The 57,671-nt window shown below is 72.4% G+C and carries 42 protein-coding genes and 1 pseudogene (2 of these 43 only partly in view); 23 read left to right on the top strand and 20 right to left on the bottom strand.

Translation table 11 applies throughout. The annotated features are described in order from the left end of the window. Positions 1–2,030, top strand: the 3' portion of a protein-coding gene (locus KA217_04080; protein MBP7711630.1) for a hypothetical protein. 2,167 nt of this gene lie to the left of the window's left edge; 2,030 of the gene's 4,197 nt are visible here — the last part of the coding sequence; its start codon lies off the left edge, out of view; the stop codon is at positions 2,028–2,030. A gap of 333 nt (positions 2,031–2,363) precedes the next feature. Here KA217_04080 and KA217_04075 read toward each other — a convergent pair whose 3' ends face one another. Together KA217_04075 and KA217_04070 are read right to left on the bottom strand one after the other, a co-directional pair. Further along, positions 2,364–3,095 (bottom strand): PEP-CTERM sorting domain-containing protein, encoded by a 732-nt coding sequence (locus KA217_04075; protein MBP7711629.1) that lies wholly within the window; start codon positions 3,093–3,095, stop codon positions 2,364–2,366. Between the two features lie 245 nt (positions 3,096–3,340). Then, a complete protein-coding gene (locus tag KA217_04070; protein MBP7711628.1) occupies positions 3,341–5,173 on the bottom strand; it encodes an asparagine synthase in 1,833 nt (610 codons plus the stop codon). Between the two features lie 81 nt (positions 5,174–5,254). Between KA217_04070 and KA217_04065 the strand changes: the two are divergent. After that, a pseudogene (locus tag KA217_04065) lies at positions 5,255–6,481 on the top strand (aminopeptidase). On the opposite strand, the gene trmH reads toward KA217_04065, so the two are convergent. From trmH to KA217_04050, 3 genes are read right to left on the bottom strand one after another with little or no spacing between them, the layout of a single operon-like run. Then, positions 6,440–7,114 carry a tRNA (guanosine(18)-2'-O)-methyltransferase TrmH gene (gene trmH / locus KA217_04060; protein ID MBP7711627.1) on the bottom strand — a complete coding sequence of 225 codons (675 nt, stop codon included), beginning with the start codon at positions 7,112–7,114 and terminating at the stop codon, positions 6,440–6,442. The pseudogene KA217_04065 and the gene trmH sit on opposite strands and share 42 nt — an antisense overlap. Further along, entirely contained in the window at positions 7,111–8,472 is a 1,362-nt protein-coding gene (mpl, locus tag KA217_04055; GenBank protein MBP7711626.1) for a UDP-N-acetylmuramate:L-alanyl-gamma-D-glutamyl-meso-diaminopimelate ligase, read from the bottom strand. Before mpl ends, trmH begins: the two co-directional genes overlap by 4 nt. A gap of 4 nt (positions 8,473–8,476) precedes the next feature. Continuing rightward, positions 8,477–8,998 (bottom strand): hypothetical protein, encoded by a 522-nt coding sequence (locus KA217_04050; protein MBP7711625.1) that lies wholly within the window; start codon positions 8,996–8,998, stop codon positions 8,477–8,479. A 145-nt stretch (positions 8,999–9,143) separates the two neighbouring features. On the opposite strand from KA217_04050, the gene KA217_04045 reads away from it, so the two are divergent. From KA217_04045 to KA217_04035, 3 genes are read left to right on the top strand one after another with little or no spacing between them, the layout of a single operon-like run. Beyond that, positions 9,144–10,043, top strand: a complete 900-nt coding sequence (locus KA217_04045) for a ChbG/HpnK family deacetylase (GenBank protein ID MBP7711624.1) — start codon at positions 9,144–9,146, stop codon at positions 10,041–10,043. Beyond that, positions 10,040–11,059, top strand: a complete 1,020-nt coding sequence (locus KA217_04040) for a glycosyltransferase family 2 protein (protein MBP7711623.1) — start codon at positions 10,040–10,042, stop codon at positions 11,057–11,059. Before KA217_04045 ends, KA217_04040 begins: the two co-directional genes overlap by 4 nt. Positions 11,060–11,116: 57 nt before the next feature. Continuing rightward, positions 11,117–11,899 (top strand): zinc-dependent peptidase, encoded by a 783-nt coding sequence (locus tag KA217_04035; GenBank protein MBP7711622.1) that lies wholly within the window; start codon positions 11,117–11,119, stop codon positions 11,897–11,899. 111 nt (positions 11,900–12,010) lie between these two features. Here the strand turns inward: KA217_04035 and KA217_04030 are convergent, their stop codons facing one another. Continuing rightward, entirely contained in the window at positions 12,011–12,754 is a 744-nt protein-coding gene (locus KA217_04030) for a TerC family protein (protein MBP7711621.1), read from the bottom strand. An 86-nt stretch (positions 12,755–12,840) separates the two neighbouring features. On the opposite strand from KA217_04030, the gene KA217_04025 reads away from it, so the two are divergent. Next, positions 12,841–14,112, top strand: coding sequence for an aminotransferase class I/II-fold pyridoxal phosphate-dependent enzyme (locus KA217_04025; protein MBP7711620.1), 1,272 nt, complete (start codon positions 12,841–12,843; stop codon positions 14,110–14,112). Positions 14,113–14,129: 17 nt separating this feature from the next. Here the strand turns inward: KA217_04025 and KA217_04020 are convergent, their stop codons facing one another. Next, positions 14,130–16,607, bottom strand: a complete 2,478-nt coding sequence (locus KA217_04020; protein MBP7711619.1) for an EAL domain-containing protein — start codon at positions 16,605–16,607, stop codon at positions 14,130–14,132. Between the two features lie 212 nt (positions 16,608–16,819). Here KA217_04020 and KA217_04015 point away from each other — a divergent pair, with 212 nt between their 5' ends. The 5 genes from KA217_04015 to KA217_03995 all read left to right on the top strand — a co-directional run bounded on the left by KA217_04015 (position 16,820) and on the right by KA217_03995 (position 22,134). Beyond that, complete coding sequence (locus KA217_04015; protein ID MBP7711618.1) at positions 16,820–18,280, top strand: HAMP domain-containing histidine kinase; 1,461 nt, start codon at positions 16,820–16,822, stop codon at positions 18,278–18,280. After that, a complete protein-coding gene (locus KA217_04010) occupies positions 18,277–18,996 on the top strand; it encodes a hypothetical protein (protein ID MBP7711617.1) in 720 nt (239 codons plus the stop codon). Before KA217_04015 ends, KA217_04010 begins: the two co-directional genes overlap by 4 nt. Further along, positions 18,959–20,338 carry a sigma 54-interacting transcriptional regulator gene (locus KA217_04005; protein ID MBP7711616.1) on the top strand — a complete coding sequence of 460 codons (1,380 nt, stop codon included), beginning with the start codon at positions 18,959–18,961 and terminating at the stop codon, positions 20,336–20,338. The genes KA217_04010 and KA217_04005 overlap by 38 nt, the downstream gene beginning before the upstream one ends. 167 nt (positions 20,339–20,505) lie before the next feature. Next, positions 20,506–21,105, top strand: a complete 600-nt coding sequence (locus KA217_04000) for an OmpA family protein (GenBank protein ID MBP7711615.1) — start codon at positions 20,506–20,508, stop codon at positions 21,103–21,105. Positions 21,106–21,177: 72 nt separating this feature from the next. Beyond that, positions 21,178–22,134 (top strand): TIGR01212 family radical SAM protein, encoded by a 957-nt coding sequence (locus tag KA217_03995; protein MBP7711614.1) that lies wholly within the window; start codon positions 21,178–21,180, stop codon positions 22,132–22,134. Here KA217_03995 and KA217_03990 read toward each other — a convergent pair. Together KA217_03990 and KA217_03985 are read right to left on the bottom strand one after the other, a co-directional pair. Next, positions 22,086–23,276: a nitronate monooxygenase gene (locus KA217_03990; GenBank protein MBP7711613.1), complete on the bottom strand. Its 1,191-nt coding sequence runs from the start codon at positions 23,274–23,276 to the stop codon at positions 22,086–22,088. The genes KA217_03995 and KA217_03990 overlap by 49 nt on opposite strands. A 151-nt stretch (positions 23,277–23,427) precedes the next feature. Then, positions 23,428–24,126: an anaerobic ribonucleoside-triphosphate reductase activating protein gene (locus KA217_03985; GenBank protein ID MBP7711612.1), complete on the bottom strand. Its 699-nt coding sequence runs from the start codon at positions 24,124–24,126 to the stop codon at positions 23,428–23,430. A gap of 185 nt (positions 24,127–24,311) precedes the next feature. Between KA217_03985 and KA217_03980 the strand changes: the two genes are divergently transcribed. After that, the gene (locus KA217_03980; GenBank protein MBP7711611.1) at positions 24,312–25,880 is read left to right on the top strand and encodes a hypothetical protein; all 1,569 of its coding nucleotides are present in this window, start codon (positions 24,312–24,314) and stop codon (positions 25,878–25,880) included. Between the two features lie 68 nt (positions 25,881–25,948). On the opposite strand, the gene KA217_03975 is transcribed toward KA217_03980, so the two are convergent. The 3 genes from KA217_03975 to KA217_03965 form a co-directional block, all read right to left on the bottom strand. After that, complete coding sequence (locus KA217_03975) at positions 25,949–26,116, bottom strand: oxidoreductase (protein MBP7711610.1); 168 nt, start codon at positions 26,114–26,116, stop codon at positions 25,949–25,951. A 116-nt stretch (positions 26,117–26,232) separates the two neighbouring features. Then, positions 26,233–29,205, bottom strand: a complete 2,973-nt coding sequence (locus tag KA217_03970) for a ribonucleoside triphosphate reductase (GenBank protein MBP7711609.1) — start codon at positions 29,203–29,205, stop codon at positions 26,233–26,235. A gap of 234 nt (positions 29,206–29,439) precedes the next feature. Continuing rightward, positions 29,440–30,591 carry an aminoglycoside phosphotransferase family protein gene (locus tag KA217_03965; protein MBP7711608.1) on the bottom strand — a complete coding sequence of 384 codons (1,152 nt, stop codon included), beginning with the start codon at positions 30,589–30,591 and terminating at the stop codon, positions 29,440–29,442. 188 nt (positions 30,592–30,779) lie between these two features. Between KA217_03965 and hrpB the strand changes: the two genes are divergently transcribed. Further along, positions 30,780–33,407, top strand: coding sequence for an ATP-dependent helicase HrpB (gene hrpB / locus KA217_03960; GenBank protein ID MBP7711607.1), 2,628 nt, complete (start codon positions 30,780–30,782; stop codon positions 33,405–33,407). Between the two features lie 72 nt (positions 33,408–33,479). Here the strand turns inward: hrpB and KA217_03955 are convergent, their stop codons facing one another. The 4 genes from KA217_03955 to KA217_03940 form a co-directional block, all read right to left on the bottom strand. Further along, positions 33,480–34,748: a LysM peptidoglycan-binding domain-containing protein gene (locus KA217_03955; GenBank protein ID MBP7711606.1), complete on the bottom strand. Its 1,269-nt coding sequence runs from the start codon at positions 34,746–34,748 to the stop codon at positions 33,480–33,482. Positions 34,749–34,981: 233 nt separating this feature from the next. Then, the gene (gene ppc / locus KA217_03950) at positions 34,982–37,753 is read right to left on the bottom strand and encodes a phosphoenolpyruvate carboxylase (protein ID MBP7711605.1); all 2,772 of its coding nucleotides are present in this window, start codon (positions 37,751–37,753) and stop codon (positions 34,982–34,984) included. Positions 37,754–37,757: 4 nt separating this feature from the next. After that, entirely contained in the window at positions 37,758–37,949 is a 192-nt protein-coding gene (locus tag KA217_03945; GenBank protein ID MBP7711604.1) for a hypothetical protein, read from the bottom strand. Positions 37,950–37,955: 6 nt separating this feature from the next. Next, positions 37,956–38,915 (bottom strand): SLAC1 anion channel family protein, encoded by a 960-nt coding sequence (locus KA217_03940; protein MBP7711603.1) that lies wholly within the window; start codon positions 38,913–38,915, stop codon positions 37,956–37,958. Between the two features lie 134 nt (positions 38,916–39,049). On the opposite strand from KA217_03940, the gene KA217_03935 reads away from it, so the two are divergent. From KA217_03935 to KA217_03925, 3 genes are all read left to right on the top strand, one after another. Beyond that, complete coding sequence (locus tag KA217_03935) at positions 39,050–40,855, top strand: ABC transporter ATP-binding protein/permease (GenBank protein ID MBP7711602.1); 1,806 nt, start codon at positions 39,050–39,052, stop codon at positions 40,853–40,855. Positions 40,856–41,103: 248 nt separating this feature from the next. After that, positions 41,104–42,432: a magnesium transporter gene (gene mgtE, locus KA217_03930; protein ID MBP7711601.1), complete on the top strand. Its 1,329-nt coding sequence runs from the start codon at positions 41,104–41,106 to the stop codon at positions 42,430–42,432. A 161-nt stretch (positions 42,433–42,593) separates the two neighbouring features. Then, positions 42,594–43,103, top strand: coding sequence for a DUF2238 domain-containing protein (locus KA217_03925; GenBank protein ID MBP7711600.1), 510 nt, complete (start codon positions 42,594–42,596; stop codon positions 43,101–43,103). Between the two features lie 74 nt (positions 43,104–43,177). Here the strand turns inward: KA217_03925 and KA217_03920 are convergent, their stop codons facing one another. Beyond that, the gene (locus KA217_03920; GenBank protein MBP7711599.1) at positions 43,178–43,849 is read right to left on the bottom strand and encodes a TIGR00730 family Rossman fold protein; all 672 of its coding nucleotides are present in this window, start codon (positions 43,847–43,849) and stop codon (positions 43,178–43,180) included. Next, complete coding sequence (locus tag KA217_03915) at positions 43,849–46,527, bottom strand: bifunctional acetate--CoA ligase family protein/GNAT family N-acetyltransferase (protein ID MBP7711598.1); 2,679 nt, start codon at positions 46,525–46,527, stop codon at positions 43,849–43,851. The genes KA217_03920 and KA217_03915 overlap by 1 nt, the downstream gene beginning before the upstream one ends. Positions 46,528–46,599: 72 nt before the next feature. Between KA217_03915 and KA217_03910 the strand changes: the two genes are divergently transcribed. The 6 genes from KA217_03910 (at position 46,600) to KA217_03885 (ending at position 53,705) form a co-directional block, all read left to right on the top strand. Next, the gene (locus KA217_03910; protein ID MBP7711597.1) at positions 46,600–47,541 is read left to right on the top strand and encodes a histone deacetylase family protein; all 942 of its coding nucleotides are present in this window, start codon (positions 46,600–46,602) and stop codon (positions 47,539–47,541) included. 91 nt (positions 47,542–47,632) lie between these two features. Beyond that, on the top strand, positions 47,633–48,616 hold the full coding sequence (moaA, locus tag KA217_03905) for a GTP 3',8-cyclase MoaA (protein MBP7711596.1): 984 nt from the start codon (positions 47,633–47,635) through the stop codon (positions 48,614–48,616). Positions 48,617–48,671: 55 nt separating this feature from the next. Further along, positions 48,672–50,777 carry a glycogen debranching protein GlgX gene (glgX, locus tag KA217_03900; GenBank protein MBP7711595.1) on the top strand — a complete coding sequence of 702 codons (2,106 nt, stop codon included), beginning with the start codon at positions 48,672–48,674 and terminating at the stop codon, positions 50,775–50,777. A gap of 173 nt (positions 50,778–50,950) precedes the next feature. Next, entirely contained in the window at positions 50,951–52,030 is a 1,080-nt protein-coding gene (locus tag KA217_03895; protein MBP7711594.1) for a M23 family metallopeptidase, read from the top strand. Positions 52,031–52,110: 80 nt separating this feature from the next. After that, positions 52,111–53,199, top strand: coding sequence for an AI-2E family transporter (locus KA217_03890; protein ID MBP7711593.1), 1,089 nt, complete (start codon positions 52,111–52,113; stop codon positions 53,197–53,199). Then, the gene (locus KA217_03885; GenBank protein MBP7711592.1) at positions 53,196–53,705 is read left to right on the top strand and encodes a hypothetical protein; all 510 of its coding nucleotides are present in this window, start codon (positions 53,196–53,198) and stop codon (positions 53,703–53,705) included. The genes KA217_03890 and KA217_03885 overlap by 4 nt, the downstream gene beginning before the upstream one ends. A 54-nt stretch (positions 53,706–53,759) precedes the next feature. Here the strand turns inward: KA217_03885 and KA217_03880 are convergent, their stop codons facing one another. Then, on the bottom strand, positions 53,760–56,255 hold the full coding sequence (locus KA217_03880) for an FtsX-like permease family protein (GenBank protein ID MBP7711591.1): 2,496 nt from the start codon (positions 56,253–56,255) through the stop codon (positions 53,760–53,762). A gap of 5 nt (positions 56,256–56,260) precedes the next feature. After that, the gene (locus KA217_03875) at positions 56,261–56,986 is read right to left on the bottom strand and encodes an ATP-binding cassette domain-containing protein (protein MBP7711590.1); all 726 of its coding nucleotides are present in this window, start codon (positions 56,984–56,986) and stop codon (positions 56,261–56,263) included. Positions 56,987–57,056: 70 nt separating this feature from the next. Between KA217_03875 and KA217_03870 the strand changes: the two genes are divergently transcribed. Then, positions 57,057–57,671 carry the 5' portion of an arylesterase gene (locus tag KA217_03870; GenBank protein MBP7711589.1) on the top strand. 162 nt of this gene lie beyond the right edge of the window, so only the first 615 of its 777 coding nucleotides appear in the window; its start codon is at positions 57,057–57,059; the stop codon falls past the right edge of the window.

The raw sequence follows: 57,671 nt of genomic DNA, 5'->3' as shown, positions 1-57,671 counted from the left end.
CGCCCCCGGGTGGGCAGTCCGTCTCCGGCGGCGCGCCCGCTTCCGCGGGGACCTCGGCCTCCGTTGCACCCTCCGGGGCCCTCGCAGGCTCCGTGGCCCTCCCGGTGGGCTCCCTCGTGGCGCTGCTGGCCGTGGGCCTGGCGCTCGCGCCCGAGGCCCGGGCGGAGTTCCCGCCGCCGAAGCTCCTCGAGGACCTGCGGGTCCGCCTGCTCGCGCCGCCCGAGTGCGCGCCCCGCTGTGCCGAGGCCCCGCGCATGGGGCTGGAGATCGCGGGTGATGCCCTGCGCCTCGACCTCGAGGTCCTGGCGCTCGCCGACGTGGCGGTGCCGCTCCCGGGCGGGGGGACCCGCTGGGTGCCGCGGCAGGTGCTGGTGGACGGGCGGGCCGCGCCGGCTCTGGCCCGGGACGAAGCGGGCGTGCTCTGGACCCGGGTCGGCCCGGGCGGGCACCGGATCGTGCTCGAGGGGGCGCTCTCCGCCGCCCGCGCCGGGCTCGAGCTGACGCTCCCCCTGCGTCCGCGGCGGGTGGAGGTGCGGGCCGAGGGCTGGCGGGTGGACGGCCTCGGGCCGGACGGGCAGCCCGAGGGGGTGGTCCGCCTGGTGCGCGAGCGCGCGACCGAGGGTGCGGCGGACGCGCTGGCGCCCACCGCGCTCCCGCCGCTGCTGCGGGTCGAGCGGACCCTGCGGCTCGGGCTCGAGTGGCAGGTGGACACGCGGGTGGTGCGCCTCTCGCCGACCGGCGCAGGGCTGGTCGTGGAGGTCCCCCTCCTCGCCGGGGAGGCGGTGACCAGCGCGGGCGTGCGGGTGGAGAACGCCCGCGTGCCCGTGAGCCTCGGCCCCAACGACCGGGAGCTCGGGTGGTCGTCGACGCTCGCGAAGGCGGACCGGGTGGTGCTGGAGGCGCCCGTGACGACCGCCTGGACGGAGACCTGGCGTCTCGACGCCGGACCCACCTGGCACGTGGAGCCGGCGGGGATCGCCCCCGTGCACCGCCCGGTGGGGGAGCGCTGGCTGCCCGAGTGGCGGCCCTGGCCAGGCGAGCGCCTGGAGCTCGCGGTCTCGCGCCCCGAGGGGGTGCCCGGCCCGACCCTGACCATCGACCGGGCGGCGCTCAAGGTGGTGCCGGGGCAGCGCTCGACCGACGCCGACCTGGGGCTCGTGGTGCGCAGCAGCCAGGGCGGGCAGACGGTGGTGCGCCTGCCCGCAGGCGCGGAGCTCCGCTCCGTGACGGTGGACGGGGTCGCCCAGCCGGTGCGCCAGGACGGTGACCGCGTGGTGCTGCCCGTGCGCCCGGGCGAGCAGCGGATGTCGGTGGCCTGGCGCACGCCGGACGGGATGGGCAGCCGCTTCGAGACCCCGCGGGTCGACGTGGGGCACCCGCTGGTCAACGCCGTCGTCACCGTGGAGGTGCCGCGCAGCCGCTGGGTGCTCCTCACCGGCGGGCCGGCGCTCGGGCCGGCGGTGCTCCTCTGGGGCGTGCTGCTGGTCTTCCTGGGGGCGGCCGCGGGGCTCGGGCGCTTGCGCCTGACGCCCCTCCGGACCTGGCAGTGGGCGCTCCTCGGGGTGGGCCTGACCCAGGCGCCGGCCTGGTCGGCCGTGCTGGTGGTGGGCTGGCTCCTGGCCCTCGGGGCCCGGGCCCGCGCCCCGGCGGACCTGCCCCGTGCGCGCTTCGACCTGATGCAGGTCGGCCTCGTGCTCCTGACCCTGAGCGCGCTCGGCCTGCTCTTCGACGCGGTGCGCAACGGCCTCCTGGGCCTGCCCGAGATGCAGGTGGAGGGCAATGGCTCGAACGGGTACCTGCTGCGCTGGTACCAGGACCGGTCCGGTCCGGAGCTGCCCCGGGCGTCGGTGTTGAGCGCGCCGCTCTGGCTCTACCGGGCGCTGATGCTGGCCTGGGCGCTCTGGCTCGCCTTCGCGCTGCTCGGCTGGCTGCGCTGGGGGTGGGAGGCGTTTCGCACCGGGGGCCTCTGGCGCCCGTTCCGTGTGCTGCCGGGGCGGCGCCGGCCCCCGGAAGGGGCGCCCCCGGGGTGAGCCGGGGGGCGATCCGCTCCACGGGGAGGCCTTGACTGTCAAGCCCCGGATTGGGATTCATCCACAGTCCGGAATCGCCGCGACGGGCGCGCAGGAAGCGCGCGGCCGCCGCGGCGAGGCGTGTGATCACACTGCAGGAATTGTGAATTAACTTACTGAATTAAAAGAAATTCTAGAGAAAATGGTCGCGGATCCATCAAACTGAAACGAAGCGAATTGTGACGCGGTTCACAGAGGCTTTCCGACAGACGATCCACAGAGTTATCCACAGGAATTGTGGACAGTTCCGGATTCCTCCGTCACCGGGGGACATTACCCCGGTGACGTGTGAAATTACATGAAGTGTGAGGGACGCCGGACACGCCGGCGGGTGGCGGCCAGGGCGATGAGGCCGGCCGCGAGGAGCGTGAGGGCAGCCGGCTCGGGGACGGACTGCGATGGCTCCGCGTTCGTGTTCCCTGCGGTTGCCGCCCCCCGCTGCGGGGCCTGCTCGGAGGCACCGTCCAGCGAGGCGAAGGTGGCCAGGTCGACGACATTGGTCAGGCGGACCCGGAAGTCGTCGAAGTCCTTCCCCCTCCCGTCCGGCGAGGTCTCGAAGCCGACGGTCGTCGCGTAGACCTGCGGCGCTGCAGGCTTGTCTCCGCGGCCCTGGCCCCTCGACTCCGTCTCCACGGGCCCCGTGCGGAAATCGTGCCGGGTCCCGTCCCCGTCGAGCCGGAGGAAGATCTCGGTGCCGGCGTCGAAGTGGCCGAGGGCCACCGTCTGCGAGGGCTTCGGGTGGTTCGGAAAGACCGGCCGCTGGACCTGTCCGCCGACGTACAGGTAGAGGCGATCGAAAAAGTCCGCGTCGCCACCGAGGAATTCCGCCCAGACCACTCCGCTCGTGGCGACCTTCAGGGCGTCGCCCTCGAGGCACGCGCCCGAGCAACCGGTGTCCGGGGTGGTGACGCCCGGGTCGAGAACGGGGCGGGCGGTGGCCGCATGGGCGGGGGTGAGCAGCACCGCGCAGGCCAGCGCGGCGGTAATACCCAATCGGTTCCAGTGATATCGGTTCCAGTGATCCACGAGTCACTCCTGGGGATAGAAATCGGGTCTCCCCTGCTCGCCCGGGGGGGGGCCGGTTGGCTCCGGGCTCGGGCGCGCGAGGGGGGTGTCTCAGGGGGGAGTGTCGGCGCCCCCGCCAGGGGGCGTGAGGCTTTTCTGCAGGTGTTGTGAAAGGTCAGGCATTTCGTGACACCAGCCCGCCCGCTCGCGCCTCCCCCCCACGGCCCCACGCCCTGGCGGTGGGCCCGGGGGTGGGGCGTCGCCCTCTAGAGCCCCCGCGAGCGCAGCCACTGCTCGAGCATCATCAGGATCCACAGCAGCTCGCCGTAGAAGACGGGCGTGTCGTTGCGGTGCAGATCGATCGCCCGCTCGAGGAAATCGGCGCGGACGTAGGGCCGGTTGCGCAGGGCGAGCACGCTGTCGTAGGCCATCTCCTGCAGCGCGCGGTGGCTCGTGATCCAGACCGCGAAGGGCAGCCCGAAGCCGTGCTTCTTCTTGGCCAGGGTCTCGGGCGGCAGGAACCCGCGCATCGCCTCCTTGTAGAAGTAGCGCAGCCGCCCGGGCTTGAGCTTGAGGTGGCTCGGAACCCGGCAGGAGAGCTCCACCACCGCGTCGTCGAGCATCGGGTAGACGACCTCGACGCCGGCCGCTTCGCACATGCGGTTGACCTTGACCAGGTCGTTGTCCTGGAGGGTCTTCTTCCAGTCGAGGAAGAGCATGCGGTTCACCGTGCTGGCGCCGGGCACCGCGTCCCAGAGCGCGTGCATGGCCCGGGACGGCGCCTCGACGTCGACGCTCGCCAGGAACTCGGGCTGGAAGATCTCGGCCAGAGGGTGGCGGTTGAGATAGCTGTAGGTGTCGAAGCGATCCGGAAGCCGGACCAGGGCCTGGCGCACGTAGCTCACGCCCTTCTTGAGGAGCGGGACGCGCTCGAAGAGCGGGACGCCGAGGAGCAGCGGCTCGAGGAGGCCCCGGCGCAGCGCCTCCGGCAGCCGGAAGTAGGCCTCGAAGACCATCTGCTTGCCGTAGCGCTCGTTGCCGGCGAAGAGCTCGTCGCCGCCGTCGCCCGCGATGAGGCGGGTGACGCCGTCGGCGCGCGCCGCGCGGGCGCAGAAGTAGGCGGCGAGGGCCGAGGAGTTGCCGAAGGGCTCGTCACAGTGCTCGGCGACGGTGGTGATGGCGGTGAGCGCGTCGTCGGGCGAGACGATGACGTCGTGCTGGGTGGTGCGGAACCAGTCCGCGGTGATGTGCGCGTAGGGCAGCTCGTTGTAGCGCTCTTCGGCGAAGCCGACCGAATAGGTGTGTGCCGCCCCGGGCCGGACCCGGGCGAGGAGGCCGGCGACGGTGGAGCTGTCGAGCCCGCCGCTGAGGAACGCCCCGACCGCGGGGAGGTCGCAGTAGCGGGCGACGTCGGTCTGCAGGTGCCCCAGCAGCTCCTCGCCGGCCTGCCGCAGCGAGGCGTCGAGGCTCGTCTGCCCCTGGCGGTCCCAGGTCTCGAGGAAGGTGGGCCGCCAGTAGGGCCGGACCTCCACCGAGCCCGGGCGGAAGGCGAGGTAGTGGGCGCCCTCGAGCTTGGTGACCCCGGCGTACACGGTGCCGGGGCTCGGGATCATGTGGAAGTAGAGGTACTGGAAGAGGGCGTCGTGGGAGAGCGCGCGCGGCACGCCGGGGAAGGCGACCACGGCGTCCGCCGAGGAGCCGAAGGCGAGGGCGTCGCCGACCCGGGCGTAGTAGAGGTGGTGCTGGCCGATGCGGTCGATGGCGAGGAGCCCCGCGCGCGCGGCGCTGTCGTAGACGGCGAGCGTGAAGGCGCCGCGCAGGCGCTCGAGGAGGCGCGGGCCCTCCTGGCGATAGAGTCTCGCGGCGCGGACGGCGGGGTCCTCGGGCGCCGTGCGGTCCGAAGGGCTCGCAACCGTCCCCCCGGCGCCGGGGGTGGCCCCTGCGCGGGCCCCGGCGGGGGCGCCGTCGGCCCAATAGGGCCATCCGGAGAGGGCGACCAGGACGCCGTCGACCTGCGCGGTCCAGCGTCCGGTGACGGCGCTGGCCCCGTCGATGATCGAGTCGAGGCCTGAGAGCGCCGGTGGCGCCTCGGCGGCCATCGCGGTGAGCCGTCCCCGGGCGGCCTCCGCCGACCCGCCCTCGAAGAATCCGCACAGCCAGTTCACGGTGTCAGGTCTCCCATGGTCCGTCCTGCCCTTCGAAACGTATCGGCCCACCGGGGATTTCCCTCAGGTGGGGGCCGTCGTGCCGAGGCTCCCCCGGGGCTCGGCCGAGCTGCGCCCAGGGTGGCCGTTGTCCCCGCCTGCCCGTTCGGTCAAGCTTCGCCCGTGGGCTCCGATGGGTTGGCGCATCCCGTCCGCCGCGTCCGCGGGTGGTCCCGGCCCGTGGGCGTGGCCCTGCTCGGCCTCCTCGCCTGCGGCTGCGCCGAGCTCTCCTACTACGCTGGCTCAGTCTCCGGGCACGGTGCTCTCCTGGCCGCACGCGAGCCCATCGGTTGGCTCGTCTCCGACCCGGCGACCCCGCAGCGGCTCCGCGCCCGGCTCGAGTATGCGTCGTCGGCGCGGGACTTCGCGAGCGGGGCCCTCGGCCTGCCCGACAACGGCAGCTACCGCACGTACGCCGACCTCGGCCGGCGCCACGTCGCCTGGGCCGTCGTCGCCACCCCCGAGCTCTCCCTGACGCCCCGGTCCTGGTGTTTCCCCGTGGCGGGCTGCGTGGCCTACCGGGGCTACTTCGAGGAGGCCGAGGCACTGCGCTTTGCCGAGGGGCTGCGGGCCGGGGGGCAGGACGTCCACGTCGGCGGCGTGGCCGCCTACTCGACGCTCGGCTGGTTCGACGACCCCCTGCCGAGCGGGGTCGTGGACTGGCCGGACGCCGAGCTCGCGGGGCTCATCTTCCACGAGTTGGCGCACCAGGTGGTGTACGTGCGCGACGACACCGCCTTCAACGAGGCCTTCGCGGTGACCGTGGAGGAGGAGGGGGTGCGCCGCTGGCTCGCCGCTGCGGGCGCGGGGGAGGCGGTCCGGGCGTTCGATGAGTCCCGGGAGCGGCGCCGGGCGTTCCTGGGGGAGGTCTTCGCCGCGCGGGGGCGGCTCGCGGGGATTTACGCCTCCGGCGCCCCGCCCGAGGCCATGCGGCGCGAAAAGGCGGCGGTGTTCGCGGAGCTGCACGCGGCCTGTGGGCGGCTCGCCCTCACCGAGTGGGAGCGGGCGCGCTACCGGCGCTGGTGCTCGGAGGTCCCGAACAACGCCCGCGTCGCCGCGATCTCCACCTATCACGAGCTGGTCCCGGCCTTCCGCGCGCTCCTCGAGCGGCAGGGGGGCGACCTTCCGGGGTTCTATCGGGCGGTGCGCGAGCTCGCGCGCCTACCCCGGGAGGAGCGGCGGGTGCGGTTGCTGGGCGATGGTGCCGTCCTCCTCCACCTCGGGGAACGGCAGGCCCATCCTGCGGCAGTAGTCGGCCACGTCGGGCTGGAGCCACTCCACGAGGGTCTCGTGGCGCAGGCGGGGGTCGAGGCGGGGCGCGTCGTAGAGCCCGGCCGCGGCGCGCTGGCGCTGGGCCTCGTAGAGGAGGACGGCGGCGGCGACCGAGACGTTGAGCGACGGGACCATGCCCGCGAGCGGGATGAGGACGGTCGCGTCGGCCAGGGCCAGGGCCTCCTCACTCACCCCCAGGAGCTCGGCCCCGAGCAGGAGCGCGGTGGGGCGCGTGTAGTCGATGGCGCGGAAGTCGGTCGCCCCCGCGGCGGGGTGCGCCGCGACGATGGCGTGCCCGCTCGCCTTCAGGTGGGCGATGGCGGCCTCCACGCTGGGGTGGGTGCGCACGTACACCCAGCGGTCGGTCCCGGCCGCCCGCCCCTGGTGGGGCCGCAGCCGCGCCGAGGGCCACACGGCGTGCGCCTCGAACACCCCCACCGCGTCGCAGGTCCGCAGGATCGCCGAGAAGTTGTGGGGCTTGTGGACGTTGTCGAGCAGCACCGTCAGGTCGGGCTGGCGGCGGTCGAGGACCTCGCGGGCCCGGAGGTGCCGGTGCCGGGTCACGGACCCTTCTTGCCGAGGGCCTCGAGGAGCTTGCCGTGCAGGCCCCCGAAGGCGCCGTTGCTCATCACGACGAGGTGGTCCCCGGGACGCGCGATCTCGACCAGATGCTGGACGATGGCCTCCAGATCCCCGAAGACTCTCCCCCGCTCCCCGAGCGGGGCGATCGCCGCCCCGGCGTCCCAGCCGAGGTCCGCTGGGGCGTAGAGCACCACGAGGTCCGCGACCCCGAGGGCCCGGGCGAGCTGGTCGCGGTGCACGCCGAGGCGCATGGTGTTCGAGCGCGGCTCGAGGACGGCGACGACCCGCGCGCCGCCCACGTGCCGGCGCAGGCCTTCGAGTGTGGTCCGGATGGCCGTGGGGTGGTGGGCGAAGTCGTCGTAGACGGTGACGCCGTTCACCCGGCCCCGGGCCTCGAGCCGACGGCGCACGTTGCGGAAGCCCGCGAGCGCGGCGCAGGCGCGCGCGGGGTCCACCCCGGCGTGGCGGGCCGCGGCGATGGCCGACAGCGCGTTCGCGACGTTGTGGTCCCCGAGGAGGTCCCACGCCACCCGCCCGACTGGCTGTCCGGCCCAGAGGACCTCGAACCGGCTGCCATCCGGGTCCAGGAGGTGCGCCTCCCAGCCCTGCGGGGTGCCGGTCTCCTCGACCGCGGTCCAGCAGCCCATGGCGAGCACCCGGTCGAGGGCGGCGTCGCCGGCGGGGCGGATGATCCGCCCGGTGCCCGGAACGGTCCGCACGAGGTGGTGGAACTGGCGCTCGATCGCGGCGAGATCCGGGAAGATGTCCGCGTGATCGTACTCGAGGTTGTTCAGGACCGCGGTCCGCGGGTGGTAGTGCACGAACTTGGACCGCTTGTCGAAAAAGGCGGTGTCGTACTCGTCCGCCTCCACCACGAAGCAGCGCCCGCCACCGAGGCGCGCCGAGACCCCGAAGTCGACCGGCACGCCCCCGATGAGGAAGCCGGGGTCGAGCCCCGCCTCGTCCAGGATCCGCGCGAGCATGCTGCTGGTGGTGGTCTTGCCGTGGGTGCCGGCGACGGCGAGCACCCAGCGCTCGCGCAGGACCTGCTCGGCGAGCCACTGGGGGCCGGAGGTGTAGGGCAGGCCCTGGTCGAGCACGTGCTCCACCATGGGGTTGCCCCGGGAGAGCGCGTTGCCCACCACGACCACGTCCGGCGCGGGTGTGAGCGCCGCGGGGTCCCAGCCCTCCGTGAGCGCGATGCCCGCGGCGGCGAGCTGGTCGCTCATGGGGGGGTACACGTTGGCGTCCGAGCCGGTTACCCGGTGGCCGCGCGCGCGGGCGAGGAGCGCGACGCCGCCCATGAAGGTCCCGCAGATCCCCAGGATGTGGAGGTGCACCCGGCTACTCGGCGAGGGGGAACAGGGCGTCCTGGACGCTGACGGCGACCCAGTAGAAGACGATGGCGATCAGCACCCCGACGATGAGCGGCGCCGAGAGGGCGCGGCGCAGGATGTGCCCGGTGACCACCAGGCTCCAGATGACGAGGCCGAGGAGCGCAAACGCCGGGAGGCCCGCCGTCGCCCCCGCGCTGTCGACCTGCTCGTGGGCGAGCCACCAGGTGGGGACGATGGCGAGGACCGCGATGAGGAATCCCGTTCCGCCGAGGGCCGAGAGCGTCTGCGTCAGGCGCGACTGGCGGCTCTGGAGGTAGAGCAGCGACGTGGTCAGCAGGGCGAGCAGCGCGGTGTCGGCGACCCCGAGCGCGAGCGCGGCGAGCGGCGGCTGGTAGGCGAGCGCCAGCACGAAGCCCGAGAGGGCGTGGAGCGCGAGGGTCAGGTAGAGCAGGAACGGGGCGAGGGGAAGGTCCTGGGGTCCCTTGCGCAGCAGGAGCATCTCGAGAAAGACGCGGATCAGTCGGTCCAAGGCCCGCTCCCCCACTCCCCCAGGTTCACCGGCCCCAGGCGGGCCGGCGGCAGGACGCCATCATAACGCAAAGCCCGGGGGCGCGACCCGCGCGGGGGCAGGCCGGTATTGAGCGCCGCCGATCCGCCGCCTTAGGATAGGGCCGATGCTCCCCGCCGCACCCTTGCAGCCGCCGCGGCTCGTGGTCAACGCCGACGACTACGGCTATTTCACCGCGGTGACCCGGGGGATCCTGGAGACCCTCGACGCGGGGTCGGTCACGGCGACCGGGGTCCTCGCCAACGGCCCGGCCCTCGCGCAGTACGCCGGGGCGCTGCGCGAGCGCCCCGGGGTCGACGTGGGCGTGCACCTGAACCTCACGCTCGGCGAGCCCCTCACCGCGGGCCTGCGCAGGCGCCTCGGCGCGAGCGGCGGGCGTTTCGCCGGGCGGGCCGGCCTCCTTGCGGCCCTGGCGACGGGGCGGTTCCCGCTCGCCGACGTGGTGGCGGAGCTCCGGGCCCAGGTCGAGCTCTGCCTCGCCCTCGGGCTCGCCCCGCGCTTCCTGAACGGCCACGAGCACGTGCACATGCTCCCCGGCATCCTGCCCCGGGTGGGGGCGCTCGCCGCGGAATACGGAATCCCCCACGTGCGCTTCGTCACCCCGGAGTGGCGGACCGGGGGCCTCGCCCCGGGGCCGCTGGCGCGCAACGCCGTCCTGCAGGCCCTCGCGCTGCTGCAGCGCGGCTCGCGCCCCGGTGGTGGGCCGACCCTCCTCGGCGCCGGGGTGAGCGGGCGCCTGACCCGGGAGGCCCTGGAGGCGCGCCTCGCCCACCTGGCGCCCGGGCGGGACTACGAGCTGATGTGCCACCCCGGCTATCGGGACCCGGAGGAGGTGGGCGACCCCGCGCTGCTCGCCTTCCACGGCTGGGACGAGGAGCGCGAGCTGCTCACCGGCCCGGGGCTGCGGACCCTGTGCGCGGCCCGGGGCGTGCGCCTGGTGCGGTTCCGGGACCTGGAAGGCGGCCCGGGGCAGTCCCGGGAAGACCCCATCGGGAGGATGCCATGAGCGAGTCGTCGTCTGCCGTGTCCCCGGTCCCCGGCGCGCCGGAGGGGGGACGCCGGCGCCTGAGCGTGGTCATTCCGGCCAAGGACGAGCGGGAGGGCCTCGAGGCGCTCTTCGCCGCGGTGTACGCGGCCCTCGGCGCGTGCGGCGGTCTCGAGCACGAGGTCATCCTCGTGGACGACGGCAGCCGCGACGGCACCTTCGAGCGGCTGCGGGAGCTCCTGCCGCGCTACCCGGGCCTGCGCGGGGTGCGGCTCAGCCGGAACTTCGGCAAGGAGGCGGCGCTGCTCGCCGGCCTGCGGGCCGCGACGGGCGACGCCGTCATCACCATGGACGCCGACCTGCAGCACCCCCCGGCGGTCATCCCGGAGATGGTCGCCCGCTGGCGGGCCGGGGCGAAGGTGGTCCACGGGGTCAAGAGCCGGCCCTCCGGCGCGAGGCGCCGGGACCGCTTCGCCTCCTCCGCGTTCAACCGCCTGATGCGCTACCTCGCCGGGATCGAGATGCGGCGTGCCTCCGATTTCACGCTGCTGGACCGGGTGGCGGCCGACGTCGTCGTGCGCGAGCTCCCGGAGCGCAAGCGCTTCTACCGGGCGCTGACCCGCTGGGTCGGCTTCCGCCAGGAGAGCGTGGTCTTCGACGTACCGCCGCGGGAGAAGGGCAGCAGCGCCTGGTCCTCGACGCGGCTGATCGACCTGGCCGCGACCGGCATCGTGTCGTTCACCAGCCTGCCGCTGCGCCTGGTGACCTTCCTCGGGTTTGCCACCCTGGTGTTCGCGGGGCTCCTGATGGCCGAGACGCTGTGGTCCTGGTTCACGGGGACCGCGGTCTCGGGCTACGCGACCGTCGAGATCACGCTGCTCCTCATCGGCAGCTCGGTCATGATCAGCCTCGGCATCCTCGGCGAGTACGTGGCCCGCATCTACGACGAGGTGAAGGCCCGCCCCGGCTACGTCGTCGAGGAGGAGCTGGGCGGCGTGCTCCGGCCGGACTCCCCGCCGCCCCCGCCCCGTGCCTAGGGCGGGCAGGGCCTGGCGAGGGGGCAGTCCGCCGGCGGTGAAGCCGGCGGAGGCCCCGTGCTCGCGCGGCTGAGGCGCTGGTGGCAGGGATCCCGGGGGGGTGAGGCCTTCGAAGACGGCGAGTGGGACTCGCTCGCCGGGCGTCTGCCGCTCCTCGAGGGCTGGTCGGCGGAGGACCTCGCCCGCCTGCGGGCGCTCGCCGGGGACTTCCTGCGGCGCAAGGTGATCCAGGGCGCGGGCGGCCTCGAGGTCGACGACACGATGCGCCGGCTCGTCGCGGTGCAGGCCTGCGTGCCGGTCCTGCACCTGGGGCTCGACGGGTACTCGGGGTGGGTGTCGGTCATCGTCTATCCGGACGAGTTCGTCGCCCGCCAGGAGTGGGTCGACGAGGACGGCGTGGCCCACGAGGCCGAGCGCGAGCTCTCGGGGGAAGCTTGGCCCGAGGGCCCCGCGATCCTCTCCTGGACGGACGTGGAGCTCGGGGCCGACGGCGAGGACTGGGGCAACGTGGTCGTCCACGAGATGGCCCACAAGCTCGATCTGCTGAACGGCGAGGCCAACGGCATGCCGCCCCTGCACCCCGGGATGTCCCGCTCCGCCTGGACCGCGGCCTTCTCGAGCGCCTTCGAGGACTTCTCGGAGAGGGTCGAGCGGGGAGAGGAGGTCCTCATCGACGACTACGCCGCGGACGACCCGGGCGAGTTCTTCGCGGTGATGTCGGAGGCCTTCTTCCTCCACCCCCGTGACGTGCAGGAGACCTACCCCGAGGTGTACGGGCAGCTCGTGGCGTTCTACCGCCAGGACCCGGGTCGGCGGCTGGGCCGTGAGGGCCGGATGTGAGGGCCGGATGTGAGGGCCGGCTGTGAGGGGCCGGCTGTGAGGGCCGGGGCGTGGAGGCCCCCGGCGCCGGGGGCCTCCACCGTCCCGAACGCTTCGCCGTCCCGGGACCTCTCAGGACTCCGGCAGTTGGCGGTGCAGGTGGACCGGCACCGCGGCGCGCTTGCGGACCTGGAGGTTCAGCATCTCCACCACCACCGAGAAGGCCATCGCGAAGTAGATGTAACCGCGCGGGATGTGGAACTCGAAGCCCTCGCCGATGAGGGCGACGCCGACCACGATGAGGAAGCTGAGTGCAAGCATCTTCACGGTCGGGTGGGTGTCGATGAAGTCGCTGATGGACTTCGCTGCGACCATCATCACGAGGACCGCGACGACGATGGCGAGCACCATGATCGAGACCTGCTGCACCAGGCCGACCGCGGTGATGACCGAGTCGAGGGAGAAGACGATGTCGATGAGGGCGATCTGGATCAGCACGGCCCCGAAGCTCGCCGCCTGCACCGCCTTCGGGCCCTCGTCCGCCCCCTCGAGGCTGTTGTGGATCTCGAGGGTCGCCTTCGCCAGCAGGAACGCGCCGCCGCCGATGAGGATGACGTCGCGCCAGGAGACCCCGTGCCCGAGGACCGTGACGATGGGGGCGGTCAGGCTCATCAGCCAGGTGAGGGAGAGCAGGAGCGCGATCCGGGAGCCCATGGCGAGCCCGAGGCCGAGCACACGGGCGGACTGCCGGCGCTCCGGGGGCAGGCGGCCCACCAGGATGGAGAGGAAGATGATGTTGTCGATCCCGAGCACAATCTCGAGGGCGGTCAGCGTCAGGAGCGCGACCCAGGCCTCGGGTTGGAGGAGCCAGTCCATGCGGGGCACCTGTCGGTTGAGTTCCAGCCTGATAGTCTAATACGCCGCAGGCCCGACGACGGGCGCAGGGCAGAGGAGAGGGCACAGTGAAGATAGAGACGATCGCCATCCACGGCGGCTACATGCCGGAGCCCACCACGCGGGCCGCGGCCGTGCCCATCTACCAGACTACCTCCTACACCTTCGACGACACCCAGCACGGGGCCGATCTCTTCGATCTCAAGGTCCCGGGCAACATCTACACGCGGATCATGAACCCCACCACCGCGGTGCTCGAGCAGCGCGTGGCGGAGATGGAGGGGGGAGTGGGGGCGCTCGCGGTGGCCTCGGGGATGTCGGCGATCACCTACGCCATCTTCACCCTCGCCGAGGCGGGCGACAACATCGTCACGACCTCGCAGCTCTACGGCGGCACCTACAACCTCTTCGCACACACCCTCCCGCGCTTCGGGATCGAGGCGCGCTTCGCGGACTACCGGGACGTCGAGGGCATCGCGCGGCTCATCGACGGGCGCACGAAGGCGGTCTTCTGCGAGTCGATCGGCAACCCCGCGGGGAACGTGGTCGACTTCGGGGCGCTCGCCGAGGTGGCGCACGCGCGCGGCGTCCCGCTCATCGTGGACAACACGGTGCCCACGCCCTACCTGTGCCGGCCCCTCGAGCACGGCGCGGACGTGGTGGTGCACGCGCTCACCAAGTACATGGGCGGACACGGCACCACGCTCGGGGGCGCCATCGTCGACGGGGGCCGCTTCCCCTGGGCCGAGCAGCGGGGGCGCTTCCCGCGCATGAACGAGCCGGACGCCTCCTACCACGGCGTCGTCTACACCGAGGCCTTCGGGCCTGCGGCCTTCATCGGCCGCGCGCGGGTGGTGCCGCTGCGCAACATGGGCGCGGCGATCTCGCCCTTCAACTCCTTCCTCATCCTGCAGGGGATCGAGACGCTGCCGGTGCGCATGGACCGGCACTGCGAGAACGCGCTCGCCGTCGCGCGCTACCTGCAGGGCCACCCCCGGGTGAGCTGGGTGCGGTACGCGGGGCTCGAGGACCACCCCGACCACGGCGTGCTGCAGCGCTACATGGGCGGGCGGGCCGCGAGCATCCTGAGCTTCGGGATCCTGGGCGGGGCGCCGGCCGGTGCGCGCTTCATCGACGCCCTGAGGCTGGTCGTGCGCCTCGTGAACATCGGGGACGCGAAGTCGCTCGCCTGCCACCCGGCGACCACGACCCACCGCCAGCTCTCGCCGGCGGAGCTCGCCCGGGCGGGGGTGACGCCCGACCTCGTGCGGCTCTCCATCGGGATCGAGCACATCGACGACATCCTCGCGGACATCGACCAGGCCCTCGCCGCGGCGTAGGGCTCAGGGCTCAGGGCTCAGGCGGAGAGCTGCTGGTCGGCTGCGCCGCGGAACGCGGCGGCGGAGGCTTCGCGCAGGGGGGCGGGCTTGCCGAGGGCCCAGCCCTGGGCGTAGTCGACGCCGAGGTCAGCGAGCGCGTGCAGCGTTTCGCGGTTCTCGACGAATTCCGCGATCGTGCGGATCCCCATCCGGTGGCCCACCTCGTTGATGGCGGCGACCATCGCCCGGTCGTAGGGGTCGTGGAGCATGTCGCGCACGAAGCTGCCGTCGATCTTCAGGTAGTCGACGGGGAGGTTCTTCAGGTAGGCGAAGGACGACAGTCCGCTGCCGAAGTCGTCGAGCGCGAACCAGCAGCCCATCGCCCGCAGCTCCCGGATGAACTGCGAGGCGGTCGCCTGATTGGCGATGGCGGCGGTCTCCGTGATCTCGAAGCACACCGTGTCGTGGGGCACCCGGAAGCGCTCGAACTGCTCGCGGATGAAGGCGAGGAAGTTGTCGTCGCTCAGTGTCGTCCCCGACAGGTTGATGCTGAGCAGCACGCCCTCGAGGCTCGGCTGGCTCGCGAGCCAGCGGAAGCAGTGGTGCACCACCCACCGGTCGATGGTCGGCATCAGGTTGTAGCGCTCGGCCGCCGGCAGGAACGCCGCCGGGGAGACCAGCTCGCCGCGCTCGTCGCGCATGCGCACCAGGATCTCCACCGAGTGCCGGAGGTTGTCCTCGGTCTGCACGGCGACGATGTCCTGGCAGAAGAGCTCGAGCCGGTCCTCGCCGATCGCCTGCGTGATCCGCGACACCCACTGCATCTCGCCGTGGCGGCGCGCCAGGTCGAGGTCGGAATCCTGGTAGACGTGGATCCGGTTGCGGCCGAGGTCCTTTGCGGCGTAGCAGGCGACGTCCGCCGCGCTGAGGATGCTGCCCACGGTCTCGCGCTCGCCCGTGACCGCCACGATGCCGATGCTGACCCCGATCTCGAACGTCTTGTCCTCCCACAGGAACCGGCAGTCGCGCACCGACGCACGCAGGGCCTCGGCGATCTCGATGCCCTGGGGCAGCGGGCAGCCCTCGAGCAGTACGCCGAACTCGTCGCCCCCGAGGCGTGCGAGGGCGTCAGACTCGCGCAGGCGCCCGTGCATGAGCGCCGCCAGCTGGCGCAGCAGATCGTCGCCCGCGGCGTGTCCGCAGGTGTCGTTGACGATCTTGAACTGGTCGAGGTCCATGTAGAGGCAGATGTGCTGACGCGACTCGCTCTGCGCGACCGCCAGCGCGTGGGCCAGGCGGTTCTCGAACTCCCGCCGGTTGAGGAGCCCGGTCACGGTGTCGTGGCTCGCCTGGTAGGCGAGGCGCCGCGCGAGGCTCCGGGTCTCGGTCACGTCGCGGAACACCAGCACCGACCCGAGCGTGTCCCCGCGGGGGCCGCGGATCGGGGTCACCGTCTGGGTCACCGAGAACTCCTCGCCGTCGCGCCGGCGCAGGAGCTGCGGCTCGCGGGTCTGCAGCACCAGATCGACCTGGCAGGCGGTCTCCCCCAGCCCGCCGACGGGCTCCCGGGTGGCCTCGTCGAGCAGGGTGTAGATCTTCCCCAGGGGTTGCCCCTTCGCCTCCTCCAGGCTCCACCCGGTCAGGCGCTCGGCGCTCGGGTTCAGGTAGTCGACGCAGCCGCAAGTGTCCGTGGTGACGACGCCGTCGCCGATCGAGTGCAGCGTGACCTGCGCGCGCTCCTTCTCGCGCAGCAGCTCCGCCTCGGCGCGCATGCGGTCGCCGGTCTCGGACTCGAGCTCCCGGTTCACGCGCGAGACGCGCTCGAGCAGCCGCGCCCGGTCGCTCGCGAGGGCAAAGGAGCGTAGCAGGGTGTGCTCGAAGCTGCCGGAAACGGAGAACAGCACCACCCCGAGGATGAGCAGCATCACCCCCATGCTGACGAGCACGGCCTCCGGGGCGAGCAGCGAGCGTACCGTGAGGGGCAGCAGACAGGGCACGAGGAAGGCGGTGTAGACGGAGCCGACCGCGCCGTTGTTGGAGACCGCTGCGGTGGCGACGCCCACCAGCATGGCATAGACGAGCAGCTGGTAGGACAGCGGCCAGCCGAAGTCGAGAAAGAGGGCGAGCGATCCCCAGGCAACGCCGGCGGCGAGCCCCCCGAGCCGGTAGGCCGTGAGCCAGCGTCCACTCAGCTGTTGGGCCGGTTCCTGGCGCCGGAATGCGGTGAACAGCCAGAGCCGGAGCACCGTGATCACCGTGAGCGTCACCCACCAGGCAAGGAGCGGCAGGGCCGGCCCTGGACCGGCCAGCACGCCCGCGGTGACCGCGGCGATGAACACGCTGGCGAGGAGCGGGGCAGGGGACTGGGCGTAGAGGAGCCGGACCTGCTCCGGGCGAAACTCGGCAGGATCCCGGCGAGCCGCGGACGTCCGCGTCGTCTCCGGCAACGCTCGAATGGGGTCGGTTGCGGGTGCGACCATGCGCCGGTGGGGCCGATCCAACCTCGTGCTGGTCAACAGGCCCTCGCCCCGTCGCCGCCCGGGGCGGACTCGGGGTCTCTCGGGGATCCGCGAGATGCTCGTCTCGCCCTGGTCTTATCGGCCCTGCCCGGGGGTACTTGAAGTCGGTGGGCGCCAGCGGGCTCGCGGCCCCGCCGAGGCCCTATACTGTGCGTGCAGCCGCCAGAGGCGCCCGTCCGCACGGCGCGGGCGGCGCTCATCGACTCGTGATGCCAGCTATCCGGTCCATCCGGCCGCGCTCCTTCCTCACCCTGGTCTTCGTCGGCTTCCTCGCCGTCGCGCTGCCGCTGCTCGTGGCGATCCTGTTCGCGTCGCTCCAGGTGGAACGGCTCGCGGGGCAGAGCGAGCGGGCCGTCTACCGGACGGTGCAGCTCACCCACGGGGGCCGCAATCTCGTGGACCAGCTGACCGGGATGGAGCGCAACATGCGTCAGTACCTGGTCCTCAAGGACGAGGCGCGGCTTGCGGCCTACGACAAAGCCCACGCGGAGCTCCAGGGCACGGTGACCTACATGCTCGCCCTGGAGAGCGACCCGCCGGCACGCCGGCGCCTGTACGAGCTCGCCGAGCGCGAGCGCCACCTGTTCGAGACCCTGCGCGGGCAGCGTCTCGATGCCGCGGCCAGCGAGGCCGTGGTGGCGGAGTTCGTGCCGCTCGCCGAGCTGGCCCGCCAGACCCTGGCCGAGGCCAATGCCAGCGTGGGGCAGGGGGTCGAGGTCCTGCGGCAGATGGCGGGCCAGTCCCAGCGCTTCCTGGTCTGGCAGGCCGCCGCCCTGGTGCCGCTCGTGGTGGGCCTGGCGGCTCTCTTCCTTTTCCTCATCGCGCGCCCCCTCGGGCAGCTCGACCACGCCATCCGCCTGTTGGGCGACGGCGAGCTCTACACCCCCATCCACGTGCAAGGTCCCCAGGACCTGGAGACCCTCGGGGAGCGCCTCGATTGGCTGCGTACCCGTCTGCTGGAGCTCGAGGAAGAGAAGAAGTCGTTCCTGCGCCACGTCTCCCACGAGTTGAAGACGCCCCTGACGGCCCTGCGCGAGGGCGCCGAGCTGCTGGCCGAGCAGGTCCTCGGGCCGCTCACCGAGGAGCAGCGCGAGGTCACCGACATCCTCCACAACAACGCCCTGCGCCTGCAGAAGCTCATCGAGGACCTGCTCGCCTTCAGCCGCATGCCCGAAGTGCGCAGCGCCGAGGTGCGCCGGGAGCCGGTGCGCCTGGACCAGCTCGCCCGCTCGGTCGTGACCGACCACCGGGTGGGGGCGCTCGCCCGGGGACTGCGCTTCCGCCTGAGCGTCGACCCCATCACCGTGCAGGGGGACCGGGCGCGGCTGCGTGCACTTCTCGACAACCTGGTCTCGAATGCGGTCAAGTACTCGCCCCGCGGGGGGAAGATCGACATCCGGGTGGGCGAGGACACCGAAGGCGTCGCCCTGGAGGTCGACGACGAGGGGCCGGGCATCCCGCCGGAGGACCGCCCCCGGGTCTTCGACGCCTTCTACCAGGGCCGCAACCAGCCGGGCGGCCCGGTGCAGGGAACCGGGCTCGGTCTCGCCATCGCGCGGGAGTGCGCCATTGCGCACGGCGGAGAAATCCGCATCATTGACGGGTTGGCCCCCGGGACTCACTTCCGGGTCACCCTTCCGTCGGCGCTCGTCACCGCCAGGGCCCCATGAGACCGAGAATCGCGCTCGCAGTCGTGCTGGTGGCGCTGCCCACGCTGGCGGGCTGCGCCGCGGGGGGTGGTCCCATCCTGTCGCCCGTGGTGCCCGAGGTGCTGCGGGGAGAGGTCTGCTCCGAGGACGTGGCCGACGCCCTCGCCTACTTCGCCCGCTTGCGCGCCATGAAGCGCCCGGAGCTCCAGAAGGAGCTCGAGCGGCTGCGGGCCGCGTCCACCGCCGAGCCGAGCAGCGAGCAGCGCATGCAGTTGGCCCTGCTCCTGGCGCTGCCGGGCGGGCCCGCACCGGACGAGCGGCGTGCGATGGCGCTCTTCCAGGGCGAGCGAGCCCGGGCGACGCAGCCCGAGGTGCGCCAACTCTGCCAGTTGCTCGAGGTCCTTCTGGGCTCGGCGCTGGAGCGCGACGCGCGCCTGCAGGCCGCGGCGGAGGAACAGAAAGAGAATCGCCAGCGGGTCGCCACCCTCGAGCGTGACCTGAAACAGGCGCAGTCCCGTGGCCGGGAGCTCGAGCAGCGCATGCTTTACCTGCACCGGCTGCTCGCCCGGGAGCAGACGGAAGGAGCCGAGCGTCAGCGCCAGCTGGAGGAGCTGCGCAAGATCGAGAGCAGCCTGGAATCGCGTGGCGTCTTGCCCGCCGCGGCCCCGGCGTCCCCTACGAACCCCGTGCCCCGCCCCGATGAGCCGGAACAAAGGCAGAGTCCTGCTGGTCGATGACGACCCGGACGTCCTGAAGCTGCTGGAATTGCGGCTGAAGGCCGCCGGCTTCGAGACGGTCACCGCGGCGAGCGGGGTGGAGGCCCTCGCCCGGCTCGAGGTGGACCGGCCGCAGGCGGTGCTGACCGACCTGCGCATGGAGGGCATGGATGGGCTGGAGCTCTTCGAGGCGATCCACGAGCGCCGGCCCGCGCTGCCCGTGCTGATGCTGACGGCCCACGGGACCATCCCGGACGCGGTCGCGGCCACCCGGGGCGGCGTGTTCGCCTTCCTCACCAAGCCCTTCGACGGGCGCGAGGTGATCGAGCAGGTGGAGCGGGCGATCCGGGTAGGCGGCGGTGCCGGCAAGGAGGTGGTCCCCTGCGACGAGGGTCAAGAGTGGCGGCGGGAGCTGGTCACCCGCAGTCCGGTGATGGAGGAGCTGCTCTGCCAGGCACGGCTGGTGGCGGACAGTGGGGCGAGCGTGCTCATCCGCGGTGCGAGCGGCACCGGCAAGGAGATGCTCGCGAAGGCGATCCACCGGGCGAGCGAGCGCCGCGACCAGCCTTTCGTCGCCTTCAACTGCGCCGCCATCCCCGAGACGCTGATGGAGTCCGAGCTCTTCGGCTACGCCAAGGGGGCGTTCACGGGGGCGGCCCGCGACACGCCCGGGCTCTTCCAGGCGGCCCACGGGGGAACCCTCCTGCTGGACGAGATCGGGGACATGCCGGCCTCGCTCCAGGCGAAACTGCTGCGGGTGCTGCAGGAGCGGCAGGTGCGGCCGGTGGGCAGCACCCGGTCCGTGCCGGTGGACGTGCGGGTCGTCTCCGCGACTCACCGGGACCTCGAGGAGGAGGTCCGGGCAGGGCGGTTCCGGGAGGACCTGTTCTACCGCCTGAACGTGGTGGTCCTCGACATCCCCCCCCTGGCGGAGCGCCGGGAGGACATCCCTCTGCTCGCTTCGCACTTCCTCTCCCGGTTCCGCGGGGCGAGCCGCAAGCAGGTCGAAGGTTTTGCGCCGGACGCGATGGAGCTGCTGGTGAGCGCCCCGTGGCCTGGCAACGCTCGCCAGCTGGCCAACGTGGTGGAGCAGGCCTTTGCGCTCACCACGACCCCGCTCATCCCCGCGACCCTGGTCCAGAGGGCCCTGCGCTCCCAACCGGCGGATCTCCCGTCGCTGGAGGAGGCGCGGGCGGATTTCGAGCGTGAGTATTTGAGCCGCCTGCTCAAGATCACTCAGGGCAACGTGAGTCAGGCTGCCCGGTTGGCGGACCGCAACCGCACCGACTTCTACAAGCTGTTGCGCCGGCACCAGCTCGACCCCGCCCTGTTCAAGCCGGCGGGTGGACTTGACGATACGTGACGTGTTAACTTGCAGCGCTAAGCTTGCCTGCACGCTGGAAGCTGTATATTCTTTAGGCCGGTAGTTGCACTATCGGAGCTGTGCCGGGGGGCTGCAGGCCACCGTTAGGCGTTGGGTCTGCGAGGTCGCCTGAGAGTCCGGGCGACGGACGGCGGTGGCTGCTTCCGATGGTGAAAGTCTTCTACATCTGGGAACGGAGCATACAAATGCATAAACATCTGATGGCGATCAGCGTTCTGGCCGCTTCCATGCTGGCCGTCGGCACGGCGGGCGCGCAGCAGCTGCCGGGTTATGCTTATGACACCTACGGCAAGCCGGCGAAGGACACCTGGGGCGAGTGCGTGAAGAGCGTCTACCGCCAGAAGGATGCATATCCGGAGTGCGAGGCTGCCAAGAAGGTCGAGAAGATCAAGGACAAGGCGGTGCTCGAGGGCAACCTGCACTTCGACTTCGACAAGTCCCAGCTGAAGCCCGCCGGCAAGCAGATCCTGGACGACCTCCTGGCGCGCCTGAAGGGCGCGGACGTCACCGCCGTAGCGGTCTCCGGCCACACCGACAGCGTCGGCTCCGACGCGTACAACGTGAAGCTCGGTCAGCGCCGCGCCGACGTGGTGAAGGACTACCTGGTCTCCAAGGGCGTGGCCTCCTCCAAGGTCACCACCAAGAGCTTCGGTGAGTCGCAGCCGGTCGCCTCGAACAAGACCGCGGAAGGCCGTGCGAAGAACCGCCGCGCCGAGGTGGACGTCGACGCGGTCATCGTGAAGTAAGCAGTCGCCCGACCGCAAAGCAGTCTGCAAGGACCCCGCCGGGAAACCGCGCGGGGTCTTTGCGTCATCTCGATGACCCTCGCCCAGCACGTCAACACGTTCGGCCAGGCGCTCCTGCGCCGGTATGGCGAGCGTGTCCACAAGGTGGCGATCGACGCGGGGTTCACCTGCCCGAACCGGGACGGGACGCTCGGTAGGGGCGGCTGCGCCTTCTGCAACAACGCCTCGTTCAGCCCGAACGACCGGGAGCCCCGCAGCGTGGCCGAGCAGATCGACGCCGGCCGGGCGGTCATCCGCCGGCGCACCGGGGCGCGGCGTTACATCGCCTATTTCCAGGCGTACACCAATACCTACGGGGCCGTGGAGCACCTGGACCGGCTCTACCGGGAGGCGCTGGCCGAGCCGGACGTGGTGGGGCTGGCGGTGGGGACGCGCCCCGACTGTCTGGAGGACGGCGTGCTCGACCTCCTGGCGGGCTACCGGGACGAGGGCCGCGAAGTCTGGATCGAGCTCGGGCTGCAGTCGGCCTTCGACGAGACCCTGCGCCGGGTCCGTCGCGGCCACGGCTTTGCTGAGTACCGGGCGGCCGCGCACGCGATCCACTCCCGGGGGCTCGCGCTCTGCACTCATCTGATCGTCGGGTTGCCCGGGGAGTCCCCCTGGCACGCCCGGACCAGCCTCGAGCGGGTGCTGGAACTGGGGGTGGACGGTCTCAAGGTGCACCCGCTGCACGTGGTGCGGGGCACCCGCCTTGCCGTGGAGTGGCGCAGGGGCGCTTACCGGCCCCTCACCCTGGAGGAGTACGTGGAGGCGGCCTGTGACATCGTCGAGGCCACCCCGCCGGAGGTGGAGTTCCACCGGCTCACGGGCACGGCGCCACGCTCCGTGCTCCTCGCCCCGGAGTGGTGCGCCTGGAAGTGGCGCGTGCTGAACGCCATCGAGGCCGAGCTGGCCCGGCGGGAGTCGGTCGGCCTGGCAGGTCAGGCCGCCGCTGCAGGAGCCGTGGGCCGGACCCCGCTCAGCAGATAGGTCAGGAGCTCGTGCACCGAGCGGATCTCCCGCCCGAAGGGCAGGCTCTCGGACCCGCGGAAGAAGAGCCCCAGATTGACGTCGCCGCGCTGTGCCGCCGCGAGCTGGGTCTCGATACAGAACTGCCCTGCCGCGCCGTCGCCGTCCTTGAGCCCGCAGAAGTTAAGGCACTCCACCTGGCGCCCGCAGTGGGACCGGTCCGGTTTGGCTCGAGCCCGCAGGTCCTTTTCCCGCGCCAGGTAGCGCTTTAGCCAGGGGGTGAGCACCGCCCGCGCGGGCAGTCCCGCCGCACTCATGAAGGTCACGATGTCCTCGGGGCCGGCCTCGGCGAGAACCCGCTTGAAGTTGATGTGGGCATCGGATTCCCGGGTCACCGCGAAGGGGGTGCCGACCTGGACCGCGGAGGCGCCCCACGCGAACAGCTCCTTCACCCGCTCGAAGGCGTTGATGCCCCCGCCCGGGATGAGCGGGATGCGGTCCGTCGCCAGGCCGAGCGTCTTGAAGACGTCGCGCACGGCGTCCAGCACCCGAGAGAAGTCGAAACGCGGATCGTTCACTTCCTCGATCCGGGTCGCACCGAGATGGCCCCCGGCATAGCGGGGGTGTTCCAGGACGATCGCGTCCGGCAGGACGCCCTTGCGCATCCACTTCTTGAGCACGGCGCGCACGCCACGCTCCTCGGACAGGATCGGGATGAGCGCCACGTCGCCGTGGCCCTCGGCGAGCTCGGGGAGGTCCATGGGCAGGCCCGCGCCCATGACGATGGCGTTGGCGCCGCTGCGGCAGGCCTGGCGGACGAGGTCGGCGTAGTGCTTGACCGCGCGCATGACGTTGACGGCGATGAAGCCGCCGGGCCCGGCGATCTCCCGTGCGGCCTGCACCTCACGGTCGAGCGCCTCGAGGTTGGTGGCCGCGATGGCCCCGTGGTCCCGCGACTTTCCGGCCCGCTCCATCAGGTCGGGGTGCAGCCGGCGCAGCTCCACGGAGGCAATCGTGCCGACCGCGCCCTCCCGGGCCACGGAACCCGCCAGCCGATGTCCGGAGATCCCGACCCCCATGCCCCCCTGCACCACCGGCAGGAGGCTGAAGTCCCGGATCTTCAAACGCGGAAAGGCCGATTGAATCGGCGCGTTGCTGTCCATCCCAAGTCCGCCTGCCCGTCGAGGGCATCCAATTGAAAGTAACCCAGAATACACGAGCGTCTACCTGGTACATGATAACATAGGTTAAGTCAATCGGCAGCGGTCGCCGGGGGGCTTCCGGCCCTTCTGGCCAGGGCCGGCCTCAGGGGCTTCAGGACTCCCGCCGGACCGTGAACCGCGGGAACAGGCCTGCGAGGGCTGCGGAGAGCGCCGCCGAGACCCTCGCAGGCCGCGAGGGGCGGGCGAGCGCCGGGTCGAGGCAGCGCCCGGTCACGCATTCCTGCAGCGCGTAGTCCGTCACCCCGGCCTCGGCGAGCACGCTGGCGAGGGAGAGGAGGTCGGCCTCGGGGAGGAGGTCCGGGTGGATGGTGGTGCGCACCTCGCAGGCGACCCCGCTCGCGAGCACCCGGCGCAGGCTCTGCCAGGCCCGCTCGCCGCTCGCAGGACCTCCCGCAGTGAGCGCGGGGTAGGCCGCGGCCTTCGCCTTCACGTCGAGCCCGACCCAGTCGAGGAGGGGCAGCACCGCCGCGAGCCGCTCGGGATAGGGGCCCGCCGTGTGCAGTCCGGTGGCGAAGCCGAGGCCCCGGACCTGACGCAGGGCCTCCGGCAGTCCCGACTGCAGGGTCGGCTCGCCGCCGCTGAACACCACCCCCTCGAGGAGGCCGCGGCGGCGCTCGAGGAACGCGAGGACGTCCACCCACGGGACCGCCTTCTCGGCCGAGGGCGGGATCAGGTGCGCGTTCTGGCAGTAGCCGCAGCGCCAGGGGCAGCCCTGGCAGAAGACCACGGCGGCGAGGCGACCGGGGAAGTCGATGGTGGTGAGCGGCGTGAGGCCGCCGATTTCCAGCATGGGGGCAAGTATACTCGCGCCTCGCCGGGGAGGCGGCGCCCCCCGGGGTGCTCCCGGCGCGCACGCAGCGCCCGCGCCGCTTCCCGCCGGCACCAGGAGAGGAGGGCGACGTCTTGCAGGGACAAAGCACGCCGAGCGGCCTCCGGGCCTGGCTCGACCGCAACGTGGTGGACCTCGGGAGGCAGATGCGCTGGTCGTACCTGCCGCCGCTCATGGTCTACGTGGCAGCGGGGGTGTCGGGGCTGACCGGCATCGTCGGCACCTTCTTCGTCAAGGAGTACCTCGGACTCTCGGCGGCGTTCCTCGCCGCGCTCGGCTTCTGGGCGGGGATCCCCTGGGCGCTCAAGATGCCCCTCGGGCACCTCGTGGACCTCCTCTGGCGCTTCAAGGGCGTGCTGGTGTTCGGGGGCGCCGGACTCATCACCGCGAGCCTCTCCATCATGCTCGCGCTGCTCACCGAACGTGCCGTCATGGAGGCGGTGATGCCGGTGGATGCCTGGTACGTGGCGAGCGTGCTGCTCGCCCCGATCGGGTACGTGCTGCAGGACGTGGTCGCCGACGCCATGACGGTGGAGGCGGTGCCCCGCGTGGACGCGGCGGGCGAGCCCATCGACTCCGCCGCCCGCAAGCTCATGCACACGACGATGCAGACCCTCGGGCGCATCGCCATCATCGGCGGCGGCGTGTTCGTCTCACTCCTGAACGTGTACGTGTTCGAGGGCGTGGCGAACATGTCGGATGGGGCGAAGCTCTCCGCGTACGTGCGGATCTACGAGTGGGCGCTCCTCATCCCGGTCGTCTCCGTGCTCGGCGTGGTGCTCGCGGCCTACCTCAAGCGCCGGGCGGTCCGCCGCCTGACGGGTGGCGGGATCGAGGCGCGGGCGGCGCACCGGCTCCTCGAGGGCGAGGTCACGCGCACCGAGCCGAACCTCTGGATCCTGGGCGGCAGCATCGTGTTCGTTTTCTTCACGGTCGTGATCGGCCTGAGCGACGTGCCCTACGACCAGGAGATCGTCTTTGCCGGGTCCATGGCGATCGTGCTGTTCCTGATGTACCGGCTGGTCCTCGTGCTCGACGCGCCCGCGCGGCGCGTGCTCCTGGGAACGGCGATCGTGATCTTCGTCTACCGCGCGATGCCGACCCCCGGGGCGGGGCAGACCTGGTGGATGATCGACCGGCTCGGCTTCGACCAGCAGTTCCTCGCGGTGCTCTCGCTCATCAGCAGCGCCCTGGCGCTCGTCGGGCTGTTCCTGTTCCGGCGGTTCATGGCCGAGCGCTCGATCGCCGTCGTGGTGGTGGTGCTGACCCTCGTGGCGAGCGCCCTCTACCTGCCGATCATCGGCATGTACCATGGGCTGCACGAGTGGGCGGCGGCGCTCACCGGTGGGGTGGTGGACGCGCGCTTCATCGCGCTGGTGGACACCGCCCTTGAGTCACCGCTCGGTCAGGTGGCGATGGTGCCCATGCTCGCGTGGATCGCGAATTCCGCGCCGGCAGGCCTGAAGGCGACGTTCTTCGCGGTGATGGCCTCGTTCACGAACCTCGCCCTGTCGGCGAGTCAGCTGGGCACGAAGTATCTGAACGAGTGGTTCGTGGTGACGCGGGAGGTGAAGGACGCCGCAACCGGGGCAGTGCAGGTGCCCGCGGACTACAGCGCCCTTGGCGAGTTGATGCTCACCGCCATGCTGATCGGGCTGCTCGCGCCCCTCGCCGCTGTCGCCGTCGTCCGCCTGGCCCGGCTGCGCAGCGCCTGAGGGGAGGCAACCCCCTGCGGCAGGGGAAAGAAGCCCCCTGCCGCAGGGGAAGAAGGCCCTGGCCGCAATCAGCAGCGCGGCGCGCAGCGGCTCTCGAGGAACGGGGTGCGTTCCCGGTGCTCGGACTGCTTGCCGGGGTTGAACGCGGTCACCGGGCGGTGGTAGCCCATCACCCGCGTCCACACCTCGCAGCGCGTGCGCTCGTTCTCGTTCAGATCGATTCCATCTTCACGCATCGGTTTCTCCTCCTGAAGTCCTGTTCTCAGTCACTCACTACCGAGGCACGAGGCAATCGGAAGATTCGACACGGCAAATCTTCCCTGCGCCTTCGCGCCTCTGCGGTTTCCCTTCGTCAATGCAACGCCCCGGCCTGCTTGCGGGCGAGGGCCTCCTCGTCGCAGAAGGGACAGAACTCGTGGGCACCGGACAGGTACCCGTGCTTGGGGCAGATGGAGAACGTGGGCGTCACCGTGATGTACGGGACACGGAAGCGCTCCAGCGCCCGTTTGACGAGCTGCCGACAGGCATCGGCGCTCGAGATGCGCTCGCTCATGTAGAGGTGCAGCACCGTGCCGCCGGTGTACTTCTTCTGCAGTTTCTCCTGGCGCTCCAGGGCCTCGAACGGGTCGTCGGTGAAGCCCACCGGAAGCTGCGAGGAGTTGGTGTAGTACGGGGCCTCGGGGCTGCCGGCCTGCAGGATCCCCGGGAAGCGCTTGCGGTCCTCCTTTGCGAACCGGTAGGTCGTGCCTTCGGCGGGCGTCGCCTCGAGGTTGTAGAGGTGGCCCGTCGACTCCTGGAATTCCACCATCCGCGCGCGGATGTGGTCGAGGAAGCGCGACGCGAGCTCCTCGCCCCAGGGGGTCGTGATGTCCTCGGCACCCGCGGTGAAGTTGCGGATCATCTCGTTGATGCCGTTCACGCCGATGGTCGAGAAGTGGTTGCGCAGCGTGCCGAGGTAGCGCTTGGTGTAGGGGAAGAGCCCCGCGTCCATGTGGCGCTGGATCACCTTGCGCTTGATCTCGAGGCTGTTGCGGGCGAGCTCGAGGAGCTGATCCATGCGCGCGAAGAGCCCCGCCTCGTCGCCGGGGAAGAGATACCCGAGGCGCGCGCAGTTGATGGTGACGACGCCCACCGACCCGGTCTGCTCGGCCGACCCGAAGAGCCCGTTGCCGCGCTTGAGCAGCTCGCGGAGATCGAGCTGCAGGCGGCAGCACATGGATCGGATCATGTTCGGCTTCAGTTCCGAGTTCAGGAAGTTCTGGAAGTAGGGCAGGCCGTACTTCGCCGTCATGGCGAAGAGCCGGTCCGCGTTCTCGCTCTCCCAGGGGAAGTCCGGCGTGACGTTGTAGGTCGGGATCGGGAAGGTGAACACGCGGCCCTTCGCGTCGCCCGCGGTCATCACCTCGATGTAGGCCCGATTGATCAGGTCCATCTCGGGCTGCAGCTCACCGTAGGTGAACGGCATCTCCTTCCCGCCGATGACCGGCACCTGCGGGCGCAGGTCCTCGGGGCAGACCCAGTCGAAGGTCAAGTTCGTGAACGGGGTGTTCCCGGTCACGAAGGTCTTGCCGTGACGGCGGGCCACGAAGGTTCCGTTTCGGGTCGTCGGGCACCACACCTTGCCCCGGTAGGGGCGACGGGTGACGCTCTGGATGTAGGTCTCGCGATTGCGAACGATGTTCAGCACGTAGACGCCGGAGTCCTGACGCCGGTGGACTGTGCTGCCCCAGCCGGCGAGCACGCAGAGCTCTTGCAGGGCATCCAGGTTCTCGCGGTCCCGGGTGTAGAGGCGGATGCGCCCGCTCGGCTCGGTGCTGCCGTCGCCCTTGGTGTAGGTTTCGAGGAAGAGACGGATCTGCCGGGCCGACAATGTGCGGATCACGGGGGGCACGACCTTGCGGTCCGTGTGCGCCGCAATCGCCTCGCTTCCGTCGCGGTTCAGCCGGAATCGATAGGTCGGGTGACGCGAAAACCCGCCCACGGCCTGGCGCTCGTGATAGGAGTAAGCGAGATCCTCCAGGGTCTGGCGGATCGCGCTGACGTTGTCCTCGTTCACGGTGGACTGGAAGAGGGAGACGCGAGTGCGGCTCTCGCTGGTATCGAAGTTCCCCTCCGCGACGGTCCAGGCCAGCAGCTCGACCATCCGGTCGTCCATCTCCACCGTCGCCGGGGTCTCGCCGGCATTCGGAACGATGAAGGGCGATTTCAGCTTGAGCACGTCCTCGATCGGCTCGAGCACCCAGCGGCTCTCCGTATGGAAGAGCTTGCGTACGACCCGGTGTCCCGGTGTGATCCACTGCTCCTGGGTCCGATTTTCCAGGACGTACATCTCGCCGTCGAAGTCGTACGCGGTGACCGCGAGCGGCGCCAGGTACTCGAACGCGTTCCGCTCGCAGTCAAACGTCAGGATGCGGTCGCCGGCCGTGATTTCGTCGTAGCGCCGCCAGCCCCTGTCGGTCAGGCACTCGGTCTCGGCGTCGACGCACTGTGTCCCCCAGCGCGAGGGCACGTTCAGGTTGTAGATGAGCTCCTGGACGTACTGCTTCACCTCGGGGTAGCCGAGCCCGTCGTTGCGCACGAACGCCGCCATGTAGGTGTCGAACGAGCTGAAGGCCTGCGCGCCCGCCCACTCGTTCTGCAGCGTGCCGAGAAAGTTGACGATCTGGCCGACCGCGCTCGACATGTGCTTCGGGGGACCTGCCTCCACCTTGCCGGGAACCCCGTTCAGGCCCTCGGTGAGGAGCGTGCGCAGCGACCAGCCGGCGCAGTACCCCGCGAGCATGTCGAGGTCGTGGATGTGCACGTCGCCCTCCCGGTGGGCGTTGCCGATCTCGGGGGGGTAGACGTGGGAGAGCCAGTAGTTGGCGACGACCTTGCCGGCGGTGTTCAGGATGAGCCCGCCGAGGGAGTAGCCCTGGTTGGCGTTGGCCGACACGCGCCAGTCCGAGCGGTCCAGGTACTCGCGGATGGAGCTCTCCACGTCCACCAGGGTGCGGCGGTCGTCGCGCAGGCGCTTGTGCTGCTCGCGGTAGACGATGTACGCGCGCGCGGTCTGCAGGTGATTGGCGCTGATGAGCACCTGCTCCACCACGTCCTGAACACGCTCGATGGTGGGCGGCTCCTCGGCGCTGAAGCGGTGGCTGACGAACTTCACCACCTGCGCCGTCAGCAACCGCGCCTCGTCCTCCGCGAAGTCGCCGGTCGCTTGGCCCGCGCGCAGGATCGCCGAGTAGATGCGCTCGGCGTCGAAGGGGACCTGGGTCCCGTCGCGCTTGACGATACGGGACGGCTGCGTCGGGGGACGCGGGGCGGTGACGGCACTCATGGACATCCTCCCGGGGGCGGCCCCTGGGCCTCGCTGTAAGCCGCGGATTTTCCTCGCGACTACAGGATGATGGGGCTCTCGTGCTTGCGGACACTACATATTGTGGTCCAGAGTCTAGACCGGCGCAAATCCTCTGGATTTGATCCTGGTCAAGCTCGGTGGTGGGTGGTCCCCGTGGCGAGGACCTCCGCAAGGGGTATTGCGGGGAGCCGCGCCGTTCGGGAACGGGGAGGCTCAGCCCCCCAGGGCTTCGCGCACGCTCGCGGCGAGGGTGCCTTCCTGGCGCTCCAGGTCGGCGGCGAGGGCGAGCTGGGTCCGGCAGCGGTCCAGGTTGTGGCCGGGGTATCCGGTGCGGAAGTAGCGGTCGCCCAGCAGGTGGTCGGTGAGGAACCGCGCGGCGAGCTCCAGGGTCACTACGCGGGGCGCGAGGGGCAAGAGCTGGGCTTCGGCCGACGTCAGGAGCGGGGCGAGCGGCGCGAGCCAGCCCCGGGTCACCGCCCGGTGCAGCGCCGGGTTCACACGCACGGTGCCGAGGTCGCGGGCGTCCTCCGGGGCCTCGCTCGCGGCTGAGCGGACCAGGTCACCGTAGTCGTGCAGGGCGAGGCCCGGCATCACGGTGTCGAGGTCGACGACACAGAGCGCCTCCCCGGTCCCGGTGTCGAAGAGGACGTTGTTCAGCTTGGTGTCGTTGTGCACGACCCGCTCCGGCACCAGGCCCTGGGCGGTCGCCTCGTGGAGCGCGCCGAGCTGCTCGCGCCGGGCCTCGAGGGCCGCGAGCTCGGCGCGGGCCGCCCCGGCGCGCCCCAGGGGATCGGCCTCGGCCGCCGCCCGCAGCGCCCGGTAGCGGGCGGGGGTGTCGTGAAAGCCCGGCAGGGTCTCGTGCAGGCGGGGGCCGGGCAGGTCGGTGAGGTCGGCCACGAAGCGCCCGAAGGCGCGGGCGGCGCGCTCGGCGGCCGCAGGGGAGGGCGGGCGGTCGAAGGACGTGGCGCCCTCGATGAAGACGTAGGCCCGCCACCACCCGCCGGCGTCGTCCACGTGCCAGGGGGGGCCTTCGTGGCTCGGCACGACGGTGAGCACGCGCCGTTCGAGGTCGCTGACCTCGGCCTGCGCCTGACGCTCCTGGAGGTGGCGGGTCACCCGCAGGACGTTCTCCATCACCGGCCCGGGCGCGGGGAAGACCGCCGTGTTCAGGCGCTGCAGGAGGTAGCGGCGGGGGCCGCGTGGGGTTCGGCAGGTCACCACGTGGCTCTCGTGGATGAGGCCGACCCGCAGGGGCTCCGAGTGGGCTGGCTCCCCGTCCACCACGAACCGGGCGAGTGCGCAGAGCGGGTCCGGCCCGGGGTGCTCGCGGGTCTTGCGATCGGCGGGGGTGGGTGGGTCTTGCATGCGCGGGGGCTCGCCGGGGGCGGGGTGTGCCCCAGTCTAGAGAGCGCCGTCGCGGGCCACCAGCCGGCCCCGGGCTTTCGCCCGGGGGGCGACTCGTGCAGAGTCTCGGCGGGCCCTGGGCCCCATTCACCCGTCACCGAGTAGCTGGCCGCTGACCCTGACCCCCGAGCCCCGAGCCCCGAGCCCTCATGCCCCTGGACCCCACCGCGAGCACCCCGACCCTCCCCGACCTGCCTGTGCGCGAGCTCCTGCCCGAGCTGCGCCGGGCGCTGGCGCTCGGGCGCGGCGCGGTGCTGACAGCGCCACCGGGGTCGGGCAAGACCACGCTCGTGCCCCTCGCCCTGCTCGGCGAGCCCTGGCTCGCGGGCCGGACGATCCTCGTCTCCGAGCCCCGGCGCCTGGCCGCGCGGGCGGCGGCCGGCCGCATGGCGGAGATCCTGGGCGAGCCGGTCGGCGAGACGATCGGCTATCGGGTGCGTTTCGACCAGAGGGTCTCGGCGCGCACCCGCGTGGAGGTGCTCACCGAGGGCGTCCTGCTCCGGCGCCTGCAGGGCGACCCCGCCCTCGAGGGCGTGGGCCTGGTGATGCTGGACGAGGCCCACGAGCGGAGCCTCCTCCTGGACCTCGCCCTGACGCTCGCCCTCGACGTCCGGGCCGGGCTGCGTGAGGACCTGCGGCTGCTGGTGGCTTCGGCGACCCTCGACGCGGGGGCCGTGGCGGGGGTCCTCGGCGGCGCCCCCGTCCTCGCGGGCGGGGGAAGGGTGTTCCCGGTGGAGGTCTCCTACCTGCCCCGCGACCCCTCGTCCCGCGGGGTACCGGACCTCGTGGCCGATGCGGTCCGCCGGGCCCTGGCGGCGCACCCGGGGGACGTCCTGGCGTTCCTGCCGGGGGGCGGCGAGATCCGGGCCACCGCGGAGCGCCTGGCGGACCTCGGCGAGGTCGCCGTCCTTCCCCTCTACGGGGACCTGCCGGCCGAGGCCCAGGACCGGGTGCTGCGTCCCATCGCCCACCGCCGTCGGGTGGTGTTGGCGACCCCCATCGCCGAGACCAGCCTCACCATCGAAGGGGTCCGGGCCGTGGTGGACTCGGGCCTCGCCCGGCGGCCCCGCTTCGACCCGGCGACCGGTCTGACCCGGCTCGAGACCGTGCGGGTCTCCCGGGCCTCGGCGGACCAGCGGGCCGGCCGCGCGGGGCGGCTCGGCCCAGGGAGCGCCTACCGCCTGTGGACCGAGTCCGTGCATCGGGGGCTTCTCGCGTTCAATCCCCCGGAGATCCTGGAGGCGGACCTGGCGCCCCTGGCCCTGGAGCTCGCCCAGTGGGGCGTCGCAGACCCCGGGGCCCTGCGCTGGCTCGACCCGCCCCCGGCCGGGGCCTTCGCCCAGGCCCGGGACCTCCTGGCGGGCCTGGGCGCCCTGGACTCGGCCGGGCGCATCACGGCCGCAGGCCTCCGGATGGCCGGGCTGCCCGTGCAGCCGCGCCTCGCCCGGATGCTGGTCGAGGCGGGGCGGGAAGGGCTCGGGCCGCTCGCCGGTGACATCGCCGCGCTCCTCTCCGAGCGCGACGTCCTGCGGGCCTCCGGCCCCGGGCGCACGAGCGACCTCGCGGACCGGCTGGAGGCCCTCCACCGCTGGCGGGTGGACGGCGAGGCCGGCGCCCGCGCCCTGGGGGCGGACCCCGCCGCCTGCGCCCGGGTCGACCGGGCCGCCCGCCAGATCGCCCCGGACGGGGACAGGGCCCGGTCCGTCGTGCCCCGAGGCGCCCGGGGCCGGGACCGGGGGCCGACGGGCGCAAGCGGGCCAGGGCGAGGCCCCCGGGCAGTCGGGGAGGATCCACGTTCGGCCGCAGGGCGTCTCCTCGCACTCGCCTACCCGGACCGGATCGCGAGACGCCAGGGCGGTGACGGGGCGCGGTACCGGCTCGCGAGCGGGCGGGGCGCCAGGCTTCCGGAGGCCGATCCCCTCGGCCGGGAGGAGTACCTGGTGGCCGCCTCCCTGGAGGCGGGGACGGGGGACGGACGCATCTTCCTCGCCGCGGCCCTCGCGCCGGAGACGCTCGTTGAGGTGACGGCGGGGCGCAGGGAGGTCCGCGAGGTGGTGGAGTGGGACGACCGGGAGGGAGCGGTCATCGCCCGGGCGGAGGAGCGCCTGGGCGCGCTCCTGCTCTCGGCCCGCCCGCTTCCCCAGCCGGACCCGGACCGGGTGGCCCACGCCCTGCTCGAGGGGGTGCGCCGGCGTGGGCTCGCGGTGCTGCCCTGGACCGACGCCGCTTGGGAACTGCAGGCCAGGGTGCTCTCCCTGAGGGGCTGGAGGCCGGCAGAGTCCTGGCCGGATCTCTCCGACGGACGCCTCCTCGCGACGCTGGACGAGTGGCTCGGCCCGCACCTGCGGGGCGTGACCCGGCTGGAGCACCTGGGGCGGGTCGACCTGGCGGGCGCGCTGCGGGGGACCCTGCACGCCGCCCTGGGCGGCAACTGGCAGCGGCGCCTGGACGAGGCCGCCCCGACCCACGTCACCGTGCCGAGCGGTGCCCGGCGCCGGCTGGCCTACGGGCCCGGCGAGCCGCCGGTGCTGGCGGTGAAGCTTCAGGAGATGTTCGGGCTGGGGGAGACGCCGCGGGTCTGCGGGGGCGAGGTGCCGGTCACCCTGCACCTGCTCTCACCGGCCGGGCGGCCCCTGCAGGTCACGCGGGACCTGCAGGGCTTCTGGGAGCGGACCTACCCCGAGGTGCGCCGGGAGTTGCGCGGAAGGTACCCCAGGCATCCCTGGCCCGAGGACCCCTGGCGGGCGGCGCCGACCGCGCGGACGCGTCCCCGGTAGGGCGGAAGCCCCCGCGAGGGGGCCTCCGCCGGGATCACCAGGGGCGCTCGCGCGGTCTCAGCTCGCGCGGTCTCAGGGGACGACGACCGTGAGTCCCGGGAGGACCTGGTCGGGGTTGCCGAGCACGCCCTTGTTGGCCTCGAAGATCGTGGGCCAGCGGTTGCCGTCGCCGTAGAAGCGCGCGGCCACGATGGCCAGCGTGTCCTCCTTGCGCAGGGTGTAGATGCCCCGGGCGCCGGTGATGCGCGCGACGTCGTACTGCGCAGCGCGCAGGCGCTGGCTGGCGTCCTTGGCGGTGTTGCGTGTCGCGGCGGAGGGCTTTTCGCTGGCATCACGGGCCGCGGCGACGTAAGCCTTCGCGGCTTCCGCGCTGGCGCCCTGGGCCTTGTCGAGGGCGAGCGTCCCGCCGCCCTCCACGGGCACGCGGGCGCGCAACTCGCCGAGCGAGGCCTCGAGGGTCGAGAGGCGGCTCCGCGACTGGGTCAGCGAGCTCTCCGCCGCCGCTGCTGCTGCCTTGGCGCTCGCCAGCGCCTTGTCGGCCGCCTCGCGGGCGGCCAGGGCCGCGTCGCGCTCCGTGCCCAGGGTCGCGGCACGCTCACGCTGGGCCTTCGCCTCGGTGTCGGCGGTGCTGAGCTTCTCGGCCGCCTCCTTCCTCATCGCCTCGAGCTTCTCGGTCATCTCCTTCGCCGCGGCTTCCGCCCGCGCGCTCAGGTCCTTCGCGTGCTGCTCGGCGGCGGCGTACTTTGCGGCCGAGTCCTTCTCCGCGGCGGCCAACTTGTCCGCCCACGCCTTCTGCGCCTCGGCGAGCTTCGCCTCCGCAGCCTTCCGGGCCTCGGCGGCCTTCGCTTCAGCGGCCTTCTGGGCCTCGGCGGCCTGTGCCTGCGCGGCCTTCTGGGCCTCGGCGGCCTTCTCGGCAGCGGCCCGCTCGGCGGCCACCTGGGCCTGCGCGTCCCGGGCCTGCTGCTCGAGCTGGGCGGCGGCTGCCGCCTTGGCGTCCCGGTCGGCCTCGGCCTGGCCCAGGGCCTTCTTGATCGCGGTCAGATCCTTCGCGAGCGTGTCCTTCTCCCCGGTGAGCTTCGCCGCGATCGCCGCTGCCTCGTCCTTCAGGGTCCCGATCTGCCGTTTGAGGGCCTCGAGCTCCTTCTGCAGGCGCTCGGCCACCGCCTCGGCCGCGGGTGCCGCTGGGGCTGCGGGTGCCGCGGGGGCCACAGGCACCGGGGGCGCGCTGGGCACGTCCTGGGCCAGGACCGGAAACGCTGCCAGGAGCGCGGCGGCTCCCAGGGTGGGGGCGAGCCCGGCGAAACGGCGACGGGCGGCAGTGGGGTTCGGCTGACGGGACATGGCATCCTCCTTCGCTCGCGAACTTTTGACGGTCTTCCCAGTGTGACGCGCAACGCGGCGAGTCGGGTCGCCCGGCGTCCTGGGGGTATGCACTGCGTTTCCCACCCTTGCGCGTGACGCGCCGGCCGACGGCGACACCGGTGGGTGGTGTGTCGCGCCATCCTCCCTACCGCGATGCGGGTGGCCAATCCCCTCGCGTCGAGCTCGCTCCCGGCCCTCCGGCGGTCAGGCCGTCAGCCCGTGTTCCGCAGCCCCGATGCGAGCGCGTTGACGCTGCGCAGCAGCGGGTCGAGCCACGGGTCCGGCTCGTCCCCGGCCCGGGCCCGGCGCCGGCGCAGCAGCCCGACCTGGATGTGGTTCAACGGCTCCAGGTAGGGGTTGCGCAGGGCGATGGCCTGGGCGAGCGGCGGGTCGTTCTCCAGCAAATAGTGGGTGCGGGTCACGGCCCGCACCTCGTACAGGGTCCGATCGTACTCCTCTCGGATGGCCGGGAGGATGCGGGAGAGGTCGAGCGCCGGGTCGCAGAGGGCAGCGTACCCGCCCGCGATGTCCATGTCCGTCTTCGAGAGGATCATCTGCACATTGTCGATCACGTTCCGGAAGTACGCCCACTCGCCGTACATCCGCTGCAGCTGCGCCAGGCGTTTCGTTCCCCCCTCGTGCCAGCCGGCGAGGCCAGTGCCGACCCCGTACCAGCCCGGCAGGTGGAAGCGCGCCTGGGCCCAGCCGAAGACCCAGGGGATCGCCCGGATGGAGGCCTTGCCCCGCTCGCCCTCGCGTCGGTGGGAGGGGCGCGAACCGATCTGCAGATGGGCGAGCTCCTCCACGGGCGTGGCCTGGTAGAAGAATTCGAAGAAGCCCGGAGTCTCGTCGACCAGACGGCGGTAGGCGCGCTCGGCGGCCCGGGCTACGGCGTCCATGGCCCCCTGCCACTCGCGGCGCTCGCGCGCCGGGGGGTGCAGCAGGTCGTCGCTGCGGCGCAGGAGGGCGGAGGCGCTGATGGTCAGCTCGTAGAGCGCGCTCTGGGGCGCGCCGTACTTCGAGGCGAGCATCTCGCCCTGCTCGGTGACGCGGAGCTCTCCGCCCACGGTCCCCGGCGGTTGGCCCAGGATGGCCTTGTGGGACGGGCCGCCGCCGCGTCCAACGGTCCCGCCGCGGCCGTGGAAGAAGCGGATCGGCACGCCCTGGGCGGCGGAGAGCGCGGTGAGGCGCTGCTGGGCGTGGTAGAGCCGCCAGGACGCGGCCAGCATCCCGCCGTCCTTGGTCGAGTCCGAGTAGCCGAGCATGACCTCCTGGCGGCCGCCGGCGGCCGCGACCAGGGCGCGGTAGACCGGCGTGCGCAGCAGCGTCGCCATGACCCGGTCGCAGCCCTCGAGGTCGGCGATGGTCTCGAAGAGGGGGCTCACGGGAACGTGGCAGAACCAGCGCCCGTTCTCCCGGCCCACCAGCCCCGCGCGGCGGGCGAGGGCCAGGACCTCGAGGACCTCGCCCGCCCGGCGGGCCATGGAGACGACGTAGTGCCCCAGGGCCTCCGGGCCGGCCTCGGCCCGCACCCGCCCCATCACCTCGAAGACCCGCGCGGTGCGCCGGGTCGCCTCCCCGAGGCGCTCTTCCGAGGCCTCGGGCAGACCCTCCTCCAGGGCCCGGACCAGGCGTGCGACCCGCGCCGCCTCGTCCAGCCCGGCGTAGCCCGGCTCGCCCGCCGCGGCGAGGATCTCGTCGACCGCGCGGGTGTGCGCGGCGGCCTCCTCGCGGATGTCGAGCGTGGCCAGGTGGAAGCCGAAGGTCTCGGCCTGGCGCACGAGGTCGGCGATGGGCCCGTCGGCGGAGACGTGGTCGCCCGTGGCGTGCAGGGCCTGGCGGACGAGGCGCAGATCCGCGACGAAGTCCTCGGTGCGCCGGTAGGCCCCGGGCAGGGTCGGGCGCGGGTCGCCCCGCAGGGCCGCGCGTACGCCCGCGAGCCGGCGCTCGAGCCGGGTGCGCACGTACAGGAGCTTGTGGCGGAAGGGCTCGGCGGCCCGATGGTGCGCGAGCTCCTCGGCGAGCTCGGGGAAGTCCACGCGGTCGCGCGCGATGCTCGCCAGCAGGGGGTCGAGCCCGCGGCAGAAGCGCCGGGCGTGGGCCAGCTCCCGCTCGAGCCGGTCGACCTGCTCGATGTGGAGCGTCAACGCCACGCGCTCCTGCATGCGCACGGCGAGCGCGGTGGTCTCCGGGGTCACGTGGGGGTTGCCGTCGCGGTCGCCGCCGATCCACGACCCGAAGTGCAGGAAGGAGGGCACCGCGAGCCCCGAGTCCGGGTAGTGGCGGGCGAGGGCCTCCTCGGCCGCCCGGAAGAACTGGGGCACCGCCTCGAACAGGCTGTTGGGGAAGTGGGCGAGGCCGCTGTCGATCTCGTCCTGAACCCTGAGGGTGCTGCCCCGGACCTCGTCGGTGAGCCAGAGGAGCAGGATCTGGTGCTCCAGGACTGCCTCGGCGCGGCGCTGCTCGGCCTCGGTGCGGCCGGGTGCATAGCGCTCGCCGAGGGTGTCCGCGACCCGGCGCAGCGCCTCCTGCACCGTGCGGCGCCGGGACTCGGTCGGGTGTGCGGTGAAGACGGGCATGTAGCTCAGCCGGTCGAGCAGGGACTGCATCGACTCCCGGCCGACCCCCCGGGCCGCCAGCTCCGCCACCGTCTCCTCGAAGGAGCCGGGCCAGGCGCCCTCCCGGTGGCTCTCGTAACGCTCTCCCTCCTCGAGCACGTTGATGACGCCGAAGAAGAGGTAGAAGGCGCGGATGACCTGCGTCAGGGTCTCGGGGTCCAGCCCTGCGATGAGCTCCCCCAGCGCGTGCCGCCGCTCGCCGTCTCCGCCCTGACGGGCCTCGAGGAACCCCCGGCGCAGCGCCTCGACCGTTTCGTAGACCCGGGGCCCCGCCTGCTCCCGGACCACCCGTCCGATGATCTGCCCCACCCGCTGCACCCGCGCCCGCAGCGGCTCGCGCTCGGGATAGGAGGTCTGCGTGGCCACCCCGTCAGCCCCGCCCCACGTAGAGCACGCCGCGCTCGGCGAGCCATGCCGCGAAGCGGGCGTTCTTCTCCTCGAGGGAACAGGTTGGCGGCAGGGAGTCGAGGTAGTGGCCGTAGTCGATTCGCAGGCGCGTCTGCTCGTCCTTCGCCAGGGAATCCCAGGGGCGGAGCTCGGGCGTCGGCTCGGCGGCAGGCATGCGCTCTCAGGCCTCGTCGAGCGCGAGCCCGTGGCGGCGGACGACCGCGCTCGTGCGGGTCACCAGCACACCTACGATGAACAGGAGCAGCCCCAGCAGCCCCCACGCGAGGACTTCGAAGAACGCGAGCCCGGTGCGCGCGTGCATCACGCGGGTGGCGACCGTCACGGCCGCCACGGGGAAGGAGTAGGCCCACCAGGACAGGGCGAAGGGCAGGCGCGCGAAACGCGGCGACTGCAGGAGGAGGAGGAGGGTCAGGAAGAGAGCCGTGTAGTAGGTCACCCGGGCGAAGGGGTCCACGGCACCGGTGAGGCCGACGTAGGCCAGGAAGGCAAGCGCCGGCGGAGCGATGAAGATGAAGAAGGTCGGCATCAGCTTCTCGGGCAGCGCCGGGAGGAACACCACCCGGTGGAGCAGCACCGCGAAGAGCAGGACCCAGAAGAGGAGCCCGACCCCGAAGAAGAACCAGCTCACCTCGCCCGGCAGCAGCGTGGCGCCCGGCACCGCGACCAGGATGTTCCCGACCACGGGCAGGAACCAGGCCGGGTTGGCGTGCCCGAGCTCGAAGCGGCCCCGGAACAGCCAGGCCGAGAGCACCGCGAGCGTGAGCACCAGCTGCAGGGCGGAGCCCGCGACGCTCAGTGCCCGCGCGAGCGTCGGCGCGTGGGGCAGCCAGGCCGCGGCGAGCAGCGTCAGGCTGATGGCGACGGTGGGGAAGAAGGCCAGCTTGACGGGGTGGGCCCATTCGGCCCGGACCGCCGCCGGGTAGCGCGCGGCCTTGACCCCGTAGAGGGTCGCCAGCACGAGGAAGAGGAGGCTCGTCGGGACGGTGACGAGGAGCGCCCAGCCGGCGCCGAACCCGAGGCCCTGTGCCTGGGCCCCGAGGGCGAGGGCGAGTCCCGCGAGGCCCATGACCACCGAGAACGCGCTCACCGGCAAGCGTTCCACGTCGCGCAGATCCAGCATCGCCCAACCTCCGTCACGGCTCCTCGCCCGGGGCCCAAGAATACCATTCCGCTGCGGCCGACACGGATGCGGGCGAGGGCCGCGGGGCGAGGGCCTCGAGGCCCTATAATGCGGGGCTGGCACGCGAGCGGACCATGGTCTCCACCGGCTACAGCTCCTCCGGCTACACCGAAGAACCCCACAAGGACCGGGACGACACCCGGAACGTGCGGGCGATGCTGCCCTATGTCTGGGAGTACCGGGGCCGGGTGCTGCTCGCGCTCGCCTCGCTGCTGCTCGCGAAGGTCGCCAACGTCGGCGTGCCGCTGGTCCTGAAGGCCATCGTCGACGCCCTCGACCCCGGCCGGCACCCGGGACTCGTGCTGCCGGTGGCCCTGCTCGCGGCCTACGGCGCGCTCAAGATGTCGTCGGCCTTCTTCAACGAGCTGCGCGACGCGGTCTTCGCCAAGGTCCGCTACCGCGCCATGCGCCGGCTCTCGAACCGGGTCCTCGCGCACCTGCTGGACCTCTCCCTGCGCTTTCACCTGGAGCGCAAGACCGGCGCCATCTTCCGGGACCTGGAGCGGGGCACCCGCAGCGTCAGCACGCTCCTCAACTACATGGTCTTCAACGTGCTGCCGACGCTGGTGGAGCTCGGGCTCGTGGCGGCGGTCCTGCTGACCCGCTACGACCTCGTCTTCACGCTGGTCACGCTGGTCACCGTGCTCATCTACGCCTGGTTCACCTTCGCCATCACCGACTGGCGGATGAACTTCCGCCACGAGATGAACCGCCTCGAGTCCGAGGCCAACACCGAGGCGGTGGACAGCCTGATCAACTACGAGACGGTCAAGTACTTCGGCAACGAGGGTGCCGAGGTCCGCCGCTACGACCTCACGCTCTCCGGCTGGGAGCGCGCGGCGGTCCAGAGCCAGACCTCGATGTCGGCGCTCAACTTCGGCCAGGCCGCCATCATCGCCGTCGGCGTGACGCTGCTGATGGTCCTCGCCGCGCAGGGCGTGGTGACGGGCACGATGACCCTCGGCGACCTGGTGCTGGTCAACGCCTTCCTGCTCCAGCTCTTCATCCCCCTCAACTACCTCGGGATCGTCTACCGCCAGATCAAGTATTCCCTCGCCGACATGGACCTGCTGGTCCGGCTCTTGCGCCGGGTACCGGAGATCCGGGACCGGCCCGGGGCCCCTGACCTGGTGGTGGGCGCGGGCGGGGTGCGCTTCGAGGGGGTGGACTTCGCCTACCAGCCGGACCGACCCATCCTGCGCGGGGTCGACTTCGAGATCCGGCCCGGGACCAAGGTGGCGGTGGTCGGGCCGAGCGGGGCGGGGAAGTCCACGCTCGCACGGCTCCTCTACCGTTTCTTCGACGTGACCGGCGGGCGGATCCTGGTGAACGGCCAGGACGTCCGCGACGTCAGACAGGCGAGCCTGCGGGCGGCCGTCGGCATCGTTCCCCAGGACACGGTGCTGTTCAACGACACCATCTACTACAACATCGCTTACGCCCGCCCCACGGCGCCCCGGGAGGCGGTGGAGGAGGCGGCGCGGCTCGCCAACATCCACGAGTTCATCGCCTCGCTGCCCCAGGGATACGAGACGGTGGTGGGCGAGCGGGGGCTGAAGCTCTCCGGGGGCGAGAAGCAGCGGGTGGCGATCGCACGGGTGATCCTGAAGGACTCGCCGATCCTGATCTTCGACGAGGCCACCTCGGCGCTCGACACCCGTGCCGAGCGCGCCATCCAGAAGGCGCTCGACGAGGTCGCCGCGGCGCACACGACGCTCGTCATCGCCCATCGCCTCTCCACCATCGTCGACGCGGACCGGATCCTGGTCCTCGACCAGGGGCGGGTCGTCGAGCAGGGTGGCCACCACGAGCTCCTCGCCGCCGACGGCCTCTACGCCCGCATGTGGGCGCTGCAGCAGGCGGAGGAGGGGCAGGGCTAGCGGGCGAGGCGGTCCTCGCGCCCGCGCCCTCCGGCCCCTCGCGTCTCGGGCTTTCGCACCCCGGGGGTTTGCGCGGATAATCCGCCCGCTCCCCGAACGGCGGGTCCCGCCGTCACCCGGGGGACCACGCCGGACCGACCGTGGAATTCGAGGCCGACCACCAGAAGAGCCTGCAGGCCACCCTCCAGCACATCCTGGAGCTGCTCGACAAGCAGCGGCTCGTGGAGAACCTGGTGAGCCGCCAGCCGATGCCCCAGCACGACCTGGTGCAGTCGCTCGTCGCGCGCCAGCACCGCACCGAGCTGCAGAACCGGCTCGCGCGCCTGCACCCGGCGGACATCGCCTACGTCCTGGAGAGCCTGCCGGTGGAGGAGCGCCTGCAGGTCTGGGCGCTGGTCCCGGCCGAGCTGGACGGTACGGTCCTGCTCGAGGTCTCCGACGCGGTGCGCGAGACCCTCGTCGCCGACATGGACCGGCGCGAGATCCTGCAGGTCGCGCAGCACCTCGACAGCGACGAGATCGCGGACCTGGTGCCGGATCTGCCGAAGGACGTGGTCCCGGACTTCCTCGGCTCGCTGCCGAGCGAGGACCGGGCCGAGGTGCAGACGGTCCTCGCCTTTCCGGAGGGCTCGGTCGGCGCGCTGATGGACCTGGACATGGTCAGCGTGCGCGAGGACAAGAGCCTCGACGTGGTCCAGCGCTACCTGCGCGTGCGCGGCGACCTGCCCACGCACTTCAACCAGCTCGTGGTGGTGGATCGCGAAGGGGTCCTCAAGGGCGCCCTGCCGCTCACGACCCTCGTCTCGAGCGACCCGGAGGCGACCGTCGGCGAGGTCATGGACCGGGAGCCGACCTTCTTCCACACCTACGACGAGGCCCGCGAGGCGGCGCTCGCCTTCGAGCGCTACGACCTGCTGTCCGCCCCCGTCGTCAACGCCCACCGGCAGGTGGTGGGGCGGCTCGCCGTCGACGCGGTCATGGACCACGTGCGCGACACCGCCGAGAAGGAGATGCTCACCCAGGCGGGTCTGCAGGAGGACGAGGACCTCTTCGCCCCGATCGCCAAGAGCGCCCGCAACCGCTGGGCCTGGCTCGCCCTGAACCTGCTCACCGCCTTCGTCGCCTCCCGCGTCATCGGGGTGTTCGAGGGGACGATCGAGAAGGTGGTGGCGCTCGCCGCGCTGATGCCCATCGTCGCCAGCATCGGCGGGAACACCGGCAACCAGACCGCGGCGCTCACCATCCGGGGCCTCGCGCTCGACCAGATCCAGGAAGGCAACATCGGCTACCTCCTGCGCAAGGAGGTGACCGTGAGTCTCCTGAACGGTCTCGTCTGGGGGTCGGTGATGGCGCTCGTGACCTACGCGATCTACCGTGAGCACCACCTCGGGCTGATCATGCTGGCCGCGATGATGCTGAACCTGCTGCTCGCCTCGCTCGCTGGCGTCTTCATCCCCCTTGGCCTGCGGGCGGCGGGCCGCGACCCGGCCCTCGGCAGCAGCGTGATCCTGACCGCGATCACCGACGCCATGGGCTTCCTCATCTTCCTCGGCCTGGCGGCCATCTTCCTCGGCTGAAGGCCGCGGCGCCGCCCCCCAGCGCAACCGCGGAGGCTCGGAGATTGGACCCGCGCTCGAACGCTCACCCCTCGTCCCGCGAGCCCCTCGCGCTCCTCGCGCTGACCGTGCTGGCGCTCCTCGTCTCCGCAGTCGCCCCGTACGACCGCCCGACCTGGTGGATGGAGGTGGCGCCGGTGCTCATCGCGCTGCCCATCCTGGTGGTGACGTGGCGGGGCTTCCCGCTCACCCCGCTCCTGTACCGGCTCGTCTTCCTGCACGCCCTCGTGCTCATCCTGGGCGGTTACTACACCTACGCGCGCGTGCCGGTGGGGTTCTGGGCCCAGGACCTCTTCGACTTCGGCCGCAACCACTACGACCGCTTCGGCCACCTGGTGCAGGGCTTCGTGCCGGCCCTCGCGGCCCGCGAGGTCCTGCTGCGCCGCTCGCCGCTCGTGCCCGGCAAGTGGCTCTTCTTCCTCGTCACCTGCGTGACGCTGGCCATCAGCGCGACCCACGAGCTGGTGGAGTGGGGCACCGCGGTGATGGCGGGCGAGGGGGCGGTGGACTTCCTCGGCACCCAGGGGGACCCCTGGGACAGCCAGTGGGACATGTTCCTCGCCCTCATCGGGGCGATCGCAGCGCAGCTTCTGCTCGCGCGGGTGCAGGACCGCGAGCTGGGAAGGCTCTGACCCCGTCGGCCCCCGCGCCGGGTGTCCGTCCGCGCTGTGAGGGAGGTCGAGGGCGAACGGCGCGCAGGCCCGTCCTAGAGCGGTCCGCGGCGCTCGCCGGCCACCGGCTCCCGCAGGTGCTCCACGTGGCGCAGGATGATCTGCACCGCCTCGTCCTCGGAGTCCGTCGTGCGGAAGAGGCCCAGGTCCTGGGGCGAGATGCAGCCGGCTGCGAGCACCTGCGCCCGCATCCAGTCCGCGAGCCCCTGCCAGTACTGGGTGCCGAAGAGCACCACGGGAAAGCGCCGGATCCGTTCGGTCTGGATCAGGGTGAGCGCCTCGAAGAGCTCGTCCATCGTCCCGAACCCGCCCGGGAAGATGACGTAGCCGAGCGCGTAGCGCACGAACATGAACTTGCGCACGAAGAAGTAGCGGAACGAGAGGCTCACGTCCTGGTGCCGGTTGGGCACCTGCTCGTGGGGCAGCGCGATGTTCAGCCCCACCGACTGCCCGAGGCCGCCGAACGCCCCGCGGTTGGCGGCCTCCATCACTCCGGGGCCGCCGCCCGTGATGACCGACAGGCCCGCGTCGGCGAGGGTGCGCGCGACCCGCTGCGCCGCCTGGTAGAACGGCGAGTCCTCCCGCAGGCGGGAGCTGCCGAAGATCGAGACCGCCGCGCCGAGGTTGTGCAGCGTCTCGATCCCGTCGATCAGTTCGGACTGGATGCGGAAGACGCGCCAGGTCTCCGAGGTCCGCAGGTCCTCCATCAGAGCATCCGGTGAACGACCTTCAACCCTGCGTCCTCGGGGTTGGTGCGGATCGTGAAGCCCAGGTGGCGGACGAGCGAGAGCATGTTCGTGTTGTTGGTGAGGATCTCGCCCTCCATCGTCTTCAGGCCGTGCGCCTTGGCGGCCTCCATCAGCTGGGTCATGAGCCGCGAGCCGATGCCCTTGCGGCGCCAGGCGTCCGCGATGACGATCGCGAACTCGCACGTCCGCCCGTCGGGGTTGATCGCGTAGCGCGCGACCCCCAGCTCGGACTCCTGGCCGTCACGCTCCATCACGGCGATGAGCGCCATCTCCCGGTCGTAGTCGATCTGGGTGAGGCGCACGAGCATCGTGGGGGAGAGCTCCTGCACGGTCTGCATGAAGCGGAAGTAGCGCGACTCGTCCGACAGGCCGCGCACGAACGCCTGCTCCATCTCCGCGTCCTCGGGGCGGATCGGCCGGATCGTCACGTTGGTCCCGTCGGCGAGCTGCCAGTGCGTGACCAGGTGCGCGGGGTAGGGGTAGACCGCCATGTGCGAGTAGCGGTCCGGCGAGGGGGCGTGGTAGTCGACGACGATCCGGGCGTCCACCGCCATCGCGCCCTTCTCGTCGGCGATGAGCGGGTTGATGTCCATCTCCATCAGCTGCGGGAGCTCGCACACCATCTCCGAGACGCGCAGCAGCACGTTCTCCACCGCTTCCATGTTCGCCGGCGGCAGGTTGCGGAACTGCGTCAGCATGCGCGCCGCGCGGGTGCGCGCGATGAGGCTGCGGGTGATGAACCGGTTCAGCGGCGGCAGCGCCACCGCGCGGTCGCGCAGCACCTCGACCATGGTGCCGCCCGCGCCGAAGGTGATGACCGGCCCGAAGGCGCGGTCGCGCGTCACGCCCACCAGCAGCTCGCGGCCGTGGCTCGCGTCGAACATGCGCTCGACGGTCACGCCCACGATCCGCGCGTTCGGGAACTGCTTCTGGATCTCCGTGATGAGCTCGTTGTAGGTGCTGCGCACCGCCTGGGCGTTGCGGATGTCCAGGCGCACCCCGCCCACGTCCGACTTGTGGGTGATGTCGGGCGAGCTGATCTTCATGGCGACCGGGAAGCCGAGCGACTCGGCGGCCACCAGCGCCTCGTTTGCGCTGCGCGCCTGGATGGTCTGCACCACCGGGATGCGGAAGGCCGCGAGCACCGCTTTGGACTCGAGCGGGGTGAGCACCTTGCGCCGCTCGGAGAGCACCCCGTCGATGATGAGCCGCGCCCCGTCCACGTCCGGCTGGTCGTGGTAGGAGAGGGGCCCGGGGACCTGGAGCAGCAGCTTCTGGTTGCGGTGGTGGGCGGCCAGGTAGTGGAAGGCCTCCACGGTCGCCTCCGGGGTGCGGAAGCGGGGCAGGCGCCGGGCGGAGAACAGGGCCCAGGCGTCGGACACGGCGCGCTCGCCCATCCAGCAGGCGAGCACCGGCTTCTGGTTGCGCCGCGCCGCCTTTTCCACGGCCTTCGCCGCCTCGGTGGGCTGGGTCATCGCCTGGGGGGTGAGGATCACCATGACCCCGTCGAACGAGTCGTCCTTGAGGCACGCGGAGACGGCCTCCTGGAAGCGCTCGGGGGTGGCGTCGCCGAGGATGTCCACGGGGTTGCCGTGGGACCAGTGCGGGGGCAGGACCCGGTTGAGGCCCTGCAGGGTGGAGTCGCGCAGCGGCGGCACCTGGCAGCCGAGCTGCAGGGCGCGGTCGGTCGCCATCACGCCCGGGCCTCCGGCGTTGGTGATGATGGCGAGCCGGTTGCCTTCCACGCGCACCCCGCTCGAGAGGATCTGCGCGGCCGAGAACAGGTCGTCGATGGTGTTCGCGCGCACCGCGCCGGCCCGCTCGAGCACCGCGTCGAAGACGTCGTCCGCGCCGATGAGGGCCGCGGTGTGGGAGACGGCGGCCCGCGCGCTCTCCACTTCGCGCCCGGACTTGATGACCACCACCGGCTTCAGGCGGGCCGCGGCGCGCAGCGCGCTGATGAACCCGCGGGTGTGCTGGGTGCCCTCCACGTAGAGCAGGATGCCGTGGGTCTGGGGGTCGAGGGCGAGATAGTCGAGGATGTCGCCGAAATCCACGTCGGCCGCGTCCCCGAGGGAGATGACGGTCGAGAAGCCGACCTGGTGCGGCTCGGCCCAGTCGAGGATCGCGGTGCAGAGCGCGCCCGACTGGGAGACGAGCGCCAGGTCCCCGGGGATGGCGACGCCCTTGCAGAAGGTGATGTTCAGCCCGAGGCGGGGGCGCAGCATCCCGAGGCAGTTCGGGCCGACGATGCGCATGCCGTAGCGCTGGGCGGTCTCCATCATCGCCTGCTGGAGCCTCGCCCCGTCCGGCCCCGACTCGGCGAAGCCGGCCGAGAGCACCATCGCGGCCCGCACGCCGTGCTCGCCGCACTGGTAGATGATCTCGGGCACCTCGGCGGCCGGGGTGGCGATCACCGCGAGGTCCACCGGCACCCCCACGTCCCGGATGGTGGGGTAGCAGACGTGGCCCTGCACCTCCGAGTGCTTCGGGTTGACCGCGAAGATCTGGTCCTTGAACCCACCGGCGACCAGGTTCTGGAACATCAAGGCGCCGACGCTGTCGGCGCGCTCGCTTGCCCCGAAGACCGCAATGGTGCGCGGGTTGAACAGCCGGTCGAGATAATGGGGCCCCATCGGTTATCCTCGTGCGGGGAGATCGCCCGTCAAGCGTAGTCGATAACTGTACTCGGAACCCGAGGAGCGGTCATGACCATCGCGTACATCTCGCACCCCGACTGCCTCCTCCACGACATGGGGCCCGAGCACCCGGAGTGCCCGGCCCGCCTGCACGCGATCCAGGACCACCTGGTGGCCCGGGGGATCGAGCTGGTGTTGCGGCACTACGACGCGCCGCTCGCCACCGAGGAGCAGCTTTGCCGGGTGCACGACCGCGCGTACCTGGAACGGCTGAGCGCGCAGTCGCCCACCGAAGGCCTGCACTGGATCGACGGGGAGACCGGCATGTGCCCCGGCACCCTGCGCGCCGCGTACCGCGCGGCAGGCGCGGCGGTCTTTGGCGTCGACCTGGTGATGCGGGGGGAGGCCACCGCCGCCTTCTGCGCCGTCCGTCCCCCGGGCCACCACGCGGGGCGGTCCCGGGCGGGGGGCTTCTGTTTCTTCAACAACGTCGCGGTGGGTGCGGCGCACGCGCTCGCGGAACACGGGCTCGAGCGGGTCGCCATCTGCGATTTCGACGCCCACCACGGGGACGGCATCGAGGAGATCTTTCGCGACGACCCGCGGGTGCTCTACTGCTCCTCCTTCGAGCACCCGGCCTTCCCCTACGCGGGGGCGGACACGGGAGGCGAGCACCTGATCAACGTGCCGCTCAAGGCCGGCACCGACGGGCGCGCCTTCCGCCGCGCCGTGGCCGACGCCTGGTTCGACCGGATGGCCGCCTTCGCCCCCCAGATGGTCCTGGTCTCGGCCGGGTTCGACGGGCACGCCGAGGACGACATGACGCGGCTGGTGCTGGGCGACGACGACTTCCGCTGGGTGAGTTGCGAGATCAAGCGCGTGGCGGACGCGAGCGCCGGGGGGCGCGTCGTCTCGGTGCTGGAGGGCGGCTATTCGCTGTCGGCCCTCGGGCGGGGCGTCGCCGCGCACATCGACGCCCTGCTCGGGAACAAGCACGGGGCGCAACCGTGACCCAGGGCGGGCGGCGCACTTGCGTGGCCGGCCGAGCGGTGGCACGCTCGATCGAGCCGGAGTGCGGCAGCGCGGAAACGGGGCTCCCAAGATGGCCGACCTGACTGATCCCTTCGGCCGGCGGATCGAGTACCTGCGGGTGTCGGTCACCGACCGCTGCGACCTGCGCTGCACGTACTGCATGCCGAAGGGCTTCGACGGCTTCGAGGAGCCCGAGGACTGGCTCACCTTCGAGGAGCTCGAGCGTGTCGTCGGCGCCTTTACCCGGGTCGGCGTGCGCCGGGTACGCCTGACCGGCGGCGAGCCGCTCGTGCGCAAGGACCTGCCCGAGCTGGTCGCCCGCCTGGGGGCGTTGCCGGGGATCGAGGACCTCTCCCTGTCCACCAACGCCGTGCGGCTCGCGCGCATGGCGGAGCCGCTCAAGCGCGCGGGTATCCACCGGGTCAACGTCAGCCTCGACTCGCTCGACCCCGGGCGATTCGCCGCCATCACCGGGGGCGGCCGGCTCGAGAAGGTGCTGGCGGGCCTGGAAGCGGCCCGCACGGTGGGGCTCGAGCCGGTCAAGCTGAACATGGTGGTGATGCGCGGGGTCAACGAGGACGAAGTCCCGGCGATCGTGGAGTTCTGTCTGGAGCACGGCTACACGCTCCGGCTCATCGAGACCATGCCGGTCGGCGCGACCGGCCAGGCCGCGACCAGCCACTACGTGGACCTGCAGGAGGTACGGGCGCGTCTCGCCGAGCGCTATACGCTCGTGCCCGCCGTGATGTCGGGCGGGGGGCCGGCGCGCTACGTGCAGGTGGCCGGCACGGACCTGAAGATCGGCTTCATCACGCCGCTCTCCCAGCACTTCTGCGAGACCTGCAACCGCGTGCGCCTCTCGGTGGACGGCGGGCTGTTCCTGTGCCTCGGTCAGAACGACGCCATCGAGCTCCGCCCGCTGCTGCGCGCGGGGGCGAGCGACGGGGAGCTCGACGAGGCCGTGCGGGCGGCCATCGCGCTGAAGCCCGAGCGCCACGAGTTCCGGGAGCACCCCTGCCACGTGGTCCGGTTCATGTCGGCGACGGGCGGATGAGCGCGGCGGTCCGCAGAAGTCCTCCCGCGCCCTGACCCGGGGCTCGCCGCGCGCCGTGTTCCCCGTCGTCCCGTTCCCGGTCCGCGCCGGCTCCCGCTACCCCCCGGGCGCGACCTGCGACGCGGGCGGCGCGAACTTCTCCCTCTTCAGCCGGTACGCCACGGACGTGGAGCTCTTGCTCTACGAGCGTGCCGACAGCCCGGAGCCGTTCCAGGTCATCGTGCTCGACCCCGAGGTCAACCGCACGTTCTTCTTCTGGCACGTCTACGTGGAACGCCTGCGGCCGGGCGCGCACTACACCTGGCGGGTGGACGGGCCGGACGACACGGTCGCGACCGGCTTCCGCTTCGATCGGGGCAAGGAGCTCCTGGACCCCTGGGCCCGCGCGGTCACCTCGCGGGTGTGGGACCGGGCGCGGGCGTCGGAGCCGGGGCCGGCCGGGCACACGTCGCTGCGGGCCGTGCTGGTGGACGACCCCTACGACTGGGAGGGGGACACCCCCCTCGTGCGGCCCCTGGAGCAGACCATCATCTACGAGCTGCACGTGGGCGGCTTCACCCGGCACCCCTCGGCGGGCACGACCCACCCGGGGACCTTCGCCGGGGTCATCGAGAAGATCCCCTACCTGCGCTCGCTCGGCATCACCGACGTGGAGTTGCTGCCGGTGATGGCCTACGACGAGCAGGATGTGCCGCCCGGCGCGGCGCAGCGAGGCCTGGTGAACTACTGGGGCTACAGCCCGCACAGCTTCTACAGTCCGCACCCCGGCTACTGCGTGAGCCCGGAGGAGGGGACTCACCGGCGGGAGCTCCGGGACCTGGTGAAGGCCCTGCACCGGGCCGGCATCGGGGTGATCATCGACGTGGTGTTCAACCACACCGCGGAGGGCGGCGCCGACGGGCCCACGATCAATTTCAAGGGGCTCGCCAACGAGACGGTCTACCACCTGGACCCCACGGACCGCAGCCGGTACCGGGACTACACGGCCTGCGGGAACACGATCAACTGCAACAACCCCGTGGTCACGCGCTTCCTGGTGGAGTGCCTGGAGTACTGGGTGCGGGAGATGCATGTGGACGGCTTCCGCTTCGACCTGGCGAGCGTGCTGGTGCGAGGCGAGAACGGCGAGCCGCTCTGGTACGCCCCGATGCCGTGGTACATCGAGTTCTCGCACGTCCTCGCCCAGACCCAGCTCATCGCCGAGGCCTGGGACGCGGGTGGCCTGTACCAAGTGGGCGGGTTCCCCGGATACCGGTGGGCGGAGTGGAACGGGCGCTACCGGGACGTGATCCGCCGCTTCGTGGGCGGGGAGACGGGGCTCGTGGGGGAGGTGGCGACGCGCATCGCGGGCTCGAGCGACCTCTACGCGCCGAGTGGTCGGCTGCCCATGAACAGCATCAACTTCGTCACCGCCCACGACGGGTTCACCCTGTGGGACCTGGTGAGCTACGAGGCCAAGCGCAACGAGGCGAATGGCGAGGGCAACCACGACGGGGCCGAGGAGAATCTCAGCTGGAACTGCGGGGTCGAGGGGGAGACCGACGACCCTGCGGTGAACGCCCTGCGCCGGCAGCAGGCGAAGAACTTCATGGCCATCCTGCTCCTCAGCCAGGGCGTGCCGATGCTGCTCGCGGGCGACGAGGTCCTGCGGACCCAGGGCGGCAACAACAACGCCTACTGCCAGGACAACGCGACCTCTTGGCTCGACTGGGGCTTCCTCGAGCGCAACGCCCCCATGCTGCGCTTCGTGCGCGAGATGGTGGCGCTGCGCCGCCGGCACCCGAGCCTGATGCGCAGGCGCTTCCTGAGCGGCCAGCGCCGCGCGGGGGCCCTCCAGCCAGACGTCTGCTGGCACGGGCTGGAGCCCTTCGAGCCGCCGTGGGACGACCCCGAGGCCCAGGTCCTGGCCTTCACCCTCGCGGCGGTGGCCGAGGGCGAAGAGGACCTCTACGTGGTGATGAACCTCTCGGCGGAGCTCCAGGAGGCGGTGCTGCCCGAGCCCCTGTCGGGCACCTGGCACCTCGCCGTGGACACGGCGCGGCCCAGCCCGGAAGACGTCACCGGCCCCGAGTCCCAGTCTCCCCTCGCCGGCGGCAGGGCGTACCGGGTGCAGCCTCGCTCCGTGGTGGTGCTGGAGTCCCGCCCCGCCGCCGCACCCTAGCCCTCGGGACCGTGCAGGGCCTCGAGCAGGCGCGCGTAGTCCCCGGGCTGGTTGTAGAGGTGGGCGCAGACCCGGATCAACCAGCTCGCGGGCCCGGAGGGGGTGGATTTGCCAGCGGGGGCCGCATCGGGGAGGATGGCAGGGAGAGCGGTCCATCGGAGAGGGTCAGGGCTGTGGTGGTGCACCGGTTCCACTCACCGTTCCGGGTCCCCCCAGGCTCCCCGGGGCGGAGCCCCCTGCGGCGCGGGCTCGTCCTCGCCGCGCTCTGCGCCGGCCTCCTGCCTGCGGGCCTCTGGCCCAACGCCGCGCGCGCCGAGGCGGCGCCGCGCTTCGAGCTGCCGGTGGATTGCGCCGGCACGACCTGTTTCGTCCAGAACTACTTCGACCACGACCCTGGGGGCGGCTGGCGTGACTACCGCTGTGGGACGCTCAGCTACGACGGCCACACCGGCACCGACATCCGCGTGCCGAGCCTGGTGGAGATGCGGCGGGGGGTGCCCGTGCTCGCCGCCGCGCCGGGCCGGGTGCGGGCGGTGCGCGACGGCATGCCCGACGTGGACGTCCGCGAGGCGGGGCCGGAGACGGTCAAGGGCCGGGGCGCCGGCAACTCGGTGGCCGTGACCCACGAAAGGGGGTGGGAGACCCAGTACAGCCACCTGCTCCGGGGTAGCGTGGCGGTCAAGCCGGGGGACATCGTGCGCAAGGGGCAGCGCCTCGGCCTCATCGGGCTGTCCGGGAACACCGAGTTCCCGCACCTGGAGTTCGCGGTGCGCCACGAGGGCCGGCCCGTGGACCCGTTCGTCGGCCTCGGCGAGGCCGCGGGCTGCCGGCTGGGCGAGTCGCCCCTCTGGGCCCCTGCGGCCCTGGAGGCCCTCGGGTACCGGGAGACGGGCCTGCTCGTGGCCGGTTTCTCCCCGGACAAGCCCGACGCGCGCACGGCCCAGGAGGGGCGCTATGCCGGGGCGGTCCTGCCTCGGGACGCCGGGGCGCTGGTGTTCTGGGTCGAGGTCTTCGGGGCCCAGCGCGGCGACCGGGAACAGCTTCGGCTGCTCGCGCCCGACGGCTCGGTGCTGGCGGACAAGCGCGCGAGCGTTCCCGGCAACAAGGCACGCTGGTTCAGCTTCGCCGGCAAGCCACTGAGGGGCGGCGCCTGGCCCCCCGGCGTCTACCGGGGGGAATACCGGCTCACGCGCACCCACGAGGGGCGCGAGGCGACCGTTCTCGACCTGCACCGGGAGCTCGAGGTGAGGTGAGAGGGGCGGGCGGGGGCGCGCTCCCCCCAGCACCTCTCGGTCGATGACCACAAGCGGCCGCCAGCCGCGGGAGGGGGCCGATGTACCGCAGGCTGATCGATCGCAGGCTCATGGTGACGCTGACGGCCTTCGCGGCCCTCGCCGGGGCGCTCTACCTGCTCTTCCGGGTCCTCGAGCCGTTCCTGCCGGCCATCGGTTGGGCCACGGTGCTCGCGATCGTCACCTACCCCGTCTACCTGCGTCTGCGCGGGCTCCTGCGGGGGCGGGACGGGCTCGCCTCGGCGGTGATGACGCTCGCCGTCTTCGCCATCATCGTGGTGCCGGTCGTCGCGCTCGTGGCGCTGCTCCTGCAGGAGTTGCTGCAGGCCGAGCAGTTCCTGCGCTCGGCCACCGCCGAGGGGAAGCTCCCCCGCGTCGACGCGGTGCTGGCCCACCCCACCGTCCGGGACTGGGTGGAGCGCCTGAGCGAGATGGCTGCGGCGGCCGGGATCGACCTGCGGGAGCGATCGCTCGCCGCGGCGCGCGCGGTGGTCGGCCTGCTGCTGGGGGGGCTCACCTCCACTGCGGCCAACCTCTTCGGGTTCCTCTTCCAGTGGTTCCTGGTGCTGGTGGTCCTGTTCTTCGTCTACCGCGACGGCCCCGCCGCCGAGCGCATGTTCTGGTCCGGTGTGCGCGTGGGCGAAGGGACGCGCGAGACCCTGCGCGAGACCGTCGCCGGGATGGTGTCCGCGGTGGCGGTCGGGGTGGTGGTCACGGCCGCCGTTCAGGGCATCCTTGCCGGCGCCGCCTTCTGGTTCACCGGGCTGCCGTCGCCCGTCCTCTTCGGGGCGCTGACCATCGTGAGCGCCTTCATCCCGGTGGTGGGCACCGCCCTCGTCTGGGTCCCAGCGGTCGCCTACCTGCTGCTGACCGGGGAGACGACCCAGGGGGTGATCCTCGCCGTATGGAGCGTCGTGGTGGTGGGTGGCGTCGACAACGTGCTGCGGCCGATGCTGATGAGCGGGCGCACGGGGCTGCCGCTGCCGCTCATGATGATGGGCGCCCTGGGAGGGCTGCTCGCCTTCGGGCTGTTCGGGCTGGTGCTCGGCCCGCTGCTGATCGCGCTGCTGCTGGTGCTCCTGGAACGCTACCGGGCCCAGGTCTCCGCCGTGCCGGCGGAGGTCCCGTGAGCGGCGGTCACGCCCTGGGGGGGCTGGCGGTAGCCGCCGCCCTCTGGGTGGCCGTTGCGCGGGCCCAGGGTCCAGGACCCGAGCAGCTGCCGGCGCCGGACCCCGGCGCGGAGGCGCGCCTGCGCCTCGACCAGGACCGCTACCGCAGCCGGCTGAGCCGCGAGGACCTCGAGAGGGCGCAGTCCCTCCAGGAACGCTACCACCAGGAGTGGCTGGAGAGCCGGCCCCAGCTCCGCCCCGGCTGGACCGACCGGCCAGCGCCGCCGGTGGCGGAGCCGGGCCCCCCCGTGGCCCCCCCGGCCCCGATGCTGCCCCAGCGCTTCGAGCAGGAGGCCTGGGACCTGCAGCGACTGCAACAGCGTCAGCAGGCCGACGTGCTGCGCCTGCGCCAGCGGGAGCAAGCCATCGGACTGCCGCCGGGGGCCAGCCTGCGCCAGCTCCAGCAGTTCCAGATGGAGGACGCCCAGCAGCAGTTGAACTTCGACATGCTGCGCCCGACCCGCTGAGGGGCAGGCGGGGCTCGCCCGTCCCCCGCACCCTGGCGTGCTGATTGCCCCGCTCTAACCCGCCCGCAGGCTCTCCACCGGCGGGTGGGACAGGACCCGCCGGGTGCCCAGATAGCCCGCCAGGGCGACCCCGACGACGCCCGCGCCCACGCCGGAAAACCACACGCCGGGACCGGGGACGTAGTCCAGGTCGAAGACGGCGCGGGCCAGGACGACGCCGGTGACCGCTGCCGCGGCCGATGCCAGCAGGCCCGCGAGGGCGCCGAGGGTCGCGAACTCTGCGAGCAGCCCGGCGAGGAGGCGCCGGCGGTCGGCGCCGAGGGTGCGCAGCACCGCGGACTCGAAGCGGCGCTCGTCGAGCGTCGACTGGACGGCGGCCGCGAGCACCGTGACCCCGGCGAGGAGCGCGAAGAGGAAGACGTACTGCACCGCCAGTGCCGCCCGCTCCAGGATGTGGCGCACGCGCGAGAGGATGGCCTCCACGTCGAGCACGGTGACGCTCGGGAAGGCGCGCACCAGCTCCGAGAGGACCTCGGGCCGCTCGGGCGGGAGGTGGAAGCTCGTCACGTAGGTGGCCGGGAAGCCGTCCAGCACCCCCGGCGGGGCGACCACGAAGAAGTTCACGCGGAAGGAGTCCCACTGCACGGTGCGTAGGCTGGTGACCGGGGCCTCGATATCCTGCCCCGCGACCTGGAACCGGAGCCGCGAGCCGAGCGTGATCCCCAGGGTGGCGGCGAGCCCCTCCTCGACCGAGAACTGCGGGCGCGTCGTTTCCCCCGGCTCCCACCAGCTCCCCGCGACGATCCGGTTGTCGTCCTGGGGCCGGCTCGCGCCGGAGAGGTTGAACTCGCGCTCCACCAGCCGCTTGGCCCGGGCCCCCTCGTAGTCCTCGGCCGACACGGGCCGTCCGTCGACGGCGGCGAGCCGCCCCCGGACCATGGGGTAGAGGGCGGGCTCGGCGATGCCGTGGCCGGAGAGGAACGCGCGCACCCCGGCGACCTCGTCGGGCTGGACGTTGATGAGGAAGTAGTTGGGGGTGTCCGGGGGCAGGCGGTCCCGCCACCCCTCGATCAGCTCGCCCCGCACGAGGGTGAGGAGCAGGAGGACCATCAGGCCAAGTCCGAACGCCGCGACCTGCACCACGCTCTGACCCGGGCGGCGTGCGATGCGCGCGAGCCCGAAGCGCCAGGAGACGCCGACCCGTCCGCGCAGGGGCCGGAGCGCGGTCACCAGGGCGTACGCCGCCGCCACCAGGACCACGACGGTGGCCCCGGCGGCCGCGAGGGCGTAGGCGGCGAGCCTCGCGTCCGCCGCCTGCCAGAGCACCAGGGCGCCGAGGGTGAGGAGGGCCGAGCCGTAGACCGCGCGCGCCCGGGCGGGGAGCGGGGCGAGGTCGCGCCGGAGCACACGCAGGGGCGGCACCTCGCGCAGGCGCAGCAGCGGGGGCAGCGCGAAGCCGGCGAGGGTGACCAGCCCGGTGGCGGCGCCGGCCAGGGCGGGGTAGGGCGAGGGCAGCGGCAACGGGCCGGGATAGGCCTCGGCCAGCAGCGCGGCGAGACCGGCCTGGGCGAGGTAGCCGATGGCGACGCCTGCGGTCGCGGCGATGACTCCGACCAGCAGGAGCTGGGTGGCGAAGAGCCCCGTCACCCGGGCCTGGGTGGCGCCGAGGCAGCGCAGGATGGCCGCGGTGTCCAGGTGGCGCTCGGCGTAGCGCCGGGCGGCGAGCGCGACCGCGACCCCGGCGAGCAGGGCGCTCACGAGCGCGGCGAGCCCGAGGAAGCGCTCGGCGCGGTCCAGCGCCACGCGCAGCTCCGGGCGGGTGTCACGCACGCCCTGCAGGCTCTCGCCCCGGGTGAGGCGCCCCGCGAGGGCCCCACGGAAGCTCGCGATGCCCGCCTCGGAGCCCGCGACCAGGAGCCGGTGCGTCACCCGGCTGCCCGGCTGCACCAGGGCGGTGGCGGGCACGTCATCCCGGTGCATCATCAGGCGCGGGCCCAGGGTGAAGAGGTCGCCGGGGCGGTCCGGCTCGTAGGAGAGGATGGCCGCGACGGGCCGCTCGACCGCCCCGATCTGGAGCCGGTCCCCGGGACCCACGCCGAGGGCGGTCGCGAGCCGGGCGTCCACCCAGACGGTGCCGGGCTCCGGGCCGGCGGCACGCGGGGTGTCCGGCGCGAACGGGGCGGGCGCGACCCGCAGTTCGCCCCGCAGGGGGTACCCGGGGCCGACGGCCTTCACCTCGGCGAGCTGCAGCCGGTCCCCGGTGGAGACCATGCTCGGGAAGGTCAGTGTCTCGGCGATGGCCAGGCCCCGTTCCCGCGCGGCGCTTCGCCGCTCCTCGGGGATCGCCGCGGGGGACACCAGGACTACGTCGGCGGCGAGGAGCTCGGTCGCCCGCAGGCTCATTGCCCGGTGCACGCGGTCGGCGAAGAACCCGACGGCGGACACGCTCGCCACCGCGAGGGTCACGGCGAGGGCGAGCAGGGGCAGCTCGCCGCCGCGCCATTCCCGGCGCAGCCAGCGCCAGGCGAGGGTGGGGCCCGCCGTGGCCACCGGCCTCAGACCCCCGGCCGCGCGGCGGCCCCCGGGGGCCAGCCCGGCTCGGCGTGCAGCCTTCCGCCCTCGAGGCGCAGGGTGCGCCCGCAGTGCCCGGCGAGCCCCGGGTCGTGGGTGACCAGGACCAGGGTCGTCGCGTGCTCCTCGTTCAGGCGGAACAGCAGCTCGCTCACGCGCTCCCCGGTGCGGCGGTCCAGGTTGCCGGTGGGCTCGTCGGCGAAGAGCAGACGCGGGCGGGTGGAAAACGCCCGGGCCAGGGCGACCCGCTGCTGCTCGCCACCCGAGAGCTGGCTCGGGTAGTGGCGGACCCGCGCGGCGAGGCCCACCCGGGCGAGGCTCTCGAGCGCGGCGGGGCGCGGGTCGTCCCGGCCCGCGAGCTCGAGCGGCAGCATCACGTTCTCCAGGGCCGTGAGGCTCGGGACGAGCTGGAAGGACTGGAACACGAAGCCCACCAGCCGGCCGCGCAGGCGGGCACGCCCGTCCTCGTCCAGGGTGGTGAGGTCGGTGCCGTCGAGCCAGACACGCCCGGCGGTGGGGAGGTCCAGGCCGGCGAGGAGCGAGAGCAGGGTCGACTTGCCAGAGCCGGATTCCCCGACGACCGCCAGGGACTCGCCGGCGGCCACCGACAGCTCGGCCCCGGCCAGGATCTCGAGCGTCCCTTCGGGGCTCGTGACGCGCTTGCCGAGGCCCTCGGCGCGGAGGATCGGTGGTTCGGAAGGACGTTCCATGGTGCCCTCTTGGAATCCCGGCGGCGCCCAAGGTTCCACAACCCCGCGGGAGAGGCTACCCTGCGCCGTCATGAAAGTGTCGGGTGACGGTCGCCAGTCCCGCGGTTCCGCTTGGCTGCGTGGTTCCGCGGGGCTGTTTGGTTCCGCTTGGCTGCGTGGGTCCCCGGGCCCGCAGGGGTCCGTCGGGCCGCGCTGGCTCCTCCTGACCCTCCTGCTGGGTCTTGCCCAGCCCGGGTCCGCCGGCCCCGCGCCGGTCGTCCTCGTCCTCGGCGACAGTCTGAGCGCGGCCTACGGCATGGACACCCGCCAGGGCTGGGTCGCCCTGCTGCAGGCCCGGCTCGCGCGTGAGGGCTGGCCCCATCGCGTCGTCAACGCCAGCATCAGCGGGGACACCACGCGGGGGGGGCGCGCCCGGCTGGGGGCGGCGCTGGAGCGCCACCGTCCGGCGCTCGTCCTGATCGAACTGGGGGGCAACGACGGGCTGCGCGGCATCGCCGTCGAGGAGACCGGGCGCAACCTCGAGAGCATGGTCCGGGAGGCCCGCGCCGCGGGGGCCCGGGTCCTCCTGGTGGGCATCCGGTTGCCCCCCAATTACGGGCCGGTGTACGGCGAGCGGTTCCGCCGGGTCTTCGAGGAGCTCGCGGAGCGCGAAGGCGTGCCCCTGGTGCCCTTCCTGCTCGAAGGG

This window comes from Gammaproteobacteria bacterium (assembly GCA_017999615.1).
Classification (GTDB): Bacteria; Pseudomonadota; Gammaproteobacteria; order JAABTG01; family JAABTG01; genus JAGNLM01.
Note: the sequence above shows the minus strand (reverse complement) of the source record. Positions and strands in the feature narration are given on the sequence as shown.

Excerpts from the sequence above, each read along its gene's own strand:
- KA217_04070 (MBP7711628.1), bottom strand. The coding sequence starts at position 5,173 with ATGGCCGCCGAGGCGCCACCGGCGCTCTCAGGCCTCGACTCGATCATC.
- KA217_04045 (MBP7711624.1), top strand. The coding sequence starts at position 9,144 with ATGCTCCCCGCCGCACCCTTGCAGCCGCCGCGGCTCGTGGTCAACGCC.
- KA217_04040 (MBP7711623.1), top strand. The coding sequence starts at position 10,040 with ATGAGCGAGTCGTCGTCTGCCGTGTCCCCGGTCCCCGGCGCGCCGGAG.
- KA217_04030 (MBP7711621.1), bottom strand. The coding sequence starts at position 12,754 with ATGGACTGGCTCCTCCAACCCGAGGCCTGGGTCGCGCTCCTGACGCTG.
- KA217_04015 (MBP7711618.1), top strand. The coding sequence starts at position 16,820 with ATGCCAGCTATCCGGTCCATCCGGCCGCGCTCCTTCCTCACCCTGGTC.
- KA217_04010 (MBP7711617.1), top strand. The coding sequence starts at position 18,277 with ATGAGACCGAGAATCGCGCTCGCAGTCGTGCTGGTGGCGCTGCCCACG.
- KA217_04005 (MBP7711616.1), top strand. The coding sequence starts at position 18,959 with ATGAGCCGGAACAAAGGCAGAGTCCTGCTGGTCGATGACGACCCGGAC.
- KA217_04000 (MBP7711615.1), top strand. The coding sequence starts at position 20,506 with ATGGTGAAAGTCTTCTACATCTGGGAACGGAGCATACAAATGCATAAA.
- KA217_03995 (MBP7711614.1), top strand. The coding sequence starts at position 21,178 with ATGACCCTCGCCCAGCACGTCAACACGTTCGGCCAGGCGCTCCTGCGC.
- KA217_03990 (MBP7711613.1), bottom strand. The coding sequence starts at position 23,276 with ATGGACAGCAACGCGCCGATTCAATCGGCCTTTCCGCGTTTGAAGATC.
- KA217_03985 (MBP7711612.1), bottom strand. The coding sequence starts at position 24,126 with ATGCTGGAAATCGGCGGCCTCACGCCGCTCACCACCATCGACTTCCCC.
- KA217_03980 (MBP7711611.1), top strand. The coding sequence starts at position 24,312 with ATGCGCTGGTCGTACCTGCCGCCGCTCATGGTCTACGTGGCAGCGGGG.
- KA217_03975 (MBP7711610.1), bottom strand. The coding sequence starts at position 26,116 with ATGCGTGAAGATGGAATCGATCTGAACGAGAACGAGCGCACGCGCTGC.
- KA217_03970 (MBP7711609.1), bottom strand. The coding sequence starts at position 29,205 with ATGAGTGCCGTCACCGCCCCGCGTCCCCCGACGCAGCCGTCCCGTATC.
- KA217_03965 (MBP7711608.1), bottom strand. The coding sequence starts at position 30,591 with ATGCAAGACCCACCCACCCCCGCCGATCGCAAGACCCGCGAGCACCCC.
- hrpB (MBP7711607.1), top strand. The coding sequence starts at position 30,780 with ATGCCCCTGGACCCCACCGCGAGCACCCCGACCCTCCCCGACCTGCCT.
- KA217_03955 (MBP7711606.1), bottom strand. The coding sequence starts at position 34,748 with ATGTCCCGTCAGCCGAACCCCACTGCCGCCCGTCGCCGTTTCGCCGGG.
- KA217_03945 (MBP7711604.1), bottom strand. The coding sequence starts at position 37,949 with ATGCCTGCCGCCGAGCCGACGCCCGAGCTCCGCCCCTGGGATTCCCTG.
- KA217_03940 (MBP7711603.1), bottom strand. The coding sequence starts at position 38,915 with ATGCTGGATCTGCGCGACGTGGAACGCTTGCCGGTGAGCGCGTTCTCG.
- KA217_03935 (MBP7711602.1), top strand. The coding sequence starts at position 39,050 with ATGGTCTCCACCGGCTACAGCTCCTCCGGCTACACCGAAGAACCCCAC.
- mgtE (MBP7711601.1), top strand. The coding sequence starts at position 41,104 with ATGCCCCAGCACGACCTGGTGCAGTCGCTCGTCGCGCGCCAGCACCGC.
- KA217_03925 (MBP7711600.1), top strand. The coding sequence starts at position 42,594 with ATGGAGGTGGCGCCGGTGCTCATCGCGCTGCCCATCCTGGTGGTGACG.
- KA217_03920 (MBP7711599.1), bottom strand. The coding sequence starts at position 43,849 with ATGGAGGACCTGCGGACCTCGGAGACCTGGCGCGTCTTCCGCATCCAG.
- KA217_03915 (MBP7711598.1), bottom strand. The coding sequence starts at position 46,527 with ATGGGGCCCCATTATCTCGACCGGCTGTTCAACCCGCGCACCATTGCG.
- KA217_03910 (MBP7711597.1), top strand. The coding sequence starts at position 46,600 with ATGACCATCGCGTACATCTCGCACCCCGACTGCCTCCTCCACGACATG.
- moaA (MBP7711596.1), top strand. The coding sequence starts at position 47,633 with ATGGCCGACCTGACTGATCCCTTCGGCCGGCGGATCGAGTACCTGCGG.
- KA217_03890 (MBP7711593.1), top strand. The coding sequence starts at position 52,111 with ATGTACCGCAGGCTGATCGATCGCAGGCTCATGGTGACGCTGACGGCC.
- KA217_03875 (MBP7711590.1), bottom strand. The coding sequence starts at position 56,986 with ATGGAACGTCCTTCCGAACCACCGATCCTCCGCGCCGAGGGCCTCGGC.